We start from the raw sequence: 57,671 nt of genomic DNA, 5'->3' as shown, positions 1-57,671 counted from the left end.
CAGCAGAATTATTGACACTACTTTCTTTGATTTCTTTTTCATTTTCTTTCAGATTTTCATTACACATATCACACCTCAATAATCGTTTACTGCAGAATGCAGGATTCTTGTGGGTTCTTTAGATAGAAATAATCGTCAAGTGCCAAGGTCAAAAAAGCAACCGGCTGAATATTTCAGCCGGTCACCCCAAATCCTTATATTCATTATAGACCTTTTACTTTAAGCTGTTAAGAGGCTTAAATTCCAAAGCCGGTGCATCAGGATATTCCAAATTGGAAAAGCGATCATTATATTCCTCTTCGGAAAGCTCCTCCCATTTTCCATCGCTATAGGAAACTGCCCATTTATACTCAGCTTCGTCAGTTTCATCAAGTTTCAAAGAGTACTGTAAAAACAGTTCACTTGAATTAGGCTCAAGATTCCAGCTGGTTGCTACATTTACTCCCGCACTCTCAGAGACATACTCTGAAATAAAGGGACCGTTAACCTTATAGTAATCTCTGAAATGCCCTGAAACTACATGAACAGGCTTACCATTCTCAGAACCGAAAATGTCATATACCTGCTGGTTCTCAATATCACCTATGAACATCTCATCAACGCCATCACTGTTGCAGTCAGCATAAGCAACTCCGATTGCCTCCATGGGATCCTTTGCTTCATCTCCCTGTGAGATTGCGTAGTAAACGGGACTTAAATCAGCTGCCTCAAGCTCGTTTGCATCCTTGGCACTCTCAACAGTTGCGGCAATTTCCTTTGCAAGATCGCCATATAAATCCTCACCCTTAGTGCCACCACCGTCTACATAAGTTCCACCCTGTTCTGCCTCTAAAGTAGAAGCTATATCTCTGCAGCTGTCCTCAAGCTTTTTATATGCCTCCGGCACTTCTTCATACTTCGTATAATCCCACTGCACTTCTGAAGCAAAGCTAAGGAGCACATGATGAAGCTTTCCATCGGCATCTGTGAGCTCACCAATCTTGGTTCTCATTCCGCCGTATTCTCCATAGTTATCAGCTAAGCAAATACCGAAAACGAATCCGCCATATCCGTCATCATGGCCTTCCTTTTCATAAATATTTATTTCATTATCATTTGTATATGCCAGATAAGTTCCTTCAAGTTCCTTTGGCATTGTAATTGACATAAATTCGTTGGAAATCTTACCGTCTGCGTCAGGAGCAGTTTCCTTACCCATCCAGTCTTCATCAACATTTTCACTTTCCGCATCGGTGCCAGTTGTTTCTTCCTCAAGAGCATCCTCTGATGATTCGTCCTCTGATGCTGCATCCTCAGCACTTGCAGCCTCTTCAGTAGACTCTTCACCTTCTGATGAAGCAGTATCTGTAGTTGCGCTTGCATCCTCTGATATGTTTTCCACAGCACTTTCTGTCTGGGTAGCAGCGCTGCCACAACCTGACATTGCAAAAACACAACCAATAACCAATAATAAAATCTTATTCTTCATTTTTCCCTCCTTCAAAGTAAGAAACACTCTTAATCTACTATCAGTCTAGTATGCTGCGTCCAACAAATGTCCAACATATGGCAAATGACAGATATAATATGTATAATCTGCTTATGGAAAATCATTCTCTCTTCATTCCGTTAATGCTCATGTCCAGGCCTTCCTTTACGCTTCTGCCTGCAAACTCCATGCTCTTTAACACGCTGTTCTTGGTCTTCTCAGTGATTTCCCTGGCATTTTCCGAGAATTCCTTAACGCCATCAGGAAGCCTGTCCTTAAACTCCTCAAGATCCTCTTTAAAATCCACCTTGAAGTCCTCAAAGTTCTCCTTCATACCGCCGTATATATTTCTTGGTATGTCGAAAATATGCTCCGTTCCCTTTATTATCGTAGCTGCTGACTCAAGAACATAATCTGAGCTCTGCTTCTTCTTAACAGGAAGCTTTTTGTTTTTTACCATGTCACGTATTATCCCATATCGCTCATATGCAGCATGAACAGCATCGCTCCAGGAGATATAAATCTCATCCATGGCATGCTGTCCCACATCATGTACAGCATCAAGATTTCCTGCTGCCTTTTTCAAAAGTGCTGCCATTGATTCAGCATTCTCATCTATGAGATAACCGTTTCGTCCATCGGTGATACCCTCTGCGGCACAGGATTTTTTTATAAGAACACTTCCAAGTCCGCAGGCTGCTGCCTCTCTTACAACTATTCCATTAGTGTCATATACAGATGGGAATAAGAAAAGGTCAGCCCTTGTATTCCATGCCCTCAAAATGTCTCTGTCATAAACAGGTCCTGTAAAAATAACTTTTCCAGGAAGTGAGCTTTCAGATGCATCGCCCTTTTCATTTATACAGCATATTCCAAGGTCCTTTACCTTCTGCTGCATCTCCTCCATATCAGGACCACTTCCTATAAATACCATGCGATAATCAATACCGTCCTCTGAGAGCTTTTTAAGAGCATCGATTATGAGTGGAAGTCCCTTGTACTTAATAATTCTTCCCACGAATAAAAATACCGGAATACCTTCAGGAAGGTCATGACCTCCTGTGACTTCCTTCACTTTATCTGCATCTACCCTGCCCTTGGCAAAGTCAACTCCATTATTCATAACGTGCACATCGCCCTCATATCCAAGGGATTTAAGGTTATCTCCTGCTCCCTCCGATACTACCCATACTTCATCACAGGCCTCTATATTTTTAACCATAGCTTTTACGGTTTCTTTTTTTAAGAATCCATCGCCTACTGCTCTTGCAATATCCACATCGAATTTAGTGTGATAGGTAAATACTATTGGTGCACCGGTCTCGTTTTGAAGAATCCTCGCCATAAGCGTTGAAGCTGCAGGGCAATGTGTGTGAATGATATCCGGACCAAATTCTGCCATCTGCATTATTTCACGCATGGCAAGAGGATTCCCTGTCCTGTATCCTTTGACAAGCTCAGATGTATCAAAGCTGCTGTAGGGAATAACCTTGTATGGATATCCATCATATTTGGCATCCGGATAGCGCGGAGTACCAACGACAACTTCCGCTCCCAGTTCACTTGTCAAAATCCTTCCATAATTCATTACCACATTTGCCACACCATCGATGACCGGTGGAAATGAATCGTTCAATAAGCATATGTTCATTAAGTTCCCCTCCGAGTTGTAATATAGAAATTCAAATATTCATTCTAATGTCTGTTGTACTGTAGATTTCAAGGCAAAATAGCACCCGCAGAATTGCGGATTTATTTTTGTTACTCCCCATACTCATACTATTATAATCTTAAATATGGTATAATGTACTACATGATTTTTATCTTTTGTGGAGGAATGAAAAGTGAGTTTTACTGTATTTGCAGACGGCTGTGCCAATCTGCCCAAGCAGCTGCTTGATGGAATTGAGCTTTTGCCCTGTGACTATCTTGTAAATGACATACCTGTAACTTACACAGGTGATATTGAAGATTTTGATGGTCATGCATATTATAAAGGACTTAAAAATGGGGATAAGGTAAAAACGAGCCTTCTTAATACCGCATTGTTTCTGGAGCATTTCACACCTATCGCAAGTAAGGGTGGAGATATTATCTACATAGCGATGAGTTCCGGGATTAGCGGAACCTATAACGCTGCTGTTGCTGCTGCAACTGATCTTATGGAAGAATATCCTGACAGTTTTATACATATAGTTGATTCACATGGCTGTGGTTTTGGTAACGGTATCCTTGCATTAAAAGCTGCAAAGCTTAACAAGGAGGGCTGCGACACTAAAGAGGCTGCAAGAATACTGGATGAAGCAGTTCCGCACGCATGTCAGTACTTCACGGTGGATGACCTTAATTTTCTTAAAAACACAGGTCGCGTAAGTGGTGTTACTGCTCAGATAGGAACCATTCTTAATATCAAGCCCATATTATTCGGTGACAGCACCGGCCACATTATATCCTGTGACAAAGTCAGAGGAAGAAAAAATGCGATAAAGGCCATCGTTCAGAAATATGCCGAGAAGCGCATTGTTGATACCGATGACCAGATAGTATGCATCTCCCACGGAGACTGCATAGATGATGCCAATAAACTGGCTGCCATGGTAATGGAGATAAATCCCAAGGCACGCATAACCATATCACAGCATGAACCTTTCTCAGGTGCTCATGTTGGTCCCGGAATGCTTGGTCTGTTTTTCTGGGGAATCGAGAGATAAGAAAATATAAACCCTGCTCCGCAAATATTTCACACCAATTCTGAAGGTTATAACCTTCCGGTGTAAAATATGCGGAACAGGGTTTAATTTTTAATCAGAGCACTTTGCCGGTGCCTTCACTTATTATCTTCTTCTGCGCCTTCTTCTTGCCAGAATTTTTAATCCGATATTTCGCAGAATCAAAAATCCACTCACCACCATCGCAAAGGAAAAGCCTACAGCCCCCAGGACCGGAATCCCGAAAACCCTCGGCTCCATTGAGGTTGTACACATAACACTTGATGCAATTAGAAGTGCTGCAACTCCAAGTCCTATGACCATATTTCTAATTGATGAATAGATAAGCTCATCAAATTCCTTGGAAGGATTGATATTTATATTTACCTTGCTCTGACCAGCAAGATATTCTTTCATTACCTGGGATAGCAAAACCGGAATCTCTATACCTCTGTCAGCGGCGCGATAAATTGCCCTGCCATACTTTGACATCTCTTCTGTCAGATCCAGATTTTCCATAAAATCACTCATGATCTTGGTGGTGGCTATCTGCATCATATTGATATCAGGACTGATGGTTGCAAGAACTCCCTGCACATGTGCAAGTCCCCTGCATAACATCGTCATGCCGTGAGGAAGAGCTATTCCGTTTTCCTTCATTATGTCCATAAGGCTCTGAAGTGCTGCTGATATATCAAGACTTCCGAAAGCAACTGATCCGTACTGATCAAGGAATGTCTTTATTTCCCCATAGAGCTTATCCCTGTCCGGTTTACCGCTCACATCACCAAGATCAATTACGGCATTGACCGTAGCCTGAATATCGTGCATGGCAATACTTCTGACTCCGCGGACCATGAGCCTTCTGTCTCTGTCTGAGAGTCTGCCCATCATTCCCATGTCGAGCCATATGATCTTGCCATCCATTATCCTTACATTTCCGGGATGGGGATCCGCATGGAAAAATCCGTCGTCCATAACCTGCTTGATGAAGCTGTTTACAAACTTCTTACCGATCTCTTCAAGGTCATAACCGTTAGCGACCAGATATTCCACATCATCTATGGCACATCCGCCTATATACTCCATAACAAGAACCTTGTCCGTGGTATACTCCATATACAGATCAGGGCATCCCACGTAGCGTATATCCTTGTTGTTCTTTTTAAACTCAGCGATGTTGCAGGCTTCCTTGAAAAAGTCCATTTCTTCTCTGGCAACGGTCCACATCTCATCCAGAACCATATCCAGATCCACTATATTCTTAAGATCACCAACCGGAGGCATGAGCTTAACAAGCCTATGCAGAAGGCTGATGTCTCTGGACATGACTTCAAAGACTCCCCTTCGCTGAACCTTGATTATTACGTCCCTGCTTTTCCCCTCTCCTGCATCCTTCTTCAAAGTAGCCCTGTGAACCTGAGCAATAGAAGCAGCGCCCAGAGCATTCTCCTCTATATGTTCAAAAACATCCAGATAGGAACAGCCATAGGATTCCTCAATGATCTCTATAACCTCTGAAAAAGGCATAGGCGGAACATCAAAATTAAGCTTGGCCAACTCATCACAATAACGCTTCGGCAGAATGTCAGAATGCATTGACATAATCTGCCCAAGCTTTATGTAAGTAGGACCAAGCTCTTCTAATATAATTCTTAGTTTTTCAGGCGATATGCCTCTGGTGATCTTATTTCTTGCCAGTACTCCTCTGATCTCCCTGAATCTGGCATTGTCCTCAGCACTTCGATACTTTTTGTCCTGAGATATAAGATCGCCGTCAGCCGCCATAGCCTCCGCCCTGTCTGCCTGAGCATCAGCCATCTTTCTCATCTTACTAACAATATCCGATAAATCAGCCATTATTTATTCTCTGCTGCCGCAATGATTTCCTTAAGCTTTGAAAGCTCATCTGAAGAAAGTCCGTCCACAATCTTGTTAAGATCCTTTTCTTCGTTTTCTTTCTTGCCGGCATTCTCCTTAACAGTGCGCTTTAACTCCTGGTTAAGAGCTTTCCCCTGTTCAACAGTAATCTCGCCCTTCTCAACCATCTCTTCAAGAATTTCTCCTGCCTTCTCAGCAGTAAGTGCTACTGCTCCTACACCTGCAAGTAAGATTTTTTTAAGTCCATCTGTAAGATTATCCATTTTTTGTACCCTCCTCAAATTTGTTAAAAAAACAGTTCCCAGAGTTTTGGGAAAAAGATAACTCCACCTATGATCGCCGCATTTATGGCACTTACAAGAACAGCACCTGCAGCTGCATCCTTTGCTTTTTTGGCAAGCGGCTGCTTCTCCTTTGTTACAAGATCAACCACTGCCTCAATAGCGGTGTTTACAAGCTCAAGACTTATCACCAGTGCAAATAAAAGGACGCAAAATGCCCACTCCAAAAGGGAAATCTTAAGAATGATACCAAAAATGATCACAAGAACAGCGACCGTGCAGTGTATCTGCATATTGCGCTCATGGGTCATTGTGGTGATTATCCCCTCAAAAGCATATTCAAAGCTTTTATAAAGTTTGTTTTTCTTAGGTGTTTTATTATCCATATACTATTAGTATATAGCCTAATTAGCGATAATTCCAGTAAATAATGAGGTAAATACTATGCGCAGACCAGCCAGCTAAAAACCTCGCTAAGTGCACCGGGCAAACAAATATCACTAGGCTCGAAAATACCTCGCCAAGTGCTCCGCGCAAATAAAAAGCCCCGGTACTGCAGTTGAACATATCTGTTCATCATGCAGGCCGGGGCCAAATTCTTTATTACATCTGTTCGCTAAGGTATATTGATACTCTGCTCTGAATTATATCAGCTACTTCCTCAGCACTCTTTTGTCCTTCGTAAAAAGCTGCTGCCTCTTCATCTATTATATTGATGATATTTTCATCTCTGCCGTCACTGTTGGTCACAGATTCGATGAAATCAACCACTGTCTGGGTTTCTTCCTTGGAGAGAGCTTCGATATTTACATCGGTTCCTCCTATACTCCATACAGAAGTTGTCTCAACCTTCTTGCCATTGGAATCAATATAGTAAGGATTCTCCTGAGCTTTCTCGGCAAGTGCATCAATAGCCTTTTTCTCTACCGGGAAACTCCACTCAATGCTCTTCTGATAATCATCAGTCAGGAAGGATTTCATGAATTCCCACACAGCCTGCTTATTCTTGCAATCGCTGCTCATAGCAATCTGAAGCATGGGATTGATGTAGGACTTTCCATCCTTTGTTGAAGGAAATCCGTTAAATACTATATCCTTTCCAAAATATCCCTTTTTAAGAACCTGATAATCTTCAAAGGAACTGAGCCAGTAGCTCTTTAAGAGTGATTTGTTCTCTCTGTAGTAGGATTCGTATTTTTCATAATCAACGTTTTCATCACTCTCAGGAAGCTGCTTGATAAATTCCAGGAACTTTACAAAACTGTCTGTATCAAAGCTGCAGGTTCCATCTTCATAATTAACATAAGTACTGCCAATTGTCTGATAAAGCTGTCTTGCATCACTTCTTGTGAGCATACCCATACCAACCTCAGGGTCTATACCGCAGCTCTCACATATATCCTTGTAATTATCAAGGGTAACAACTTCATCCTTGATAATATCCTTTGCTGCAACACAGGTTGTCACATAAAAGCTCGGAATCACTGAATACATGTGGTTCTTGACCTTAGTTGCTTCTATTACATTTGACAGATAATCCGTTACTGTTATTTCATCGTCTGCCTCAAAATAAGGATCAAGTGGTTCGAGAGCTCCTTTTATGGCATAGCTCTCAAAAGGCATGCTATCATCAACCAGAATGATGTCAGGGGCTTTTCCCTGTGTGATATCAAGGCTGAGCTTATTGATTCCTGTCATGTATGTATCTGAATAATCGTCATCACCATCATTTTCTTCTTCTACAAGGTCTGCATAATCAATGATGCTTATTTTATATTTCTCACTGCTCTTATTGAACTTCACGACCTGCTTTCTGACCTGATCAGCCATGTACACAGTACCAAGCGTTATCATCTCTTTATCTTCAACAGTCGAAGGATCTACCTTTGTGAGATAACTTAAAACTCCACCATCAATTGAAGAATTCTCTATGAGAAGTCTCCCATCAGGAGTCTCACCAATAAAGTTGACCATCTCTACCAGAGCATTTGATGCAGTAAAATCACAGATCTTGGTACACTTTTTATCTCCTATGTTGAAAGCATAGATGCCATTACTATCATATTTATAAAAATCATAGCTGGTACCGGGATATAAACCATAACCGCCATAAACATCCTCCGGCATAGCTTCACCTGTGTCCGCAAAAGTCATTGACGAAGGATCAAGCTTACTTACGGTTGTTCCCTGTCCATCCTCATCTGCAATAAGATAAACATCGTCATTTCTGGTTCTGAAAAGATTTCCGTCAAAATATGTATTCTCTTTGGCTTCTCTCTTGTAGATATTTTTGCCTTCACCGGTATTCTCATCATAGAGACTTACTCCGGATTCTGAGCAGGTCAGCACACCTTTCCCCTTAGCGTATGCCATTGAGCTGACGTAAGATCCTGAATCTTCCTCTGTAAGAGGCTGTTCAAAAACAACCTTTCCATCGGAAGAAAACTTAACCAGCTTGTATTCCGTATCTGATGATCCGTAGTCCTCGTTCTCCTCACCATCTGCGGCTTCATCAGCAGTATCTTCATCATTAAAAATATATTCTACGGCATAAATGTTACCGTCATCATCGCAAACCATGTTGTCAAAAGATGTATTTTTCTTATCACCTAGTGCTACTTCTTCCATCTCGCCTGTCTCATAAGGAAATCTGTAGAACTTCATATCCCCTGCCTCAGCATCATAGTTATATATGCTAAGAAACAGACCATTCTTATTTGCACAGACCTTTGAAACATTGCTGTTTTTATCAGTTGGAATATCTATATCCTCAAAGGAATACACATGATCTTTGTCTAATTCCTTTGCAGGTCTGTCGCCGCCCTCCGTAATAACTCCTTCCTTTTTTCCGCAGGCACTTAAAAAAGCCATAGAACATACCATTCCTATGGCAGCTGCCTTAACTAATCTCCCTTTTCTCATACTCAAAGCCTCCTAGTTGTTAACCCCCTCAACATTTGGCTTTCTATAGTAATCATCAAAAGTATTTGCGTTTACTATACAATCCTTAGAACAAGTTCCACCTGGAGCTATACCAATTCTCCAGGTGGAATTCAGATAATTAATAATATCATATATTATATTAGAATCCTATAGATTATTGAATTTCCTCAGAAATTCAATAATCGTACTGGACCAGGCCCTCGCGAAGCGAGGGGCGTGTCCTGCGGAACGCAGGATTCTTGAACGCTTTTACCTTTTTGCGTTCAAGAAGTCATAAATTTCGTAACGAAATCTCGGACAAAAATGCCTGCCTTTTTTAGGTTGATTTGATCATACCATCTTCTGTCTGCATTCTTCCTTATTGTTTTTACAAGCCACTATACCAGGCTCCGTATGGTATCCAGCATTTTATTAACCTCAATAGGTTTTGCAATATGTCCGTTCATTCCGGCTTCCTCTGCAATCTTCACATCCTCCGCAAAGGCACTTGCTGACATGGCAACTATCGGAATACTGTTAAGCTCCGGATTATCCAGCTCTCTTATCTTCTTGGACGCAGTATATCCATCCATCACAGGCATCTGAATATCCATCAGGATAAGCTGGTAGGTTCCCGGAGCAGAGGATGCCACCTTATCCAATGCAATCTGACCGTTTTCAGCCGTGTCATAACGAAAACCAAATCTCTTCAAAAGCCTTGTAGCTATCTCCTTATTTATCACCTGATCCTCCACAAGAAGGATATTGTATTTACTGTAGTCTTCCTTATCCTCCTCCACCTGAACATGCTTCTTTGCATAATCCTCATCCCTGATAATCTCAAAATCGAGACTAATAATAAATTCGGTTCCTTTACCCTTTTCGGAATTAACGGTTATGCTGCCGTTCATGAGATCTATGATCGTTTTTGTAATAGCCATTCCCAGACCTGTTCCCTGAATCTTATTCGCAGAGTTTTCCCTTGAATAAGCCTCAAAGATATTTTCAACAAACTCAGGACTCATTCCCACACCGTTGTCCTTTACCCTGATCTCATACCGTCCCTTTTTCTCTTCCACACCCTTTTGCAGCAGTGTAACAGTGATATTTCCGCCCTGCGGAGTAAATTTAAAAGCATTGCTTATGAGATTAAGAAGTACTCTGTTCAGGCGGTTAGAATCACATTTGACATATTTATTTGTAATATTTTCAGTAATGACCTCGTAAGTAATTCCCTTTGTCTTCATTTGAGGCGTAAATATTACATCAACCTCCTGAATAGCTGCGGTTATATCCGTATCCTCTATTTCCAGTTCCATCTTTCCGCTCTCAATGCGGCCAAGATCAAGAATATCATTTATAAGTGAAAGAAGATGCTTTCCGGAATATTCAATCTTTTCCAGATTATCCATGGCTTCCGCCGGCATATTTTCGATGTCCTTTGAAAGCTCTGTGTAACCTATTATTGCATTCATTGGTGTCCGCAGATCATGACTCATATTGGAAAGGAAGTTACTTTTGGCTTTGCTGTTTTCCTCAGCAGTTATTTTCTGTCTCTCCAGTTCACGTTCTCTACGGTGCATGGTATTGTATACAGAAAACATTACAAAGAGGGCAGCCATAATAATAACCATCTGCACAACGCTGTTTATCAGGAGTTTGTTATTTACTTCCGTTACCTTCTTTTCTATGAATCCATCGATATCCATCTTCTCAATATCCCTGATGCCAATTCCCCTCGCAGCGATAATCTCATTATGATAATTGTTGAGATCATCAAGGGAATCCTGGGCAATATCCCTTGAAACCTCTCTAAACCAAAGCATGCTTATGAAAAATACAAGAAAGAGCAGCGCCAGCAGAGATATTGTCGAATGTCCGAATCTCTTTTGTGTATCTCTTTTCAGAATGAAATAAAAAGCACCGAAGCCTGCAATGCTCCAAAGAATAATTATGAGGTATGAGTGAGATGTAAGTGCTTCAACCGTCCAGAGATTGGGAATAAGGAAATATAAAGTGAATATCACTGAAATAATAAATCCCAGCATACCGGTAATCTGTACTTTTAAATCCTTGTCATCCTTTGCACTTTTATATGCAGCATAAGAAGTATAAGCATATGCCAGCGTCGCGCCTATAGTATTGACATCTACTATCCAGCTGATTGCTGTTCTTCCGCAAAAGGGAATAACCATCGATAACAGGGTAATGCACATAATAGCCCTGTAGGGCACATATTTCCCATTTAGCCCGGTAAGCCACTTCGGGAACAGATTATCTCTTGCCATGGAATAGATAAGCCTGCTGCCCGCTATAAGATTACCAATAAGCCCTGTTAGTATTCCTGCCGCAACAGCAAGTCCGAGAATGGTAAAGCCCCCATTTCCAAGGGCGGTCGTAGCCGCATAGAATGTTGGAAGGCCTTCAAGACCATTATATTTTCCAAGATTGCCTATATATTCAGTCCAGTCAGATACGCCTCCGGGGAGCACAGATACTGCTATGATTGCAAGGAAAGAATATGCTGCGGCTCCTGCCAGCAGTGCAAAGAAAAATATTGGCAGCGTCTTCTTTGTTGAAAAGCTGAACTCCTCAGTGGAGTGGGATATGGATTCAAAGCCCACATATGCCCAGGGTGCAAGTGCCATGATCTGGAACACCTGAAAATAAACCGGTTTACACTCTGCAAATTCCGGACGTAATGCGCTTATATCCAGCTGTCCTTTACCTGCTATCATAACTGTCGTCAGCACTATTCCGCCAATAAGCATAAATGCAAGAACAGTCTGTATAACGGAAGATACCCTCCCTCCGTACATGCAGATTCCACCTGCCAATGCAATTATCGCTGCAGAAACCACAGACTCGTAAACATATACATGGAAACCTGCTATCTCATAGCTTGGTCCGCTTTCAAGTATTCCCGGGAAAAGATTTCTGCAGATTATCGGAATAGCTGTGGCATTAGCCCATACGATAGCCATATATACAAGCAAAAGAAACCATGCACCAAGAAATCCCTGGTCATAGCCAAAGACATTTTTAGAAAACGCGTAGGTTCCGCCATCATCAGGGAACTTATTCATCATATAGTGAAAATTCACAGCAATAAGAAGCATGACAAGTCCGCCCAACAACATTCCAATAACTGTTCCTATCGGACCTGCCAGCGGTAAAAAAGTAGTCCCGGGCATAACAAACGAACCCCAACCCACACTACTTCCAAAGGCAAGTGCCCAGGCACCTGCAGGGGTAAGATATTTTTTCAGATTATTATTATTGCTTGAAGTATTCTCTTTAAACATAGATTCTCCCTGCAATTAGTATTAAAGCCAAAGGCAGGATTTCGGACTCTTTTCTCAATATTTTAAGAAGTCATGAACTCTTTATTCCAGCTGAATGTAAATCCTGCAGCTTCTGTATCCTGCTCCCACTTTTCCCTGATTCTGTCCACCGGCACCTGACAGTCAATATCGGTAGTCTTTAAGAATATTGCAAGTACGTTTGATACTCCGAATCTGGTGAGCGCATCGCTTCCGCGAAGACAGGATCCCGCAACCTCCATAAAGTGATCAGCAGCCCTCTTTATCTCCTCTTCAGCAGCACCTTCCTTTTCTATATTGAAAACTATTAAATGAACATCCCAGGCATAATTGTTCTGGAATCTCATCATATATCTGTAAATAAGCTTAAACTGCTCCAGCTCCAGCAAAAGAGCCCCCCGTTTCACATCCCTCTCCTTAAGAAGAAAGTGTATTTCATCCATTCCATCAACTTTTTTCTCATTTTGTTCAATATCTGATGCCAGTTTATAAAAAGCATAATCATGCTTCCCGCTCTGTTTTATTAAATAAAGCGCCTGGTCCGCTTTTTTAAAGAGTGTGCTGTATTCAGTTCCCTCATCCGGACAAATGGCAGCTCCAACGGATACCCCAAGAGGAATGTTCATATCTTCCCCCAGAAGCTCCTTTGCATAAGAAAGGATCTTTCTGTTCATAAACTTTGTTCTTTCGGCTACCATTTTTTCATCTCTGACATTCTGACAGAAGACCACAAATTCATCACCGCCAACTCTTCCCACAATATCTGATGATCTTGTAATATTCCTGAGAAGATCAGCAAACCATATGAGAAATCTGTCTCCTTTTTCATGACCATACAGATCATTGACAAGCTTAAAACTGTCAAGATCTAACATCATGAAAATGCCCCGGCCTCTTGAAGCCACTATGCCTATTTCCCTGGCGGTGGTTATCTTGTTTAACAGTCCCGTCATAGGCTCAATCTCTGCCTGCCTCTGAAGTCCTCTTATGCGGTCCAGATTCACCATGATATTGTTTATCCTGTGGAGCAGAACCTCAGCCTTAAAGGGTTTTCTGATATAGTCAACAGCCCCTACTTCTAGACCTTTCTTCTCCGCATCATCACTTGAATATGCCGTCATGAACATTACAGGGATCACAAAGTTGTGCATCTCCCTTAGCTTTTCCATCATCTCAAATCCGCTCATTCCGGGCATCATAAGATCAGACAGAATAAGATCAGGCCTCTCCTTTTCATAGAGATCTATAGCCTCCTGACCTGATGCGGCAGTTATAATATTATAATTTCCTTTAAGCATCCTGACCGTGATCATCCTGACAAGATCATCATCATCCACAACCAGAATCTTTTTATTGTTCATATTCTCATCCATCAGATTTTTTCTAATAACTCCCTTATATTGCGAAATTCTGTAAGAAGATCGTAGGTATTGTTTCTGATATAATCCAAATCTCCGCTCTTTCCTGCTTCTTCAAGACGTTTGGCGTGCTCGGATAAATCATTGGCTCCAATCAGTTTCGCTGAACTTTTCAGCGCGTGAACCTTGATCGTATAGTCCTCAATATTTTCTTTGTAGTATAAGCTCTCTATTTCATCAGCCTTCTCTTCAATCGTATCTCTGAAAAACCTGAGAGTATCAATATACATATCCTCTGTTCCTGCATAGTCGATTCCGGTTTCTATGTAAAAGATTCCCTTATCGCGGATAGATCCCAGTTTATCCTCAGGTGCATTCTCATTTCCTTCTGAATCACCAGGATTTTTGTTTGCTTCAGATGTTTCATCCTCGTCTCCTTCAATCTTCTCAAGCTTTTCTGCAGGAATGTACTGATGAAGTGTTTCCTCAAGCACCGTTCCGCTGACAGGCTTTTCCAGATAATCATTAAAGCCTGCATTTATATACATATCCCTTACTCCTTCAGTTACATTGGCAGTAAGTGCTATGCAAATGCAATCTTTATTTGGGTTATCTGCGTTATTCCTGATACGGTTCAAAAGTTCAATGCCATCCATTTCAGGCATTCTGTGATCGATAAGCATGACATCATACTTATTATTGGCAATAAGCTCCAGTGCCTCTTTTCCGCTAAGTGCTGTATCCACAACTATAGCCGTCTGCTCAAGCAGTCCCTTGACAACTCTTAAGTTTATTTCCATATCGTCTACTGCCAGTATTCTGGCTGTGGGTGCATACAGTCCCGGCTTATATACTTCAAGTTCTGCGGCTTTCTCTGAAGTATCCTCATAGTCCCCTATGGGTTCCCAATCTGCTACCTTCTGCCTGATGACAAATGAGAACACACTTCCTACACCATAGATACTGTTAATATGAATATTACTGCCCATGGCATCCAGTATCTGCTTAACAATACTCATTCCAAGACCGGTGCCTTCAACAGTACTGTTCTTCTTTTCATCAAATCTCTCAAACGCAAGGAATATCTTGTCCAAATCCTCTTGCTTAAGTCCTATTCCTGTATCCTTGACGCTTACGCTAAGATCTATTTCATTTTCATCAACTTTTATGAAATCAACACCCAGATTAACACCGCCGGTCTTGGTATACTTCACGGCATTTGTAAGCAGATTTATGATTACCTGTTTGATTCTGGTATTGTCACCCACAAGCTGATCAGGCATTTCTTTATTTACGGCGATGTTAAAGTAAAGTCCCTTCGAGTCAGCTCTGTCTTTGATCATCACAATGACATCCGTGAGCAGAGATGCAAAGTGATATGGCTCGTTACGAAGCTTTAGTTTCCCTGCCTCGAGTCTCGAAAAATCAAGAATATCACTGACCAGTGAGAGTAGGGAATTGGCAGAGCTCTTAATACTGTATGCGTACTGAATCAACTTTCTATCCCTGGTATTTCTCAGTATCATTTCATCCATACCAAGAATCGCATTAATGGGAGTCCTGATCTCATGAGACATATTTGCCAGGAAAAGACCCTTCGCCTTAGATGCTTTCTCAGCCACCTGCTTGGCATTTCTAAGCTCGTCACTCTCACGTACCTTAACAGAAGATATGATCAGGAAAATAGCCAGTATCATAGCAAGATACACGAACAAACCATATGCACTCATTATCGACCACACCAGTGTATCCATCTCTCCTGCAGCTGTTTCATAATCAATAGTACCTGCCAGCACAAATGGTGTGTCTTTTATTTCAGCAGTATAAAAGAGCAGTTCTCCTTTAACGGTTTCCACTTTTTCAACATTTACGGATTCACTTTTTTGTCCGACCCTAAGCTTCTTAAATACTTCTCTTACAGAATTGCTGTTATAAAACGCCTCGTCACCTTCCTCCTTATTGTTAAACGAAATTACCACATCATTATCTTTAGTAATAAGAGATACATTTCCAATATTATTGAAGGTTCCAAGATTATGATATTTCCTGATATATGAAGCAGAGCACATCGCGTAAACTGCATAGTGAACATTATCCTCATTCAATACCGGATAAGAAAACAGAATTGCTCCGGTCATTAAGTAGCTTACATTTGCTATTCCGCACAAAGTATAAAGAATGCCCTGATATTCTGAAATAGATAAGTCTTCTCCAATAATAGCTTTGCCGTCTGCATCTATAACCCCAACCAAAACACTGGGTTCTTTGTCAAAAACATCGTTTATCAGAGTTTTTGTACGTTCAATATTTGAAGTCTGGTTGTCAGGATTTTTATCATCCAGAATAATTGAAATGTGCTCTAAGGTTCTCATTTCTGTCATAAGCTCTTTCTGATAGTAATTCGCTGCAGCCTTAGCCGAATCTGCCAGGAGCTTTTTTGTGATTTCATCCACATGACTGGTTATACTCATATAGAGAAAAGCACCAAGCATTGCCAAAACCAGCAGAGAGATTGCCAGCACAGCCATGATCTGATTATTTAAATAACGGAGTTTCTTAATCATATATTTCCACTCCTTCCAAAAACCAGTTCATTCTATGAAGGAGAGCATCGTCAGTTATCCTTTCTCCCTGTCTGCACATTACTTTTCCTTTGTTGCTGATAAGATCTCCTCTAAACACATCGTCAGCCTGATTCAGCTGTTTTCTTCGCTCTCTTACAAGTTCTTTCATCTCTTCCGTGACCGCATCGGATGGCTCAGAAAGTCCCACTGCATCATACACTATTCCTCTCCAGTAATACTTGTCGTCAGAAATATTTCCTTTTGTAAAATCACTTAATATCTCACCATATAAAACATCCCAATTGCATAGAATTGATGCCAGATAATTATCTGAATAGCTTGTATTATGATTGTTATAGCCGATTGAATACACTCCCAGCTCTTCCGCAGCATCCACAGCAGTGTGGATGCTTGCATGATATGTTATTACATCGGCACCATCCTCCAATATGAGTCTTCTGGCCGCCTTTTCTTCGGCCTCTGCATCAGTCCAGGTCCCAAGAAATCTGACTTTAACAACAACATCAGGATTCACGCTTCTGGCCCCGAGCAAAAATGCATTTATTCCCCTGTTAGCCTGCGGCGTATTTGAAGCAGCAACAAATCCAAGTACATTACTCTTCGTTTTCATTCCTGCAAGTATTCCGGAAAGATAGCGCATCTGATAAATTCTAAGGAAATACGAGATTGCATTAGACGGTTCTGAATCTGCAGCTATAGTATAAAACTGCACATCCTCATACTTTTCAAATACCGGATATACTTCCTTACCAAAACCGCCACTTGTAAGAAAAATGACATTACAACCATTTTCTACCAACTGATCAACAGCTTTTTCTGTATCAGCGAGAGTTTCCTTTACATTTGTAACAATATGCAATTTGTAATTGTATTCCTCACAGGACGCAAGAATAGCGTTGTAATGCCCCTCATTCCATCCGTCGTCATCAATGTCATCAATAAATACCGCCCCAACCATAATCTGTTTTTTTTTGGCGGGTTTATACATGGAAATAAGGCCTGCCAGGAGGCCTAATAGAACTACCAACATAATTATGAAAATTATAATTCCGATGTAGTCTCTAATTTTTCTCATGTTTCATTTTCTCATCCATTGGCAATAAGATACTTTAATACTGCAGAATCTCCTATTACATAATCTGCGTTTCCATTATTAAGTTCTATAAGACAGTCCCTCAAAGTGGGACATCTTAGTATTTTGCACTTAACGCCTTCAAAGGTCCCTTCCTTACCATTAAGATAATCTTCGCCTGTCGTTTCTGTCTCTACAGCAATAACCACATTCTCATCAAATTCCAACAGCTTTTTCTCTATATCCTCCAAAGTCTTGGCATAATCCAGTTCTGTATTATCCTTTCTGGTGGCAAGACATTGCCCTGCATGGAAGTAGGGAATAGAAAAGTCCACATATTCCTTGCGCTCATCGTTTATCGTTATGCCTGCTATGCAGACATCACATTTTCCCTGATTTACAGTGGCAAATAAAATTTCAAAATTTATATACTCAAGCACAAGCTCTTTTCCCAGACTTTCAGCTATAGCATTTATAAGTTCCTTGTCTATGCCATAGTGTTTATCCCCATCATCGTAATCAAATGGCTCAAAATCTCCTGTTGTTGCAACGATAAGCTGATCCTTTGATTTATCTTTATCAGCTGAATATATCGGAACAGGCTCCCCTTCACCACCAAAATAATGGCCGGTTATTTCTTCATACTTGCCATTGGTTAATCCTTCTTCTATAAAACTATTAATAGCCTCCAATAATTCAGGCTTATTCTTATCAACTCCGATCCCATACTCTTCCTCTGTCAAAAGAATATCTATAACTTTGATATTACTGTTTCCCGCCTTAGCATCAGAGCCCACAAGTGAATCCTTCTTATTTGAGCAGGCTACCAGCATAAGTGTTGAAAGAGCTACAATAAGTAATGTAGAGAGCACTCTTTTTCTCATAAATCGATCCTCTTAAAAATGGACATGCTTGTGACATGTTAATAATCATCATAAATTTATTATCTCCCATTCCTATAAAATTGTGATAAACAAGACATTAAGTTACGATAAAAAAACCATCGTACATGCCTGCCTTTGCAGCCTCATGTATGATGGTTTTCATGTGTCGATTACCCTTACCGGTATATTAAATTTTATTGCCTGCGATTTCCGCTTTTGCCCGCAAGAAGTCATTACTTCTTGAACGCACTATGGAATAATCGCCCAATATTCTAAGAAGCCTTATTTAGAAGTTTATTTTCTGCTTTCTTTTTTCCGGTGCCCAGTATAACCTGATGAAGCTTCTTTAAAAGAATAGCTGAAGGTAAACCCAGTGCAAACACGGCAATTACATACAAGAATACATTTCTGATCGGGAATGGAGAGGGTACTCCTCCGTCAAAGGTATGATCAAAAAGTTCTACAAACAGTCCGTGTATCAGATAGAACTCAAGGGTTAATGTTCCCATAAATCTTAAGAACCTGTTTCCTATCTTCACCTTCATGCCAAGAAGAAGTGCTGCAAAAACAAAATCAGTAGTTACAAACACCTGGCTAAGGAGTGTCAGTCTTCTTCTCATTACCTTGTCAGGCGCAAAGAAGTTCTCACCATAATATGAGAATGCATCCTGTGCGTATACTGAATACAGATATAAAGGATAAACCGCCAAAACAGCTACAATGGCATATACCCAGTAGTATTTCTTAAGGTGAGGAATGATCTTATCCTCATACTTAGCAAATATGATTCCGATCGGGAACATGTGAACACAGTTCCACCACCATTCACCTCTGATAAGGTAATCGTTGTGATCTATGCTTGTTCCAACCAGAATGTAAAGAAGCACAAATGCTGTAGTAGCAGCTACTGCAACCCCATCCTTCTTAATAAATCTGAATGAAAAATAAAAAGCCAGGTAGAAGAACGGAAGTACAATTACGTACCATGTGTTAGGATTGCAGAGCTTAATGCTTGACAGATACAAAAGCGCTCCGGGCAGATCCATCTTTTCACCAACTAAGAGTCTTGCAATAAAGAAAATCACAGTTGTGGAGTAAAGTGAAAGGACTACCGGCAACACTCTCTTTTTCACAAAACCATTAAGATAATTCTTCTTTGTGTGATAACTCTTGTATGCCCCGTATCCGTTGAAGAACAGGAAAAATGAAACAAGAATGTATCCTATCGGAACAAAGAACTCCAGTCCCGGTATTATTCTGCTTTTAGGAAAAAGCCATGAAGCACAGGTCTTTTGTCCTATGTGATGAAGCATGATGCAAATTGTCAAAAATCCCTGGAATACCTTTGTCTGATCAAGCGCAAAGCTGTCATTCCACTCGCCCCGTTTTGCAGGTTTTGCCCCCCAAAGCAAAATGATCGGCAGTATAAAATACACCGAATAAATTAATTGTTTCCCCATTGTTTAAAAAACCTCCCCTTTTTTAATAGATTCTATAATTACCTGAAAGTGCAAGAAGCGCAAACATATAAAGGCAATTGTCATAGTATCTGCGCTGGCCCTTTCTAAGTGGCTGATTCCAAAACCACTCTACCCATTTTTTAGCGGTTTCAAAATCCTCATCTGCTGCCGCAAGAGCCCCCTGTGCCATGGTTGCCAAAAGTCCAAGCGGATGAAGCACCGGTCTTTCAAGCGGTGTACCGTCAATCTTGTATGCACATCTTACAGCCTCCAGATCAGTTCCAAAGAAATTCATCATTTTAAGAGGTACACTAAGCTGTCCCTCATCCTCGCCAAACCAGACTGCATCAAGCCCTATATTTGCTGCAGTTCTGTAGGCATCACTAAAGAAATCGCAAAAACTTCCCCAGGGAAGTTCCTTGTCCATAGGTGTTCCGTCAAAGTTTGCATATTCTGGATTTAAACCTGTTTTACCGTGGCATGCCTTCACAAGATACTCTCTGCTGACCTTTGCAGCTCTTTTGAAGAATTCCCTGTCCTCTTCATTAGCCCACAATGCAAACAGTTCATAGAAATGCGGAAGATGATATGAAGGATCTGTCCACGGACTTCCCGGAACAAACAGTATCTGTCCGTTATCCCTGTTCCACATAGGTGCTCCCTGTCTGCCGTTTTCACCCTTGTGCAGACATGCGCTCAGGATATCTCTTGCCTGCTTGCTGTACTCGAATATTCCTTCACCGTCGCCCCATCTGTGGGATGCAAAAAACAATGCCATGGCATAGAACTCTTCTCCATCAGGAGCGGGACCATAGGCATTCTTTGTTCCGTCAGTCTGGCAGGACCAGGCAAAATAGCCCTCGTTTTCGCCCTCATCCATGAACATATAAGTCTTTGACCATTTCCAGATGCGATCGAATTCCTTCTTCATATCAAACTGAACGCACATCATCATGCCGTAGGACATACCCTCTGTCCTGGCATCGTTATTGCCGGTGTCAGTGAGGTATCCCATATCCTCTCCGGCATCATGGTATATACGCTCATTCTCGTCATAGAAAAAGGTCTGTACGGCTTCTTCGATCCGGGCCTTTATTTCGGCATCGCTTTTACCGATTTCTTTAAGTAAATTTCTGTAATTACCTGTTTTATAAGCTCCCATTTTCCATCCTTTCCCATATTGTTTTACTTATGATTAATAATCCCATTATTAGAGTCTGTTGTCTGTCATAATGTTGCTTATTTCCTTGTTGTTTCTTGCTATTTAACATTTTTAGGGTATAATCAAAAAAAATCAACTCGCAAGGAGGAACCATCATGACGAAGTCATGATTCGGAATGGTTCCGACCGATAGGGCAGGATTACGAAGTAATCGTGCCAATACACAAAGAAGAGGATACGTTCATGAAAAGAATTCTTATTACTAATGATGATGGAATAGATGCCGGCGGAATTCGCCGCCTTGCAGCGGCTGCCAGGGATTTTGGCGAAGTATGGGTTGTGGCCCCGGCTCATCAGAGAAGTGCCGCATCACACAGCATAACACTAAGGGAGCCCATAGATGTTTTCCCACATGATTTTCCGGTCGAAGGCGTTCATGCATATTCCTGCAGCGGAACACCGGGAGATTGTGTCAGGGTTGGAAGCCTTAACGTAATGCCTAAAAAGCCGCATTACGTATTATCCGGAATAAACTATGGCTACAACGCCGCAACCGACATTCAGTATTCAGCCACAGCAGGCGCCGCATTTGAAGCCGCCTTTCAGGGGCTTCATGCTGTTGCATTGTCTGAAAATATCGATGATGTCCACGAAGTAACCAATGCCTATCTTAAGGATATGATAAAGGAAGCCCTTGAGGTAAAGCTTGATTACGGCCAGATTGTAAATATTAATTTCCCCGGATGTCCCTTGTCGGAATTCAAAGGCGTAAGAAAAAATGTCGCCGTTTCAAGAAGTGCTTTTTACAAAGACAGATACAAGGTAGTAGAACACTTTGAGGGCGGAGGAGTTCGCCTCATGGTAGATGGGATTTATAACGAGAAATGTGAAGAAGGCACTGACTTCAGAGCCCTGATTGAAAACTATATTTCATTTGGAATAGTAAATAATATCGGTTAAAATAAGAATTTCTATGAAATTAAAAACAGATGGGGCCATATATCAGGTCTCATCTGTTTTTCCATATTTTCTTATAAACTCATCCATCGGAACAGGGTATGAGAACAACATGCCCTGCAGATAATCACAGCCAATTTCTGTCATCTTTACTGCCATTTCCTCAGTCTCTATTCCCTCGGCTGTTATACTGAAATTCATTTTTTTGAAAGCTTCTACCATCATAGGAATTACGTGATCCTGAGTAGCACAATAATCCCATACTACTTCCATATCAAGCTTAACGTTTATGAACGGTCCTTTCTTTAGCCTGTTCAGGTTGGAATACCCTTTTCCATAATCATCCAGAACAAATTTAAAACCTTCCTTCTGCATGATCTGAATCTGCTTATCCATAAGCTGATCGTCTATTATTGCTTCCTCTGTTATCTCTAAATGTATTTTATCCGGGGAAATACCGTACTTGTGTGTATCTGTAAGGAATCTTCTTCCAAGGTCAGATCTCATGAACTGAATAGGCGAAAGATTTACATTGATAAATTTCATACCCATTCTGTCCATTTCATTATCTGCTATAAACTCACAGACCTTTTCAAAAACCTGCTCTCCAAGCTGATTTATTCTTCCATTCTGCTCCGCTATGGGAATAAATGCTCCGGGAGGAACTATATTACCTTCACTGTCTCTTATTCTTGCAAGTGCCTCAGCACCTACAAGAGTTCTCTTTTTTGCGTCAATGATTGGCTGAAGAAATACTTCCACCGCTTTCTGATCGATGGCATTTTCCATGGTACGCTTTAAGTACAATCTCTCCTCGTACTCTCCCAAGGGATCATCGTCGGTAAGGATGTTATAATCATCTCCGAGCTTATTAGCCTTTTCCAACATGATGGTTATTGTATTTAAGACAACATCAGCTGATGTATAGCCCTCCTCAAAATCCATATACGCAAAACCGGCTTCCAGATACAGTTCGGAATTACCTGATTTCCACGGAAGCATAAATCTGTGTCTCAGTTCCTCATGGATATCCTCCCAGTCCATATCCTTATCACCAAGCAAAACAAACCGTCCATTCTGATAATAGAACTCTAAAAAATCCGGGTAATTTTTCTTAAGATAGGCTGAAATCAGTGCTATTCCCTGATTCATCTGCACTGTTCCATAGATTTCCCGCAAATCATGATAATCACGTAGAACAAAAGACAGGATTTTATACTGACCCCGACCCTCATTTTCTTCAATGTAGGTCCTTAGTGCCTTGTTATTAAAAGTCATATTCCTTCTTTCCAGATAAAACTCCGGATTTCCGTATGACAGGTAAATAACAAGTATGGCCATAAGACAGAATGTATCATACAGCAGCAGCTGCGGCAGTAATATTCTGGCAAATGAACCAATAAGAAGAATAACACTAATACTTATTATGCTCACTCGCTCCTGCCTGCGCCTGATTCTGTCCCAATTTTTTAAAATATAAAGGAATGATGCTCCCAAGTAAAAATAGAGACATACATAAACAATGTAATGAAGAGGACCTCGATGATATCCCGTACCATCAATATAAAAAACGTATCCTGTATAAACACCTATAATGGTTATAAGTTCAGTGAGAATAAACGGAATTTTCATAAGCAAGACGCTTAGTTTACTCCTCAGATTAAATGCTCTGAGAAGTACAAGTGTGATTTCAAAAAACAGATAGGTTCGAACATGAAAAGTGATAAAAAACATGGTGTTTAGAGCGACTAAAAGCCAGGCAGGTAATAATTTATACTCATTATCCGCCCAGCTGGAAATCATGTCGGTTATTATCACTAAGCCTTCAGCTATCATTATTGTAAGAAATACTTTATTCAGCCTTATCGGTAATCTGGGCAATGAATAATAATATCCCATCACTATGATCAGTACCAGAAAGCTAGGAATTACATAGCTAAACTCCCAATTCACAATAATGCCTCCTGCACAACTTTTCTACAATCGTATTGTATCAAAGAAGCTGCAAAGGAGGCATAAACATTTGATGATTCCTATATTAAATAACTATTAAATCTTAGTTGTTTAATCGCTGTGGTGCTCACAGCATAGGGATTTGCCACGGGATTTCCAATAAGCTCTCTTTGATCCACATTATAATGAGCAAAAATAGCAATATATGCACATTAACGAAAAAGACGCCAAATGTTTCGTAAAACTATATAAACCGCATAAATACTGCATTTATCAAGTATTTCATAGTGACATCAGAATTTTGAAGTGATAGAATTAAAGCAAAAATTGAGGAGTCTTGTTAATGGACAATAAAAATGTTCTTGTTGCACAATCAGGAGGACCTACTTCTGCTATCAATGCCAGTCTTGCAGGAGTGGTTAGCGCTACCATCGAATCTAAAAACTATGACCGATGTTATGGAGCCATAAATGGAATCCTGGGCGTATTATCTGAGAATTATCTGGATCTTACCGCAAAAGCTCAAAGCGATTCTGATTTTATAACCCTTTTAACTCACACACCTGCCATGTATTTAGGAAGCTGCAGATATAAGCTCCCGGAATACAGGGATGATGATTCTTCATATTCTTTTATCTTTTCACAATTTAGAAAACATAATATTGGAGCCTTTTTCTATATAGGTGGTAACGACAGCATGGATACTGTCTTAAAGCTTTCAAATTATGCCAGGGAAATAGGTTCAGACATAAAGATAATCGGTGTTCCCAAGACTATCGATAATGATCTGTGCTCTACAGATCACACCCCGGGCTTTGGCTCTGCTGCCAAGTATATAGCAAGCTCTGTCTTAGAGATTGCTCATGATACCTTCATTTATGCAGTCAAGTCAGTTACCATCGTGGAAATCATGGGACGTGACGCAGGATGGCTTACCGCAGCATCAGCTCTTGCGAGAAACGGTTATTCATCTGCGCCTCACCTTATTTACCTTCCGGAGGTTCCTTTTGATAAGGAGCAGTTCCTTATAGATGTCCGCAGCGAGCTTTCCAAGCGCAATAATGTAATAGTTGCAGTATCTGAGGGTATAAGAGATAAGGAAGGCAACTATATCACATCCAGCAAGGCAATGGCTGATACCTTTGGACATCAGCAGCTCTCCGGCGCAGGTAAAGCTCTTGAGTTCCTTATAAAAGAGAACATCGATGTAAAGGTACGCTCAGTGGAGATCAATGTACTTCAGAGATGCGCAGCACACATGGCAAGTAAAACCGATCTTGATGAATCTTTTGCACAGGGTAAAAAAGCTGTAGCTTTGTCTGAAGAAGGACAGACAGGATGTATGGTTGTCCTGAACAGAATAAGCAATGATCCCTACAAAGTGGATTATAGCTATGCCCAGATTAAAAATATAGCCAACGAAGCAAAATCAGTTCCGACAGATTGGATAACAAAAGAAGGCAATGATATAACTTCTGAATTTGTAGATTACCTTAAGCCTCTCATTGCAGGTGAGGTTCAGCAGGTTTACGAAAACGGGCTTCCGAAATATCTGGATATATCACATCTGAATTCAATTTTGGGATAGTACAGCATCTTACAATCACTTGGACTATTTCTACCAATTCTAAGATGTGCTGTATTGTCTTCAGGCGCCGCAGCTAGTGCTACTGTCATCAAATAAATCGACTTTATTACTTGTCTAAATTGTCTTCTGCTGCGTTGTCGTCAATCGTCGTACCTAGTCAAAAAATCGCCAGCCATCAGGAAATATTGATTTCCAAATGGTTGGCGATTTTACTAATTGTTTTATTCATTTCATTTATCAGGCTGCCTTTTTGACTTCTACCATGCTATTCTTAGAAAACTTTTTTACAAAGAATCCAAAAATTCCACGTACAACAGGTCCTGCGAAGAATATCTGCCAGCAAAGTGCCATGGGGAAATTCTTTACTGTTGTCTCAATCCATACAGCAATTAACTCAAAGCCTGCATCCTTGAAAAGGAATGTAGCCACAAGGCTCATGCAGGGACACATAAGAACAACACTCATTGCGGAAATACCAAGAATCGTCATGATCATTGGGTCTTTTCCCGGAGTGACAAATCTAAATGCCAGCTTCTGCGCAAGCTTTCCAACAAATATAAGCTCTATAGCTACTGCAACAGGCAACATGATTATCATTTCCTTAAAGGCTGCAAGAAATACAAAATTCTGCATTCCGCCTACATTTAGCGAAATGTTGTAGCAAATCATTGCATAGACCATAACGGCGGCCATTAATATTGTGAAAATAACATCCTGAAACTTATTCTGTGGTAACATACCCGGGGTTCTCCTTTCTCTTTACCAGGGGAAGACCTAAGGCGTGTTGTTCGTTATCACCCGTAAGGTGTTTCGTTTCCAATGATACCAGCTTTACATCTTCGATATTTATTATTACTGATATCGATTCTCTTTGCAGAGCCGATACGGATGCCATTATAACAGATATTAATTTTTCATGTAATACCTTTTTTATTTCAAGTCATTGCCTTCCTATATGAATAATATTCACTGTAAAAACAACGTAATGAATTCCTTTCGTCCGGGAACCCACGCCTTTTCGTATATATGAGTAAAATGATTTTTTACTGTCTGTTCAGAAATACCAAGCATATATGCAATTCTTCTATTTGAAAAGCCATGTACCTTTAAGTATCCAAGCTCCAGCTCTCTCTTGGTAAGTCCAAAACCGCCGGCCACCTGAAGATACTTCGCTTTTGTTATACCCGGATCTTTCATTTTCATAACCACACTATATATCATTATGGCACCACACATATCTATTATGAACGATGCCGGTTAAAGTTCTATCACTCACCAAGATCCATTTCTTCATTCATTTTCCGCTCAGCATTAAGCTTTAATGGAAGAAGAAAGAACTCAATGATAACCGCATATAATCCTGACAGGAAGCATACAGCCAGATTAGGTCCAATCAGCGACAGATCATCAATGTGTCCAAGAATCAGCACACCTGAAATAATAATAGCAAAAAGAGCCGCAAATACAGTCAGTTTCTGGGCTGCATCCACAGCTCCTATTATGTTCTTAAGTTCCAGAAGGCGATACTCCTTAATCCCCACAGAAAAGGATTTAAGAAAATCCTTCCACTCTCCCATGATCATAAGTCCCGGGATAAAAACCAACAGGATAATCAGAAGTGACGGAAAATCGAGAAACCACCATACAGCTGACATCCCATAACTTCCTCCTACCATAAGAACAGTAAACAGAATTATGAAAAGCAGTAGTTCTCCAAGCAAAATCATGCGTATATTCTTTTTCATAGATAAGCTCCTTTGTAAAAATCGCTGCACCTGCAAATACCCGCAAACGATATATCGAGTGCAATAAACGTGTTCCTACTATGAAACTAACATACGCATGATTAAAAATATATAGTACCTTTTTCAGGTTTTTTTATGCTTCATCAGTTTTTCCGGCTCCCACAAGGTGTCCTGTGATTATCTGTGTGGACATAGCTGCTGCATTTGAAAAGATCATTGCAAAAGATATAAGCGTATTGCATTACCTTCTTTACATTATCAATCCTCAAAAATCCTCTCCGGCATGGATTTGGATCTGTACTGCATTTCGCTTACCTTATATACAGTAACAAAAGCCTGTGGATCCACCTTATCAATAAATGCCATCAATTTCTGGAATTCACTCTTATCCACGATGGTTATGATCTCGTTGTGCTCCTGCATTCGATATGCACCGATAGCCTTGTATATACTTGCTCCACTGTGAAGCTCATTCAATATAAAGTTTCTTATTTCCTTTTCAAAAGGAGAAACAATGCATACCCTCCTCTTGAGCTTCTGATCAAAAATGAAGTGGTCCAGAATGACACCGTTAAAATATGTACCCAGAATGCTGAGTATCAGGGTCTTGGCATCATAGACAAGTATTGACGAAGCAGCTACGCACAGTCCGGCTGCTGACATTGCTTTACCAAGATCCACTCTTAGATACTTGTTAATGATTTTTGCCACAATATCAAGACCGCCTGAGGACGCATTTCTGTTAAAAAGAATCGCAATTCCTATACTTACAAAGAATATATAGCACACAACATCAAGAGTTGCATCCCCTGTAAATGAGGTAAAATCGGGAAAAGTTTTCTCAAATACTCCAATCACCACAGGCAATAAAATAGACGTATATACTGTCTTATATCCAAACTCAGTACCGCAGGTGATAAAACCGATGATCAGCAAAAATACGTTGAGTATCATTGTTATGGCTGAAACCGACAGCGGTATAAAATTTGTCAGTACAATTGATAATCCCGATATGCTGCTGACAGATGCATGACTCGGCATAAGGAAAAAGAAAACCGCTGCTCCGATTATTATAGTAGCCAGTGTTAAAATCAATATTTCTTTTATAAGTGCAACTTTTTTCATTAACTTTTACCTCTTCAATAGCCAGTTTATCAAGATTTTGCGCTATAATTATACAGCTAAAATAATACATTACAAATATAAAAGCTGTAATTCCAAACTTTATCTTTTAGTTACTGTTCACACCTTACGGTGCTCACAGCAACTGGATTTGCCCATTCCAGTTGCCTTCGGCAAAGGGGCAAATCCTATATTCAAGACGTAGAACATTCTCACGCTCAGCGCAGCAAGTGCGCAGAGCTGTCTGAACAGTAACGTCTTTTACTCTGGTCCTCATAGGAAAATCTCTTTTGATGAAAGTTTTTCTCTGAACCTTACATCATGCTCCACAAGAAGCATAGTGGGTGCATATTTCTCAATAAGCCTTTCTATCTGCATTCTTGAAAACACATCGATATAATTTAGCGGTTCGTCCCAGATGTAAAGGTGAGCAGGTGTAAGAAGGCTTGATGCTATGAGCACCTTTTTCTTTTGTCCCTCTGAAAAGTCCTCAATATTCTTGGCAAACTGTTCCCTGTTCATATCAAGCTGCCGTAAAATAGCAAGAAGAAGGCTGTAATCCAATCCATTTTTTTGTGCATGCTCCATTAAGCTCCCCTTCAAATGAGAAGTGTCCTGGTTTATGTAGGATATCTTAAGTCCGGAGGCAACTTTAAGTTCACCGGAAAGTGACAGTTTTCCCATACTCTGTGAGTCTGTAGCATGGCTGCCGTTTTTTCCCGTAGCTTCTCTCCTGATGACATCCGCATCGGCATCATATCCTCCCATGAAGTCATTAACACCATTTCCACCCGCAAAATTAGCATTTTGAAATAATATCGCCTTTATCAAACTGGATTTTCCACTGCCGTTCGCACCGCTGAGAAAAACCCGTTCACCCTGAAGCACTTCAAATGTCAGATTCTCTATCACATTTTCATTCCCATCAATGTACTTAAGTGACAAATCTCTGCATTCAATGAGCCTCTCCTTGTGGTGCTTAAGTGGCATGATCTTTAAATCTATAGTTTCCTCGATATCCTGAAGGAGACCTTCTTTTTCTTCGATTTCCCTGTTCATTCTATCCTCAAAGGACTTTACTCTCGACTGCATTTTCTTGGTCTTTGCACCAATGAAAGACCTTGTTGATATTGATCTGTCATTTTCTTTTACAGGATCAAATCCTATTTTGCTATTCTCACTTTTGTCAGCCCACCTTGCTGTTCTGTCAGCTGCTGCCTTTAACTTGCCTATTTCCTTCAGATGTTTTTCATTTTCTGATCTGGCGAAGGAATCCGCCTTTTCCTTATTATCCCACCAGGTTGAGAAATTCCCATTCTGCACTTCTATGGTAGCCCGGTTCAACACAAGAACATGATCTATGCAGGCATCCAAAAGATCTCGGTCATGGGAAACCAGTATGAATCCCTTTTTCTCCGCAAGATAAGCTTTGACGATGTCCCTCGCCTCCATATCAAGATGGTTTGTGGGCTCGTCTATAAGCAGAAAATCATTATCTCCGGAAAACAGAACAGCAAGCATAATCTTGGTTCTTTCACCAAAACTTAAGGTTTTAAAAGGTCTGTACAAGAGCTCAGTTTCTACCGATAGCTTTGGCAGTTCACACATTACTCGCCAGCTCTCAACCCCCGGCTTCCATTTCTCCATCAGTTCATCAGGAGTTTTTTCAAGGTCATTTTCCGAAACCACATAGGGAAAATAGTCGAAGTATGAATTTGAAGTTATACTTCCCTGATACTCATATTTTCCCATTAAAAGATTCAGGAATGTTGTTTTCCCTTTCCCGTTTCTCCCTATAAATCCAAGTTTCCAATTGGTGTCCACCATAAAAGAAACATTTTCAAAAACATTATCAAAGCTGCCTTCATATCCAAAAGTAAGGCCGGTTACATTTATCTGTGCCATATATCTCTCCTTCCTTGCAGAAGCAGGATTAGGAAATCCAACGGATTTTCCTATATGATTAAAAAGTCTGTTTCTGCATACAATGTGTACGCAAAAACAGACTCGCTAAAACAAACCTATATATAAGCCATTCGGCAAATATGTAAGAATGAGGAATTTATAGCGATAACAAAATCCACCGGACTAATAAAGCATCACGGTCGGACTTGCAGAGCTCACATCAAACGAAAAATACTTCGTCAGATGATCTGCTCTAATCATTTCAAGCGTACACAAACAAACCTGTTCCCAGGTCATAAATCGTGTTAACTTAAAAATGATTATCAATTCCGCATTTCTTCACCTTTGCACATGAGTGCTCTTTCTGAAAATTTTTATAATGATATGATAACATTTAATGATGCATTGTCAATTAACTTTATCCACTCATCACAGTTCTGATAAAAAGCGTCTCATAGAAATTGCCATAGAAAAATATGGACTGGATAAGAGTGAATGCGTGATGATAGGTGACACCGCCTATGATATTAAAGGAGCTGTTGGTGCGGGTGTAGACAGCATCGCTGTGACTTATGGATACGGCAACCCTATAGAAATGATGCGTTCAGGTGCAGATTTCATGGTTGATTTGGCAAAGGAAATCGGGTATATTCTGAAGATTTGAACGCCCTAAGTTATTTTCTGCATCATATAATTCCGTACACTCTTTGCAGCCTTTTTTACATCACCTGTAAAATCCGCCTCAAAATCGCTCAATATTTTTTCAAGTGCTTTCATAGCGCAGGGCCCCGTTTCTTCAAAGGCAACCGGTGCATCTTCCGTGACTTTACTAAGCCACAGACTGGCACCTGTGGAAATATCATAGACAGGAGCTTCATCAAATTTTCTTGCGATCTCAACTGCCTTTTCCCACTGCTACTATTCCAGTATCCTCACATAGAAGCAGTATACATCCCACATCTTCCCCTACCACCATTTCCATTTCCACCAATAGTAGCAGAATAAATCCCCCACATAGTAGCAGAAAAGATAACACCCCACTTACTACCCATTTACTCATTTACCCGCAGTTCCCCAACACTCCGCAATGACAGAAAACATGTAAATATCAGAATGCAATCAGCAAGTGCCCAGGCGCAGATTTCCCCGAAATAGATGCCATAGTATCCGATGAAGCGGGTTAAAATAAGTGCGCAGCTCACCCTCATTATCAGCTGTGCGAAGCTTGAAAGCATAGGAATTATGCTGTTTCCCATACCCTGCAATGTCGACCTTACAATATATAAAATATAGAGCAGCGGGAAAAATGCAGCCAGAACCTGCAGATACTTATAGCCATAAGAAAAAACTGCCTCGTTCGCAGTCTCAGCATCCATGAACAGTTTCATCAAAGGCTGCCCGAAAATGATCATTACAGCTGAACACAAAAGAGCCGTGATGATGCCAAGCAGCACGCTTACTCTTACTCCGCTGCGAATACGCTCATAATTTCTTGCACCCATATTCTGAGAAACATAAGCAACTACAGCAAGTCCATACGAAGAGGCTGCAATCTCAAGAAGCACATATATTTTTCCCGCTATGGTATATCCGGTGAGAAATGAGAGCTCATACTGATTGATTCTATTTATAACAATAAGACCACCTATTGCCGTGATCACACTCTGAAGTGCCATGGGAAGGCCGATTGTCATCAGCTCTTTTACCACGGTAAATCCGTCTTTAGAGCCGGCACCTTTTCCAGGGGTAACATTAGAAATATTCTGCCTGTTTTTATAAACGTTATAACCACAGATAATCATAACAAGGCATTCTGAAAGGATTGTTCCAAGAGCAGCCCCGCCTGTGCCCATATTCAAAACGCTTACAAACAGTAGGTCCAAAACAATGTTGCACAGTGAAGAAACTGTCATTGCCATCAGATGAATTTTGCTGTTTCCTCTGCTCCTTAAAACTGCTGCGAAAAACTGATAAAATATCAGAAAAGGGAGCCCCAAAAATATGACATCAACATAGATCTTGGCAAAAGAAAACACTTCCTCTTTTGTATCAAGCGCCCTTAGTACAAATCCGGAAGTGCTTAAAAGAATCGCCACTAAAGATATAGCCAGAACAAAACAGATTGCCTTAGCTTTTTTATAGTACTGAGAAAAAGCGGTTTCATCCTTTTCCCCGTACTTATTCCCCAGTAAAACTGAAAATCCCTGGATCAAGCCTATGACAAATCCATTTACCAAAAAAATAAACCATTCAGTTCCGCCTATGGCAGATAGCCCTTCGGCGCCTACTTTCCGGCCTATAATGATGTTGTCTACAATAATGTAGAGCTGCTGAAAAATATTCCCAACTATCAATGACAAGGCGAAGCTCAAAATCAGTGATAATGGTTTCCCCTTAGTCAGATCGCGTTCCTCATTCATACCTGTTCCCTCAATACATCTCCGTGGCAATGATGGCTCTAATCATTATTCACGGTAATTTTCCCCAAAGCTATTTTATCCAGAATCCTGTCATTTGTCACAACATTTTGCCCCGGCAAAATCTCTTCCAGATAGTATTCCCCATCCCAGTTTACCAGTTTTTCCGGCATCATGGAATATCCTGAAAAATCCCCATTTTCCACGATATACTGAGCAAACTTTGAAGCCAGAGCGTGCTTTTGCTTTATTTTGATTATTAGAGACAAATTCAGTCCCGTAGCTTCGAGCTGATCGGGACTCATACTATCAAGCATTTCTTCTGCTTCGTCACGAATTTCGTTTTCTTCTAAACTGCTTAATGTGATTTCCTTGCTAATTGCACCCTCATAATAGATTTCATCCATTATGCACGTATTTATGACAACTTTTTTAGCATAATCACAAACAAATTGTGAATCAAGCCCCGCTGAAAAGTGAGTATTCCACCAATGCTTGGGATTTTCAGGATCATATAAAAGCGCCTGCTTCTGAACAAATGCTTCCACCTCATAGATGTAATATCCAAATTCTCTAAGTGTTATTCCCTTATCATTAACAGTGATTACAATGTCATCAAAATGATCCTTGTAATCAAATCTGCTGAGTATTTTTCCACATACTGCCACTGCAACTAATATGCAGTTTACCAAAAGAATTGCTATGATGGTTTTTCTGGTAGATTTCTTCATCCCGTTCACCTTTGTGATCGTTCATTTCATCAGTGTTTATATGAAACTATCACATTTATCAGGTGGCGGATATAGTACCTTTTAAATAAAATAACTTCTTGTGGGCAATTTCCTCTTTGCCATTCTTTGCCCGAATGCCCTTGCTTCCTCAATCTTTTCATCTATCTTGAGCATATGAGCAAAGAAATATTCCTCACACACAGAAATCCCCTTGCTTTTCAGAGTTTTCTTAAGGGCAAGTACCGTTCTTCTTGACCAGTTTGAAGTTGTAAAAAGAACCACCTTTGATACCATAGAAGGATCAATGTTATTAGCATACTCCCTAAGTTCAGGAGCCATGATATTTGCATATGGCGCTCCACCAAGGAAAAAAATGTCTGCTTTTTCATTAAGCTTTGGCTCGTCAGCAATGCTCACTGCCTGCACACCTACACCTTCCGCAATAGCCTCTGCTATCCTTCTTGTATTACCAAATGGTGTCTTTGAACAATATCTTACTACAATATTCATGATATAAACCTCTTAAATTCAGCCATATTTTACGCAATGCAATTGTATCATATTTGTATCCGGATTCAAGAGTCTAATGAATGCAAGCTTTTGGGCTATTTTAAAAATGCGGTAGACCGATTCCTGCTATTCTCTCTAACGCTTTTTGGCTTTATGCAAAAAGCAGCAGAATGATTTTTTCTAATCTCTCTGCTGCTTTTTGCATATCTACGAAATACGTTAGAACAACTTCTGCTATTCTCTTCACTGCTTTTCGGCTATCCATAAAGTGCGGCAGAAATCATCTTTTGTTATCTTTATGAATATCCTCAAATTGTTCTTCTACATCATCTGAATATGGAAGATTGCCAATCTTAGCCTCTGTATCCTCAGTGTACAACAGATTCCTAGCATCTTCACCATCAACAGGATAATCATTCTTCGGATTATTTAAACTGTATAGTCTTTCGCCATAATTATCCTGTGGCATTTTCATCTGTGGAACATATATTCCATCCTCTCCCCACGGCTTTATCATGAGTATGTCCATATATTTGTTTTCTTTTAAAAATCTGATTGAAACTACTGTGCCTTCACTATTATCTTCGCCTCTTACTATTTCTACCTTGCTCTCATCATCAGATAGATTAAGAAGGAAACGAGCTGATGACACCGGATCAAAGTATCTGCTGTAAATTCCATTAGAATCTGACTTTGCATGATCGTTCAGATATTCACCAAGTCCGTTTTTGCAGTAATTAATTGCATCATTATCACTACCATTATTAAAATATGCGCTTTCCAAATCCTTAAAAGAATCAATATTGTCGTACATATCAAGATGCTCACCCACTACTTTGTAGGTTCCATCTTCCGCTTCACCCATCTTGATTTTCTCTATCCACACATATAGATGCGGCTCGGAATCAGTGGCATAGTAGTGAATTTCACCCTCTGTCTTTTCCTCGTTCGTGCAATATGACATAGAACCAGCCTGTCCTTTTACTTCATAGGCGAATGGCCATGGACTTGACCAGCCAAAGGTCTCCCCGTCCTCATCTTTAAACAACACACCTTCATTAACAAGTTTTGTCTGAACATCCTTGGTAGAATCGCTTAATATTCCCTGAACATCCCTGTTACTAAAGCTCTGATCCCATCTCCATAAAAGCTGCTCCTGAGGTGTAGTTACGTATTTAGCGTATTCTGAACTGTCTTCAATAACTTCTCTGCCTTCAGTAGATGCCAGTTTTTCTCCTTTGTTTTCAGTTGTCAAAAGTTCTTCCTTACTATTATCTTTTCCATCTACAATTATGCTCTCTTTAGCTTCATCAACGCCTGATATTACTGGAGAATTCCCTTCTCCACCAACTACACTTTCAGACGCGTTCGTCATAAAACAGACTGATAACACTGTGCTGATTACAACCAGCATCATGATTAGCCAGAATGAGGGCTTTTTATAATTGAAAATCTGCTTAACTCTCGTCTTTACTCCAACCTCACCAAATGCGAGGGGATAAGCCAAAATTAGCTTCTGATGAGTACTGCAAAGAAGAAGAGATGTTGCATAGGACTTCTTCTCATCAAGTGACATGCGGCTAATAACCATCTCGTCACAGGATAGCTCTATATCCTTACAAAAAAGAATATAGGAAATCCACACAAGAGGATTGAACCAGTGGATTGCAAGAAGAATGAAACCAAACTGCTTGCGGAGATGATCCTTTCTTCTGATGTGTGCCTTTTCATGAGCAAGCACATTTTTCAAGGTCTCATCATCAAGTCCTGAAGGCAGATAAACCACAGGTCTGAAAATGCCAAGTATAAAAGGTGTATCAATTTCATCTGAAATAAAAGCGCTTACACTTCCGTTGCTATTTTTCATAGAACCACAAATTCCATCCCTATCCGTTCCACCTGCAAGCATTATAGATGCTCTGGTCTTTTTCCAAATAGAAACGAAACTCAAAACCGCATAACAAATGACTGCAAACACTCCAAGAAGCCAGATTATACACAGAGTTTTCAACATACCATTTCTACGTATCAAAGTGCCCAATTTACTTTCATTAGTGTAGGTTGTTGTTATTTCTTCAGCAGGAAGATAATCCTTCTCTTCAGATAAGGCTTTATCTATGCCACCTCTGCCGTTTACTTCTGTACCATATCCTGCATCAGAATATTGCACAAAGGTATGGCGAGTCTCTACAGCCGCACTTCCCGTTCCTTCTGCATTGAAAAACCTCTCGACTACTCCGTTAAAATCAGGCATTAAGCCTATCTTAGTCTCAATCTGAAATGGAATCGCAAGTCGAAGAGCCACTATAGCCCACAAGACACCCATAAACCACTTCGGTCCCCTCTTAAGTGGAAATCTTATCAGAATAACTGCCAACATAAGAAACACAGCAGATATGCTCATTTCTATGATCTTTATAAAAATTGTCCCCATACGTTTCCTCCATCCTACTATCAAGCCTTACCCTATTAGCCACACATAAAAACTATTATCAAGCAGTGTACTCTTAGCCTGTATGCCCATAAAAACTTTTCAAACAGTGTCTTCTTACTGGATAAGAGTTTTATGTTTTTTGTTTCTCTTTGGAAAAACAAAAGCATATCCTCAGCCAATATCTACATTCTAATCCTTTGCCCTGTCGATAATCTTCTTTATCTCATCAATCTCTTTTTTTGAAAGCTTCTGCTTTGATGTGAATGCCGCCAGAAATGCCGGAAGTGATCCCCCAAAGGTCTCCTCAACAAACTGCTCACTCTTTTTTCTATAAAAATCATCTTTGGAAATAATGGATGTGACTACGCCATCCACATTTTGAAACAGTCCTTTCTCGCAGAGCTTTTTTAAGACAGTGTAGGTGGTTGATTTTTTCCACCCGAATTCATCAGAGCACAGTTTAACCAGTTCTCCTGATCCTACCGGTTCCCTTTCCCATATGAGCTCTGCAAACTGCATCTGAACTTCGCCTAATTCAATCGCCATATTGCCCTCCACTACTTGATTCAAATCATTTTGGCTTGTTTATATGGAACTTTATCAAGTTTCAACACAAAATTAGTTCTTATTTCCAAACCAAAAAGATTTTGGTCTATCATGAATCGACTTTATATTTAAAGTTTATTCACGATAGACCAATTTGTCAACAATTATTTTGTTTTGATTACAGCGCCAGTTTTTGCTTCATTTCATTATATTTTTCAGAAGTCATAAGCGCAGTTTCATTGGTGTCTTTAAGCTTAACCGTGTATGTCCATCTGCCGTATGTTTCAAGCTTTTTAACTGCCTGAGTTCTGACTATATAGGACTTATGGCATCTCATGAATATTTCCGGATCCAGTTTTTCCTGGATTGAAGAAAGCGAAGCTGTTGTAAGAAAAATCTCATCCTTAGTCACTATCCTGCACATGCCATCGGTACGCTCTACCATAATGATATCTCTGGTGTCGACTAGATTTATCTCTTCCTTTCCACGAATAATCAGCTTCTCATATGCTGCGTCATTCCTGGCTGATTCATTCTTCGTTCCTTGGGGCACAGAGCTTTGCTCTTCCATCATGCTCTTTATTCTGCCAAGTGTCTTACCGATTCGCTCAAGGTCAAAGGGTTTTACAAGATAATCAAAAGCGTATATTTCAAAAGCATTAGCCATATACTCGCTGTGGGCTGTGGCGAAAACAATCTTTACCTTTGGATCCACTTCAGTAATGGCCTTTGCACATTCAAGCCCGCTCTCCCCCGAGAGGTCTATATCCATAAAAACAACATTGGGGCGAAGCCATAAAAAGTCGCTGATAGCCGTAGCAAAATTGCCGCATGAGGATACCACTTCGCAATCGGATGTTTTCTCAATCATTTTCTTTAGAATAATCCTTATCTGTTCCTCATCCTCAACTATCATGACTCTTATCATAGCTTCTCCCCATTTATTGGCCTTTGACCGTGCAGTCGTTGTTATATTTATCAGCTTTATTGCTTTATTATTGTTTGCAACCTGCAAGCTTATTTCTTATCCTTCTTCGTCTCAACATATTCAGCAATGCTGTTCCCAATATCGTTTTTCATTTTAGTATCAGCCTGAACATTCTTAAGATTATAGTAGTCAAGCACACCGATATTGCCGCTTCTTAAAGCTTCCGCCATTGCTCTTGGAATATCAGCCTCTGCCTTGACAACCTCTGCCTTCATCTCCTGCTCCAGTGCTACCGCCATTGCTCTTCTCTCCTCTGCCTTGGCCTGCGCAATCTTGGTGTTGGCTTCTGCCTGAAGACTCTGAAGATTTGCTCCGATATTTCTGCCAATGTCGATATCGGCTATATCAATGGACATGATTTCATAAGCAGTACCGGAATCAAGACCTTTTTCGAGAACAACTTTTGAAATATCATCCGGATTCTCAAGGACACTGCTATGTGTCGTAGCTGAGCCCACAGTTGTTACAATTCCTTCTCCTACTCTTGCAAGGACAGTTGCTTCACCGGCACCGCCAATAAGCTGATCGATATTTGTACGTACCGTCACACGAGCCTTAACAAGAAGCTCTATACCATCTTTTGCCACTGCTGAAATCTGAGGTGTCTCAATTACCTTGGGCGTAACGCTCATGGTTACAGCTTCAAAGACATCGCGTCCTGCAAGGTCAATCGCTGATGCCTGCTCAAAAGAAAGGTTCATACTGGCTCTCTCTGCGGCTATAAGCGCATTTACTACGCTATCCACATTTCCGCCTGCAAGATAATGAGCTTCAAGCTGATTTGTTGTAACATTTATCCCTGCCTTTGTGGCCTTTATCAGGGGACTCACAATCTTGACCGGTTTAACTCGGCGAAGCTTCATTCCTACCAGTGAAAATATACTTATCTTAACTCCACTTGCTACCGCTGAAATCCACATACCAACCGGGATTACAGCAAAGAACATAACTACCAGTATTATTACTATCGCTGCTATTATTATAGTTGCCATCATTTTACTTCTCCTCCTCGACGATTATTCTGTTATTTTTCACTTCTGTTATTACAAGGGCAGAATCTTTTTTTACATAATAATTTGCAGATAGAATGTCCAGCTTAACGCCATCAAACTCGCCCTTTCCGGCAGGCTTTAAATCTGTTATTGCAATTCCTTTTTTCCCAATGAGGAATTCCATATCTTTTTCTTCTATGAAAAGATTTTTTCCCTGTAGATCCTCATCAAGCTTAATCGGTGATTTTATTTTCTTTGAGCTGAATATCACTATGCTCACCACTAGCATTACAGCGATTATTACGATAGTGATTACACCCACCATCACTCTTTCCTGAAAATTCCTTCCGGTTAAAAAAACACCGGCAGCGGTGAAGATGATACCTGCTATCCCGGGAAATCCAAAACCGGGCATGTAGAACTCGACACCTATCAGAAGTATTCCTATTATCAGGACTATCACTCCCAATATCTGAACTGATCCCATAATTATTCTCTCCTACAAATACAAGTTGAAATACGATTAAAACCGATCGGATTCGGATACCGTAAGCACCCATGTGCCGTGCACTAGAGGCAACCAGTTCCTCTATGAACGATATGTTCGTCCTCTTTTCCAAAACTTATGGTAAAGGCTGTCTCCTCATCATCCGACAAAAGCTCGATATCTCCATCGTTTTTACTTAAAATGTTGGATACGATTGCAAGTCCCATTCCGTGGCCGTCCTCCTTCCTTGTTGAAAAGCCTTTCTTAAAAATACTCTCTCTGATGCTTTCCGGGATTTTAGGCCCATTATCCTCAACGCTGAAAATATATCTCTCAGGCGTTTCATTGATCTGTACTCTGATTTTCTTTTCCTCTCCATCAAAATCTTCAAGCGCTTTCATCGCATTGTCGATTAGATTGGAAAGAATCTTGCACAGCTCCCAGTCCTCAATTTCGAGCTTTTTAAGATCGGATTTTACATCAATCAAAAACTCGATTCCCTTAGCTTCAGCTTCTGCCATCTTGGCTGCCAGGAGTGCGTTTATAGCAGGCTTTGACGTCTTTACAGCTTTCCCTGTTTTAAGCAACTCCTTGTAAACTTTTCTGAGGTATGAATTCATTTCATCATATTCCTCAAGTTCCATCAGCCCATAGATAATTTGCAGATGGTTCAGGTAATCGTGCCTGTCCATTCTGAGTTTGTCATTTAATTCGCCCAGATTTTTGATACTTTCGCGAAGAGCATCATTCCCGGCGATCAGCTTCATGTAATTCTTTATCAGAACAGCAATGCACACAATAAGTATTACAACCAGTACGACAATAAGATATAAATATTTATCTCCCACAACCGCCTCCGTTTTCTATATTCTCATAATAGCACTGCTGCCGTTTTCAACAATTCATTCTCTCTCAATTATACAAAACTGAGCCTGAAATGACATAAAGTCAGGACAATACTTCTTAAGAAGCTATGAAATAAAAAATGCCCCGCAGTTATCACACCACGAGGCATCACAAATCTTCATTATAAATAATTGTTAATCATTACATCAGTTGCATTGATTACTTGATTTTCATTTTGCAGGTAAACTTTTTACCTTTTGAGGCATAAAAAGCATTTACTATCTGAATATATATAACCTGATCTTTCTCTAAATTCATTGTTACAGTTCGCTTGGCAACGTTATTTTTGCCTGGTACTCTGTACGCAAAAGGAAACTGATTAGTACCTGAATACCCCTTTGAATATCCAGGAACATTAGTTATTTGATTCTCAATCCCGGTAGGTCTGGTAAACTGCACGTATGGGAGGCATGGTGATTTACCTTTAGCTCTCGGCTCACTGAAAGTAAATGTATATTTTTTTGTTTTTGGAACAACAAACTTTATAAAACCAGCAAAATAGTCGGAAGTCTTCTTCTCTTGAATTTTATATGTTCCTGTTTTATTAATAGTCACAGCGACTGATTCGATATAAGACTCTTCGGGGATCCCAAAGTCACCAAAGGGAAGTTTTAGCGTTTTTGTCTTAGCCTCAGCCACAACCGGATTCGCCAGTACAATCGTCAAAGCAAATACTAACGCGACCGACAATAATCTACGCACAACCTGCCATGTTTTTTTCCTCATATTTTTACCCTCCAAGAAAACAGTGAGAACTACCTGTTTACACACCTGCAATTCTCACATACCGAAATACCATTGCAATTATTATTCTAATTACTTTTTCAAATCAGTACAACTACAAGATATAGGTAGTAACTCGCTCCAATGCTACTGTTTCTCTCATAATTATCCCAAATATAACTACCATATATTAGCCATAACGAGGCGTATCTCTTATCATTGGTTTCAACAGGAGTCAAAAGAAGCATCTGCAGCCTGATATATTTTGAAAGAATTTTGTATTTCACCTAACGAAAAGTGCAACTTACCGCAGTTGCACTTTTTTTGTGCGCAAAATCAGGTAATATCAACTCAGAACCAAGAAACAAGTAGTTAAAGAAAAGAGGCACAGGATGAAAAAGGCAATCGAAGTAACCAATCTGCAAAAGAGATATGGCGACCACACAGCAGTGAATAATATTTCCTTCTCCGTAAACAGGGGCGAGCTCTTCGCATTCCTTGGCGAGAACGGAGCAGGCAAGTCCACAACCATAAACATGCTGAGTACAATCCTTCCCAAGACTTCGGGAAATGCTTACGTGATGGGACATGAGCTTGGCAGGGATGATGACAATATAAGAAAAGAGATTGGAATTGTTTTCCAGAACTCGGTGCTGGACGGTAAGCTCACAGTCAAACAGAACCTTATGACCAGAGGCGCCTACTACGGATATAGCACAAAAGAGATAATGGCAAGGCTTGAAGGTTTCTGGGATGATTTCAATCTTGGAGAGATCTGGAATAAAAAATACGAGAAGTTATCCGGAGGCCAGAGAAGACGTATCGATATAGCGAGAGCTCTTTTGCATAAGCCCGGGATACTGTTCCTGGATGAGCCCACTACAGGACTGGATCCAATGTCCAGAAAGATAGTATGGGACTACATCAACTACCTTAGAAAACACGATAACCTGACGATCTTCCTCACCACCCATTACATGGAGGAAACGGCGGAGGCAGACAACGTGGTGATCATGGATAAGGGAAACATCATCGCTGAGGGAACGCCGGCAGAGCTTAAGAACAGATACACAAGCAAGAAACTCATTTGGTACACCGAGGAGAGCGAGGAAAGCACAAGGCTGATCAGCGGCGCCGGGAAAACCAAGTTCAAATATGAAGTTGATCACTACAGCATCGCAATGAACGAGGGAATCACGGAATTTATCTGGAACAACAAGGGACTTATCAAAGATTTTGAAATCATAAAAGGAACTATGGACGATGTGTTCTTAACACTTACCGGAAAGGAAATGGTGAATGTAAATGGCTAAATTAAGAAGCTTTTGGGGACTTACAAAGAGAAATATGCTGGTGTTCTTTACAAATAAAGGGTCGATTTTCTTTTCAATGCTTACCCCGATGATCATCCTCCTTTTGTATATTCTTTTCCTGAAGAATACGCTGCTGTCATCACTTAATGATGCGGCTAAAGGTCTTGAAAACATAATTGCAGCCAAGGATATGGAACAGTTTGTGAACGGACTCCTCCTTACAGGTATCATCAGCTCTGCGCTGATAACCATTCCCTACAACGCCCTTGAGATCATAGTAAGTGACAGGGAGGACAAGGTGGATTATGACATGAGAGTCACACCGGTCAAGAGATTCGAGATCATTCTTGCCTATTTCTGCGCATCAGTTATTTCAGCATTTCTCCAGACCATGATCGTACTTGGACTTGGAATCGGAGTACTCAGTGCTTTAGGCGAAATGTACCTGACAGCAGGCGACGTGGTAAGACTTGTGGGCGCAGTTTTACTTGGAACAGTTTCATCAACCGCAGCATTCATGGTAGTCATGATGTTCTTTAAAAACATGGGTACCTGCAGTGCCTTCATGGGAATCCTGTCGGCAATCTCAGGCTTTGTGATCGGAGCATACATGCCTCTTTCGCAGTTTAACAGAGGAATCCAGAACGTCTGCAACCTTGTTCCCGCAACAGGAGTTACAGTGCTTATAAGAAATTACCTTACGGGCGGAATCTTAAGACATATGGATGAGTGCATCAGTGGCCTTGACGGCGGCGCATTCAAGGAAGCCATGCTTGATGTTTTTTCATATCGCACAATCATAGGTGGAGATATTTGGACATTGAATCTGACCTGGACATATATAATAATTATTACAGTTATCTTTTTAGTAATCATGAGAGTGGTATATCCTGCTGTTTATGGCAAGAGATAAAGGGGAAAATTGTGAGGGTTACATTCAATCAGATCAAACAGGGAGAAAACGAGAGCGCGGTGATAAATGCCTACGAACGCACGCCTTCCATCGAAACTGCAATAGGGCTTCTGGAAAATGGGGAACAGATCATCGTCGGCTACAAGGACGGCGAGAAAATGCCCTGCAGACTATCCCAGATTTACTATTTTGAAACCGTTGATGACAAGAGCTTTGCCTACACCAAGGACACCTGCCTTGAGGTAAGGAGCAGACTCTACGAGATCGAGCAGAGTCTGGACTTCAGGTTCTTCAGGTGCTCGAAATCCATGATCTGCAACCTTCGCAAGATCAAAAGCGTCAAGGCTGAGAGCAACGCCAGAATGCGGGCTGTCCTCCTAAACGGCGAAGTCATCATCATCACAAGGAGCTACGTAAAAGAACTTAAAAAGAAACTGGGGTTATTAGTATGAATAAAATAAAACTGATTATTGAACAGACAATGATGATAAGCTTTATGGTCCTGTGCTACATAAGCGTCTATGGGCTCGTTATCCTGCGAAAGGATGATTTTGGATTTGACTGGTACATACCCGGATCCGTTGTGCTGGCCAGCTTTTTCTGCAGCCTGATTACGGTGCTCCTTTTATATAACTCCACCGAGTCCAAGGATGAATCCCCGGTGAAGTATTACATCAGCGTTGTGCTACATTTCATTTTGCTGTACGGCGTGATCATGGGATTTGGATACTTTTTCTACTGGTACCGCTCTACCTTTGGCTTTATCTTAACTTCTGTGATGTACGTGCTGATCTACGCAGGTGGCTGGGTAGGAACACTGCTTCTGTTCCGTCACGATGAGAAACTCATCAGTGACGCCTTGGATAAAATCCGCGATGAGGAATAATGAAAATGGTCCATAGTGCTACTGTCATCAAATAAGTCGACTTTATTACTTGTCTAAATTGCCTTCTGCTGCGTTGGCGTCAATCGCCGTACCGCCCGTGGCTACGGCGATTGAAGATGACGAAGCGTATTGAGAATTAGACAAGTAATTTATCAAATTGTCATTCAGACAAGACACTAGTTGGTCGCTTACAAATGAAGTACAAAAAGAAAAGACTCAAGCTGCGTATAAACTTGAGTCTTTTCTTTTTATTCCTCGCCCGTATATGTTCTAGTATAGTGTACCATGCTTACTTTCTTGGCAATCCCCAGTATAAACAATGCTGCCATAATAGCAATTGCTGCTTCAAAACTGAAAAAGCTTACTACTATTGCAAATAATAATAGGAAAATAGCTGCAAACTTTACTGTAAACTTCCCAGATAGTGATTCGATATGACACATACGCTCATCATGCATTTCGTTATAGATTTGTGTAAGTTTCTTATCATCCTTAAGAGCATTTGAATACTTTACAAGATGATAAATACTTATGATGTCCAATACGATTACCATTCCTATTACAAATCCCTGCATGAAATCAGCATAATTAGATGTTGCATACCTTGCAGTTATAGTTGGTCTCTGTGACACAAAATACAATGCTGCACTAAGTAGTATAATTCCAACATATGCAAAATTCTGTTTTTTAATTGATTCTCTCATCTGATTCATTTTTTTGTTATTCATTAGTCTTCTTCCTCCAAGCTCTCAAAATCAAATACTTCCTCAATATTCATATTGAAGTGATGTGCAATCTTATACGCTAATATCAGAGACGCTGTATATTTTCCTACCTCTATAGAGGTAATTGTCTGACGCGTAGTTCCAACAATATCAGCAAGTTCAGATTGCGAAAGTTTATTCACTTTCCTTAACTCCTTTATTTTGTTTTTCATGACAGCCTCCATACTCTTGCTAAGTTTGCTTTGCAGATATAGTATAGTTTGCTTTGCATATTATGTCAAGTTAACTTTGCATTATTTTTTATCTTTTTTCAAAAATCATCCGTAAGCATTAAATAGGAAGCCCACACAGAATACCATTTTGAAAAATTCAGAAAGTTTAAGACTTTTCCTACTTTCTAAACTTTTAGTCAACAAAGTTCATGCAGATTTAATCTGCAGGTTTTCTTATGCAATAGCCGTGGGGCCATTTTAAGAAGAATCCCCCATTGATACAGCCCTAAATATTCATATTACGGGCAGCCATTCAAAAACTCTTTCACATCTTTTGCAAATTCCTCCGGATCTGCACAATGTGCATCGTGTCCGAATCCTTCCAGTTTATACATTTTCTTCATGGGAGCGCTGATAGCCTTAAGGTACTGCTCTGCTTTTTGTACAGGGCACACCCAGTCCTCTGAGCCTGATATCAGGCAGACCGGCATAGAAAAATCCATAGATTCCTTGCATGCATCAAAGGAGAGCACAAAGTCAAAGAGTTGCTTGTTCTTGTCTACATATTTATCAATATCTCCCATTTGAAATAAAAACCACCGCAAGTCATCTATACCTGCGAAGGGAGAAAATAGTGCCAATCCAAACTGATCTGCATGTTTTTCCACAGGATGATAGATTGAAGTTTGATTTCGAAGTGAGAGCAAATTGGGAATCCCAGGATTCTGGCAATATTCTTCATAGGCTTTTTCCATAGTGGAAGTATCATCTCCGGCAGCCTTCGCTTTTTCCATGGCATCATCGTAACTGTACATATCAGCATCTGCCAGGGATACCAGCTGTCCAATTCCTATATATGCCTGTACCTTGTCTGCATGTGCCTTTGCATAGACACTTCCCAAAACTGTCCCATAAGAATGTCCCATAAGAATGACCTTGTCCTGCTCGAATCTGTCACAGGCATAGGAAACAAGCACATCCAAATCCTCCAAAGCCTGTTCAAAGGTAGCTGTCTGATTATCAGGATCAGTCTTTTCATTTTTAAAATAAGTTCTTCCGCATCCTCTCTGATCCCAGGCAATAACTGTATATTCATCAGTAAGATAATCCGAAAAACAATAGCTTATAAATGTATCCGGAGAAGAAGGTCCTCCATGAAGATAGATAATCACCGGATTCGATGTGTTCTCTCCCATCATCGATACATATTGCTGCTGCCCATTAATATCCAAGTATGTAGTTTCATTTACACCTCCTTTGTACATCATCTTATGGTGCATATAATTGGCAGTTCTAAAAAAAAGTATAATCAGAATGCCTGCTAATATAAGAATCATTAAAGCAATAAGTATAAATTTAGTGATTTTTCTTAAGTTGTTACTATTTGCTGTTTTCATTTTCCTGTAGTAGCCCTCTACTCTTATCATATTATCTTCCGATCTCTCCATTTTCCACTTCTGAAGCGCCATATATCAAGTGCAGCCTTTATGCACCAATCAAGTACCATAGCAAGAGCTATTCCAATGACACCCATTCCCATCCACAAAGCAAGGATAAATGACAGAGCCGTCCTGCATACAACTGTGGCAAAGATAGATGCCCACATCGTAAATTTCACGTCCCCTGCTGCTCGAAGCCCGGATGAAAGAGGTCCGGAAAAAGGTTGGACCAGCGCAGAAAACAGGTTATGTATCGCAACTATTATCAGTATCAGACGCTTAGTCTCATCGGAGAGATTATATAAAGTAAGCAAAATCGGAGTCAGCGCCATTACTATAACATTCCAGATGAGCGCAAGTAAGAGCGACAGCCTCGTGAGCTTTTTTATATTCCATTTTGCAGCTTCATAGTCACCTGCTCCTACGCACTGTCCGACTACTGTGATGAACACCGTTCCCATGGACATGCCCATGCATGCAGCCAAAGACCAGAATGTCTGCCCTGTGGTGTTTGCTGCTATCTGCGAGGTTCCAAAGGTTGCTGTAAGCATACCAAGAACAACCTTGGCAGCCTGAAAAAGGGTGTTTTCTATTGAGTTCGGAATAGCCACACCTAATATGCGACCTGCCATGGGAGCATCAAGGCGAAGTGAATCCCGAATCTTTATACTGATTCTGGGATTACTTAATGCTTTAATTTTTCCAAGAAGTTCATCAGAAGCTCTTGTCTCAATACACAGCGCTGTCATAATAGCTGCTGCCACATACCATGAAATCGTAGTCGGCCATGCAACTCCGGCGGCACCGGCCTTGAGAACGAATATCCCTATCGCATTTCCCACAACATTAACAAGGTTTGCTACAAACGAAACCCACATGGTTACTCTGGTCTGTCCCATTGCACGAAAAACTGCAGCCCCGGCATTATAAACAGCATTCGCCGGGAAAGACCATGCCACTATCCACATGTATATCTTGCAGGCTGCCAGTGTATCTGCCTCTGCCTTAGGATACATTGTCTGAAGAAGAGATGATCCGAAAAAAAGCATCATCACCATACATAGCAAAGAAAGTGCCCCACCTATAAAAAATATCTGAGAAGCGGATAAATCCGCATTATCCTTTTCCTTACTTCCTATGTATTGAGATATAACTACTGATCCTCCTGCGGAGATAGCTGTAAACAGATATATGAAAATGGTGTATACCATGGTATCAAGCCCTACACCGGCAACCACGGCTTCGCCTGCATAACTGACCATCATGGTATCTGCAAGTCCTACCACCATCTGCAGAAGCTGCTCTATAAGGAGCGGTATGATCATCGCCTTTAAAGCAGCATTATTAAACCGTTTACGCTCATCCGGTAAATATTCTCCTGGTTCTATTATCCTCTCAAGCATAGTAATGTTTTCATATGAACTACATATGAAAAACCTCCATTTCTTTTGTTTTCTATACCATAAATATGATATCATTTTTTCGAAAACAAAACCTGATAGTTATTGGTTTTGCTACCGATTCATTTGTTAATATTTGGAGGCACGCATGAACAACAAAAAGCTTGCAGTCATTTTCCCGGGCATGGGCTATCACAGCGATAAGCCGCTTCTTTATTTTTCAAAAAGAATCGCCCGTGAAAATAGTTATGAAATAATCGAGGTTAATTACAAATTTCCTCATAAAGCACGTGAGATTATGAACGACAAGATCAGGATGCAGGAGGCTTTTGAAACAGCCGCCGATCAGATAAAAGAAGTCCTTGGTAATATTTCTTTTGAAGATTACAGTGATGTTATTTTTATTGGAAAAAGTATTGGCACAGCTTTGGCTGCGCATTTTGACAATGAACTGCAGGTTGGGGCAAGGCACCTTATATTTACCCCTGTTCCGCAGACTTTTGACATAATAAGAAAAAATGCAGGCATAGTCTTCCATGGTCTTGATGACCCCTGGTGTCCCAATGACGTCGCCGAAGCAAAATGCAACGAGCTTGAACTTAAGCTTTACACAGTGGATAAAGCCAACCATTCCCTTGAAACCACGCATACTGCAGAAGATATTCGTAATCTGAAAGACATAATGCTGAAAGCTGAGCAGTTTATATTACAAGGTTAATCATTTTTCAGGTAAAGCTCCAAATATTTCTGCACACTTTTTGCAGCCTTTTTTGCTATCGCCCGTAAATTCATCGCAAAACTCGCTCACAATACCTTCAACTGCATTCATGGCAGAAGGCCCCTGATCGTCAAATGCAACCGGTGCATCTTCTGTGGTTTTACTAAGCCAAAAAGTGGCACCGGTGACAATTGTATATGCGGGAGCTTCATCAAATATTCGTGCGTTTTCGACCGCCTTCTCCACACATTCTCTCATTTCTGTGTGTTTTGATTGCGCCTCAAATATAACCGCCTTTATTATTTCAAGATTTGCGAGCATTTTTGTTCCAAAGCTGGCTTTTGATTCTTTGTAGATTGTTTTTAAGATCATCTCCAAATAACCAATCATACTAAGCGCGGTGTCATATTTTCCCTCATGCAAAAGAGGATCAATCCACCGGCCGGTAACATTGATCACATTCATGCTGCTTAGATAGAGGCCTTCTGAAAAGAACTCATAGGCCTTTTCTATATCCTTATCATCCCGGTATACTTCGCCAATCTCCGCATCATACATACCATTAATATTTATCTCTTTTAATAACTCGATCCTTTTCTTTGAGTTTTTCTCAAGTAGTGCCAGATTGTGAAGTATAGTAAACTCGTTGCGGGTTTAGCCCGAATATAAGTGCTGACCAGGTTGCACTTCCTGTAATCTGATACACAAGCCAGGTAAATGCAATGGCATCCACCGAGTCTCCAAATCTGTTAATAAGATTCGATGTTATAAGCTTTCTGCAATTAGGTATCTTCAATATGTCTTTGTAAGTAATCTTTTTTTCTTCCATTTTAAAGCCCCTTCCAAACTCATTTTCTTGTAATGATTGTATTGGAAGAGGCTGATTATATTAATACACAATTTTTCTAGTTTATAAAGATATTTTTTTCGTGTTTGGAAAATTCGACTTACACTGCATCTTCCTTAAGGGCTTCTATGATGTTGTCGTCCTTTATCTTGTTGATACTTAGTCCCATGCTGATACCCAGTATTCCAAATACAGCCAGTACAACTACGCCATAAAACAGTAAGTTCGGATTAAAGGTATACAGCGCCGAATCAAAGGACTTATACATCATAAAGCTAAGCAAAAGCGATATCGGAATCCCCCACAGAAGTGCCTTGAATCCATAGAGAAATACTTCAAGCCATATCATCTTTTTAAAGCCTAAATTATCAAGCCCCACAGACTTATACATTGCAAACTCTTTTCTTCTTAAAAGGACTCCTGTAGAAATGGTGTTCACAATATTTGCAACAGCTATAAGCGTAAGTAATGTGGAAAAGCCGTACATAGCTGTGTTTAGCATAAGTGTAATTGTGTCCATGATTTTCAGGGAATCAGTCAGGTCTGTACAATAGTAGTTGTGATAACCCTCCTCCTGCATAAGCTGATAGATTTTGGAATAAACAGCCTTATTATCTGTAGTCTCAACTGCAAGGTCCAGTGTCAGCTTATCTTCAGGAAGTACCTCTTTTGCCTTCTCATAGTAAACCGACCTTGGCACAAAGACGGTCATTGTACCTCTTGGTACATACTCAAGAACTTTATTGTCAGCTGTATAGGGAACCCGTGCCGCCACTTCAATTGCTGGTGGAAAGCCCATAGTCTCATCATAATGAAGGCTCTGACCTATGATGCCGTCATTAAATACAGGTGCATCATTAACCTCGTGGAAGTAGCTGTTTAGGAGGACTCCTCTAAGTTGCCCCGAATAATAATCCTCTCTTGAAAGCCCGTTTTCATCAAGTATTTTATTAAAATCCTCATCATCAACTATTGCTACAGACATACTATACAGATCAAAAGCATCCGGCTTATCCCTAAAGCTCTCCGTCAAAAATGCTCTATCAGCAATATCTGTGTTGGCCAGGGTGGTATATTTATCATCCGGCTTTTTCTTAAAAGCAAACTGGATCATTCCGGCACTGTAAACATCCTTAACCCCGTCCATGTCACGAATTTCACTCCGCAGTCTGTCACTTTCATCAAGTGTGCATGAAGCGATGATCTGATAAGGGATATCAACATTGTAGTTATTAGCCCTTGCTATTGAACTGCAAAAGAAATTGATAGTCAGGAAAAGTATTATTGAAACCGCAATGGAAATTGTAATCACTTTTCCCTTGCCCCCATTTCTCTTGATATTCTTGTAGGCAAGCTCGCCTTCGTAGCCAAATATCTTACGAATAAGCGGATTTACACGCAGGTTCCTCGCTCTGACCTTAATGGTTGTACTCTGTCTAAGAGCATCGATAGGCATTATTCTGGCTGCTTTAATGCCCGGAACCAGCACAGAGAGCATAATTGTAAGAGCGGAAAAGAAAATAATTGCGATAATTACAGATGGCTGGCATACGATTGGGATTGTTCCTCGCATTCCCTCTGCCCCTGCCAGAATATCTGCTTCAAGGATCCTTCTTCCAAGTATAGCCAGCGTAATCCTTGTTCCGATATATCCCAAAAGAAGTCCTAACGGAATACCGATAATACCAAGAACAACGCCTTCGTAATAGATTGAAAATCTCTTTTGACGCGCCGTGGCGCCGACACTTGCCAGCATTCCCAGATATCTCATTCTCTCAGTAAGAGACATTCCTATAGAGTTAAAGATAAGAATAACTGAAGTGGCAATTACAATTATCAGAGCAATTCCCATAAGTACGAAAAAGCTTTTGTAGGAACCGGCACTGCCTTCAAATGCAAATCTACTTAGCATATATTCAGTGTTTATAGTATATTTCTGTATTCCATACTTTTTTACTATATCCTTGATCTGCTTAATTGCTGAACTGTTACACTTTTTTAGCATTATGGAAACCTGTGCCGCATCCTGCTTCGGAAAATACCCATCATCCATGCCGCGCAATATATCCCAGTCCTTCGTGGCGCGGTTTCCATGCAGAATCGCTGTGATCGTGCAGGTCTCTGCGGAATTTGCTTTAAAAAGTTCGTCTGATCTGTAAGTTCCTCCAAGATATGAAAAGCCCTCAAGCTCATCATCTATATATCTGTAACCCTCTTCAAACGTGAGCTCATCACCCACCTTAAGATCCAGCCCGTTATCTTTGAGAAACTTCTCCTCAACAGCGATTTCCGATGAGTTTACAGGCAAATTGCCTTCATAGTCTGAAACAACTCTCATAGAATAATCCTTCATAGTAGCATGATCGATGTTTCCTACTCTGAATCTTTCATCTGTATCTGTTAACAGCCTTACTCCGCTCTTTTTCCCATCGAGCTCCCTAAGCCCCACAGTTTCAAGTGTCTTATCATTTAGAAGCTCCTTATACTGCTCTTTAGATACCTTCTCAAAGACAGTATGTGCAGCTCCTGAGGTCTGAACCGAAATATAGCCAAAGAAGCTAAAGAAAGAAAATACGCCAAGAAGAATAGCACTGATAAGCGCTGTTGAAGTAGCTATACCAAGAATTGTTACTATTGATCTTTTCTTGTTTTCCAGAAGATGCCTTAGTGTTAACTTCGATATGATATTCATGACGCCATCACCCCGGCTTTCCCCGAATCCCTGGTAATCTGACCATCTTCAATTGTAATTACTCTGTCAGCAGAAAGAGCAATCCTTTCATCGTGAGTAATGATGATAACTGTCTGGTTGTTTTCCTTGTTGAACTTACGAAGGAGTGAAATTATCTCCTTGCTGTTCTCAGAATCAAGGTTACCTGTGGGCTCATCCGCAAGAAGGAGTGCCGGATGATTCATGAGTGCACGTCCTATGGATACCCTCTGCTGCTGCCCGCCTGAGAGCTGATTAGGAAGATGAGACAGCCTATTCTTTAATCCAAGCTTATCTACAAGATCATTAAGCAGAGCCTTATCAGGCTTTTTACCATCAAGAAGAATCGGAAGTGTAAGATTCTCTTCCACATTCAGAATTGGAATAAGATTGTAAAACTGATAGATAAGCCCTATGTTTCTCCTTCTGAAAATCGCAAGCTTTGTTTCGTTTAGTTTGCCGATGTCGGTTCCTGCTATATTGCAGGTTCCTGATGTTGGTACGTCTACTCCGCCAAGTATATGAAGGAGTGTCGATTTCCCGGAACCGGAAGGCCCGACGATTGCCACGAATTCTCCCTGTTCTACGTCAAAAGAGACATCCTTAAGAGCATCAACTCTTGTCTCCCCCTGACCATATACTTTGCATAAATTTCTGATCTCTAATATTTTCATTTTCATGCCCCTTTCTCGTAGCAGGTGGTGCCATATCTTCAAGTGATAATGTGTTCTTGGATCATTTAAGTAATAAATTCATACCAATGCTGGTTTTTAGAAAATCACTCGAAAGAATGCATTTGTCATCACTTCCATCTGCTTTGAGAATAGATTATCGTCTTACCCTTACTATCAAATGACTTTTTGATTACAATTTAGTCACATATTCTTATATCTCCGTTTTTATGATTAACATCGGTCAAATCCGTTATTCCCTAAAAGTGCTCTGCATATAAGCACACGGATTTTACCTTATTCTTTCATAAAATTGTCTTGTAAAACCTTACCCTGAACCTTGTTCCTTCCCCTTCGTTGCTTTCCACAAGGATATCTCCATGCTGGCTTGTGATTATCGACTTTGATAGAGCAAGTCCTATTCCCACGCTGTCTTTTGATGCATTTCTTCCCTTGTAGAACCTTTCAAAAATATGACTTATTTCATCCTTAGGTATTCCGCAGCCATTATCTTCTATAACTATTTCCGTGAAAATGTTGGTTTCATGCGCAGTTATTTCTAGTTTTCCACCTTCGTCTATATGTTCAATACAGTTTTTCACAATATTCTGAAGAGCTTCTATAGTCCAGTTTTTATCGCATTTTACCTGCATGTTTCTGTTTTCATGATGATATGTGATATTTTTAAGCTCCATCTGAATTTCAAAGGGATTTATCAATTCGCTTATCAGATCATCTGCATTTATTATTTCAGACTTCATGGCAATCGTGCCTGCATCGATCTTGGATAATTTAAGAAGTGTCTGTATCAGCCAGTTCATCCTGTCAAGCTGATTGGACTGTGTTTTTAGGAATTCCTCTCGCTTTTGTTTATCCTCTTCTGTCATGAGAAGGTCATTCATCACTATCATAGATGTAAGCGGAGTTTTAAGCTGATGGCTGATATCTGCGATAGCATTTGCCATTGCTACCTTATCTTTCGATAGAAGGTCTTTTTGATGGCACAGAGTTGATGTGGCTTTGTAAATATTCGTTTTTAATATAGACAGCTCTCCCTCCTCCTGGTCCAGGATATTTGGAGGTTCCCCGCCTGAAAGTACCTTTTCAAGATAAAGATTAAGAACGCTTATGTCCTCATATCTTCTCTTTGTTATGAATACAAATCCGCATGTTATGGTCACTCCAACCACCAGTAATAGAAAAAATGCGGATATGCCACATAGTGCATATCCGCATATTGAAGCTACTGCGGTAAGTGCAGCTGCTAATAGTATCATTATTCTTAAGTCTTTGTTTTTAAGCATAGCTATGTTCCCCAATTTATTCCAAAATAACATTATTAAATGCGCAGCCTTCAAAACCGGATTCTTATCATTTATCCACAATATATCCAAGCCCTCGTACAGTCCTTATAATCCTAGGATTCGCAGGATCTTTTTCTATCTTATCTCTTAATCTCTTGATGTAAACCGTCAATGTATTATCATTTACAAAATCCCCGTTAACATCCCACATATCTTCAAGCAGCTGGTTTCTGGACATAACGTTTCCTCTGTTATTACAAAAAGCAAGAAGCAGCCTGTATTCCAGTGCCGTTAGGTCAATCATATCCTCTTTTCCAGATGATTCATCTACTATTCCGACCTTGGCTTCGCTTACATGTATGCGCACATTTTGAATTTCAAGAATGCCCTCTGTCTCAGAAGTGCTGTTATCTCTGCCACGTCCGCTTCTTCTAAGTACAGTCTTTATCCTGGCCATAAGCTCATTTATCCTGAAGGGCTTACACACATAGTCATCTGCTCCCATCTCGAGCCCCATGACTACATTGACTTCCGCGTCACTGGCAGTTAGGAAAATTACAGGCACATCCTCTTTTTCCTTAATGTATCTGCACACATCATAACCATTTCCATCAGGGAGATTTATATCCAATATACATAGATCAAAGCTCTTTTCACAAAAAACTTCCAGCGCCTCGTTCTTCGTCCTTACATGAACCACCTCATAATTCTCTTTTTCCAATGAATATTTAAGCCCCATGCCAATGGCATCATCATCTTCCAGCAAAAACAGCTTCATAATGTAGCTCCTCATATTTGTTTGTGTCATATAGTATTTTTACTTTAGACACCAATATCATCATATTACAAATATCAGGCTTTTACATTACAGTTTTGTCACATTTCAAAACACTGCTAGTCTTTTTTCTTTTGGAACATAGTATGGGCTGTTTTCATCTATATCATACACTTCATAAAATTTATCAAACTGTCCCAGTATGAAATTCACTCTTGCCTTGCCAATAAGATGAGTATCTTCCATAGCGCGGTCAATGTCCTGTTCAGTAATATAGCAGGCATTTTTCCCGGCATAGGTTCTAAAGAATAAATCATAATCAGGATTTTCTTTTTGTTCCAAAATTTTAAGGCAGCACCTCATAGCCATAAGATCAGCAAAGGTCTCATTTTTAATAAGTTCACCATCTATCTTGCGACCGTATTCAACTTCAAGGCCATCGAAAAAGTCAGTAATTTTCTGCTGATTCCCGGTATATGCTGATTCCTCATCCTCCGTCATCCATGGTTCCCACCATCCACGCCAGTCATAGTTAATTCCTGTAGGATCATAGGAATGAGCATATTCATGAGCTATTAACATTCCATAGTAACCAAGCATTTCTTCGAATGATGCTGTTTTGGAGCAATAAGGATTAACGAGTACTCCACTACTTACGTAAAGTGCATTATAAGCAGGTATAAAATAGGCATTTACCTCAAACAAATTTGCATTAAAAATCTGTCTGTTCTCATCTTCTTTCTTAATCTGTCCTCTTGCAAAACGTTCCTTACTGACAAGAAGTGATATATAATCGTCTACCAGATTTCCGGATAGATTTATATCAGAAAGGTCATTTTCTATTTCATTTTTCCCAAGACTTACTCTCATAGTAAGAATCTTATGCTTAGCCAGCTCTTTTCCATGGGTACCAAGCCACTCTGTATTATCTATAATATCTCTATAGCTATTCTTGATGTCCTCAACCATATCAAGTGATCGCTGTTCATCGAAGTCCCCAAGATATTGCTTGCTGTAAGCTTTATTTATAGCATCAGGAGCATATGTTTTTATAGCCTTGCATGCCTGATCACTATACTCTATTCCATATGAAACTTTTAGCACATCTTCGCCATAGAGTGTAAATAATCTTGTAATCGTCCCTAAAAGCATGTGATCCCTTATGGCTTCCACATTTTCTTCCTGATAAAGTGTATTAAGAAGGTCTGAAAAGTTATCTTTTGCAATAAAATCCTTATTTTTTCCAAGTGCTTCCAGGCTTCCAAGAATGTCTATCACTGGTACAGAAACATTTTCTTTTTCAAGTGTCGCAGAGTCAAAATAGACGATGTCGTTTGTGACAGGAGCTTTCCAATAATCATCTATCATCTCCCCTACAACAGAGGCATTATCAAATATTTCTATTGTTCTTTCCTCTGAATATCCAAGCTTTTCCATCAAAGAAAGAAACTCTTTTTTGGCAGAATCATTTGGATTATCCTCAGAAAAAAGACTCTTGAAATTATCCATATCGCCCATCATACTATTTGGCTCGAACCATACCGCATGATAGCCATTATAATCAGCTGAAACAGTAAATTTAAAAGCCTGGCTGAACATCATATACTCTTCTGTTTGATAGAGTTTGTAAATATCTTCGAGGCTTTTTATGTTTTCGATTGGCTGCAAGTGCTCTTTTGCTGAATCAATTCTCTGATCATAGTCCCCCGTATCTAAGATGTGACGATAAATAGATACTGCTTTGTAAAGATCACTATCCTCACTAATTTCATTTAAATCAGTATTATCAAGGATGTCCCTTATTGCCTTATCGAATTCCTCCTGTTCATCCCACCAGTATGCATCACCACTATCGCTATTTTGTTTTTTCTGCTCTTTCCACTGTTCATTTACAAATTCGTCAAAGTCTGCAATAGGTTTACTATTATCGTCTATTTTTGTAGCAACAAACGATGATGCAGCATCATCGCTTATTTGATCACCTGCATTTGTGCTTGTTTCCTCATCCGATCCTGTACTCGCTTCAGGATTTATTTCCTCACCCGATTCTGTACTAACATCAGGTGAGTCAGTTTTTCCACATCCTGTAGAGAGAGCAAATACTGATGCCCCCAGTATTATTATCATTTTTCCGGTAAAAAACTTCCGGGCAACTTTTCTGTATTTCATAGACAGTCCCCACTTATTTTGTATTTTTGCATTGCTCCCTGCAATGACTTTTATGACCTGAAGTCATCAACCTCGAGAGAAGCTTTTTTATAATCGCCAAATCTCTGCAAGAAATTTAATAGCGCAGAGGAAAAGGCCATTGCCAGCGATAAGAACATAGTGAAATCAGAAATTGAGAGGTTCTTTTTAAACACAGCCACAAAAAGAGTTGCATAAATAAGCCCCTTTATAATGACATAAGCTATCTGAACAACAAAGGCATGCTTATACCACAGATCGCGGTGAATATCCATTTTTTCAATTGTTTCTTTATTTACTTCTTCCTGTTTACCGGACAAAAAATCGCTCAGTCCAAAGAGTCTTATATCCTTGGCAAAGTCAAAATCCTGAGTAATCCTGGTCATATATTCTAATTTGCGGGATGTGGGAGACATTTTATCCCACACCTCTTCTTTATCGACCCTGACTATTTTTCTGTAAT

The 57,671-nt window shown here is 40.3% G+C and carries 53 protein-coding genes (1 of these 53 running past the window's edge); 9 read left to right on the top strand and 44 right to left on the bottom strand.

The features are described from left to right. From G622_RS22670 to G622_RS22660, 3 genes are all read right to left on the bottom strand, one after another. A protein-coding gene (locus G622_RS22670) for an alpha-glucosidase (protein WP_049945817.1) crosses the window boundary here: on the bottom strand, positions 1 to 67 show its 5' end (the start). It extends 1,736 nt beyond the left edge of the window; only the first 67 of its 1,803 coding nucleotides appear in the window; its start codon is at positions 65 to 67; the stop codon falls past the left edge of the window. Positions 68 to 214: 147 nt separating this feature from the next. After that, positions 215 to 1,468: a hypothetical protein gene (locus tag G622_RS22665; protein WP_044957546.1), complete on the bottom strand. Its 1,254-nt coding sequence runs from the start codon at positions 1,466 to 1,468 to the stop codon at positions 215 to 217. A 121-nt stretch (positions 1,469 to 1,589) separates the two neighbouring features. Beyond that, positions 1,590 to 3,119: a glycosyltransferase gene (locus tag G622_RS22660; protein WP_049945816.1), complete on the bottom strand. Its 1,530-nt coding sequence runs from the start codon at positions 3,117 to 3,119 to the stop codon at positions 1,590 to 1,592. A 193-nt stretch (positions 3,120 to 3,312) separates the two neighbouring features. Here G622_RS22660 and G622_RS0111590 point away from each other — a divergent pair, with 193 nt between their 5' ends. Continuing rightward, a complete protein-coding gene (locus G622_RS0111590) occupies positions 3,313 to 4,179 on the top strand; it encodes a DegV family protein (RefSeq protein WP_026510864.1) in 867 nt (288 codons plus the stop codon). A gap of 123 nt (positions 4,180 to 4,302) precedes the next feature. Here the strand turns inward: G622_RS0111590 and G622_RS0111585 are convergent, their stop codons facing one another. The 11 genes from G622_RS0111585 to G622_RS0111535 all read right to left on the bottom strand — a co-directional run bounded on the left by G622_RS0111585 (position 4,303) and on the right by G622_RS0111535 (position 21,104). Continuing rightward, positions 4,303 to 6,036 carry an ABC1 kinase family protein gene (locus tag G622_RS0111585; protein ID WP_242832993.1) on the bottom strand — a complete coding sequence of 578 codons (1,734 nt, stop codon included), beginning with the start codon at positions 6,034 to 6,036 and terminating at the stop codon, positions 4,303 to 4,305. Continuing rightward, on the bottom strand, positions 6,036 to 6,320 hold the full coding sequence (locus tag G622_RS0111580) for a phasin family protein (protein WP_026510862.1): 285 nt from the start codon (positions 6,318 to 6,320) through the stop codon (positions 6,036 to 6,038). Before G622_RS0111580 ends, G622_RS0111585 begins: the two co-directional genes overlap by 1 nt. A 23-nt stretch (positions 6,321 to 6,343) precedes the next feature. Beyond that, the gene (locus G622_RS0111575; protein WP_026510861.1) at positions 6,344 to 6,724 is read right to left on the bottom strand and encodes a diacylglycerol kinase family protein; all 381 of its coding nucleotides are present in this window, start codon (positions 6,722 to 6,724) and stop codon (positions 6,344 to 6,346) included. A 217-nt stretch (positions 6,725 to 6,941) separates the two neighbouring features. Next, positions 6,942 to 9,260, bottom strand: coding sequence for an ABC transporter substrate-binding protein (locus tag G622_RS0111570; RefSeq protein ID WP_026510860.1), 2,319 nt, complete (start codon positions 9,258 to 9,260; stop codon positions 6,942 to 6,944). 398 nt (positions 9,261 to 9,658) lie between these two features. Further along, a complete protein-coding gene (locus tag G622_RS24645) occupies positions 9,659 to 12,565 on the bottom strand; it encodes an ATP-binding response regulator (protein WP_049945815.1) in 2,907 nt (968 codons plus the stop codon). A 62-nt stretch (positions 12,566 to 12,627) separates the two neighbouring features. Further along, positions 12,628 to 13,944 (bottom strand): GGDEF domain-containing response regulator, encoded by a 1,317-nt coding sequence (locus G622_RS24640; protein WP_196814210.1) that lies wholly within the window; start codon positions 13,942 to 13,944, stop codon positions 12,628 to 12,630. 11 nt (positions 13,945 to 13,955) lie between these two features. Then, positions 13,956 to 16,505, bottom strand: coding sequence for a response regulator (locus G622_RS24635; RefSeq protein ID WP_026510859.1), 2,550 nt, complete (start codon positions 16,503 to 16,505; stop codon positions 13,956 to 13,958). Continuing rightward, positions 16,498 to 17,601, bottom strand: a complete 1,104-nt coding sequence (locus G622_RS22640) for a BMP family ABC transporter substrate-binding protein (RefSeq protein WP_049945813.1) — start codon at positions 17,599 to 17,601, stop codon at positions 16,498 to 16,500. The genes G622_RS24635 and G622_RS22640 overlap by 8 nt, the downstream gene beginning before the upstream one ends. Before the next feature lie 11 nt (positions 17,602 to 17,612). Next, a complete protein-coding gene (locus G622_RS0111545; RefSeq protein WP_026510858.1) occupies positions 17,613 to 18,482 on the bottom strand; it encodes a transporter substrate-binding domain-containing protein in 870 nt (289 codons plus the stop codon). 272 nt (positions 18,483 to 18,754) lie between these two features. After that, on the bottom strand, positions 18,755 to 19,942 hold the full coding sequence (locus tag G622_RS0111540) for an acyltransferase family protein (RefSeq protein WP_026510857.1): 1,188 nt from the start codon (positions 19,940 to 19,942) through the stop codon (positions 18,755 to 18,757). A gap of 22 nt (positions 19,943 to 19,964) precedes the next feature. After that, positions 19,965 to 21,104 carry a glycosyl hydrolase family 8 gene (locus G622_RS0111535; protein WP_026510856.1) on the bottom strand — a complete coding sequence of 380 codons (1,140 nt, stop codon included), beginning with the start codon at positions 21,102 to 21,104 and terminating at the stop codon, positions 19,965 to 19,967. A 243-nt stretch (positions 21,105 to 21,347) separates the two neighbouring features. On the opposite strand from G622_RS0111535, the gene surE reads away from it, so the two are divergent. After that, the gene (surE, locus tag G622_RS0111530; protein WP_026510855.1) at positions 21,348 to 22,064 is read left to right on the top strand and encodes a 5'/3'-nucleotidase SurE; all 717 of its coding nucleotides are present in this window, start codon (positions 21,348 to 21,350) and stop codon (positions 22,062 to 22,064) included. A 42-nt stretch (positions 22,065 to 22,106) separates the two neighbouring features. On the opposite strand, the gene G622_RS0111525 is transcribed toward surE, so the two are convergent. Continuing rightward, positions 22,107 to 24,014, bottom strand: a complete 1,908-nt coding sequence (locus G622_RS0111525) for an EAL domain-containing protein (RefSeq protein WP_026510854.1) — start codon at positions 24,012 to 24,014, stop codon at positions 22,107 to 22,109. Positions 24,015 to 24,357: 343 nt separating this feature from the next. On the opposite strand from G622_RS0111525, the gene G622_RS0111520 reads away from it, so the two are divergent. Then, on the top strand, positions 24,358 to 25,602 hold the full coding sequence (locus G622_RS0111520; protein WP_026510853.1) for a 6-phosphofructokinase: 1,245 nt from the start codon (positions 24,358 to 24,360) through the stop codon (positions 25,600 to 25,602). 237 nt (positions 25,603 to 25,839) lie between these two features. Here G622_RS0111520 and G622_RS0111515 read toward each other — a convergent pair whose 3' ends face one another. From G622_RS0111515 to G622_RS0111485, 6 genes are all read right to left on the bottom strand, one after another. Beyond that, positions 25,840 to 26,340 (bottom strand): DUF2798 domain-containing protein, encoded by a 501-nt coding sequence (locus G622_RS0111515; RefSeq protein WP_026510852.1) that lies wholly within the window; start codon positions 26,338 to 26,340, stop codon positions 25,840 to 25,842. Between the two features lie 228 nt (positions 26,341 to 26,568). Continuing rightward, on the bottom strand, positions 26,569 to 26,799 hold the full coding sequence (locus tag G622_RS0111510) for a helix-turn-helix transcriptional regulator (protein WP_196814209.1): 231 nt from the start codon (positions 26,797 to 26,799) through the stop codon (positions 26,569 to 26,571). 71 nt (positions 26,800 to 26,870) lie between these two features. Continuing rightward, positions 26,871 to 27,347 carry a hypothetical protein gene (locus G622_RS0111505; RefSeq protein WP_026510850.1) on the bottom strand — a complete coding sequence of 159 codons (477 nt, stop codon included), beginning with the start codon at positions 27,345 to 27,347 and terminating at the stop codon, positions 26,871 to 26,873. 258 nt (positions 27,348 to 27,605) lie between these two features. After that, positions 27,606 to 28,472 carry a YitT family protein gene (locus G622_RS0111495; RefSeq protein WP_026510849.1) on the bottom strand — a complete coding sequence of 289 codons (867 nt, stop codon included), beginning with the start codon at positions 28,470 to 28,472 and terminating at the stop codon, positions 27,606 to 27,608. A gap of 133 nt (positions 28,473 to 28,605) precedes the next feature. Beyond that, positions 28,606 to 28,746, bottom strand: coding sequence for a hypothetical protein (locus G622_RS25750; protein WP_155831469.1), 141 nt, complete (start codon positions 28,744 to 28,746; stop codon positions 28,606 to 28,608). Then, positions 28,743 to 30,374: an ATP-binding cassette domain-containing protein gene (locus tag G622_RS0111485; protein WP_026510848.1), complete on the bottom strand. Its 1,632-nt coding sequence runs from the start codon at positions 30,372 to 30,374 to the stop codon at positions 28,743 to 28,745. The genes G622_RS25750 and G622_RS0111485 overlap by 4 nt, the downstream gene beginning before the upstream one ends. 397 nt (positions 30,375 to 30,771) lie before the next feature. On the opposite strand from G622_RS0111485, the gene G622_RS25265 reads away from it, so the two are divergent. Further along, positions 30,772 to 31,038: an HAD family hydrolase gene (locus G622_RS25265; protein WP_081675284.1), complete on the top strand. Its 267-nt coding sequence runs from the start codon at positions 30,772 to 30,774 to the stop codon at positions 31,036 to 31,038. Positions 31,039 to 31,269: 231 nt separating this feature from the next. Here the strand turns inward: G622_RS25265 and G622_RS25745 are convergent, their stop codons facing one another. The 11 genes from G622_RS25745 to G622_RS0111420 all read right to left on the bottom strand — a co-directional run bounded on the left by G622_RS25745 (position 31,270) and on the right by G622_RS0111420 (position 41,111). After that, the gene (locus G622_RS25745; RefSeq protein ID WP_155831468.1) at positions 31,270 to 31,434 is read right to left on the bottom strand and encodes a hypothetical protein; all 165 of its coding nucleotides are present in this window, start codon (positions 31,432 to 31,434) and stop codon (positions 31,270 to 31,272) included. After that, entirely contained in the window at positions 31,427 to 32,794 is a 1,368-nt protein-coding gene (locus G622_RS0111465) for an MATE family efflux transporter (protein ID WP_044914916.1), read from the bottom strand. Before G622_RS0111465 ends, G622_RS25745 begins: the two co-directional genes overlap by 8 nt. A 38-nt stretch (positions 32,795 to 32,832) precedes the next feature. Next, positions 32,833 to 33,522, bottom strand: a complete 690-nt coding sequence (locus tag G622_RS0111460; RefSeq protein ID WP_026510846.1) for a hypothetical protein — start codon at positions 33,520 to 33,522, stop codon at positions 32,833 to 32,835. A gap of 81 nt (positions 33,523 to 33,603) precedes the next feature. Continuing rightward, entirely contained in the window at positions 33,604 to 34,032 is a 429-nt protein-coding gene (locus G622_RS22630) for a flavodoxin family protein (RefSeq protein WP_044957544.1), read from the bottom strand. 280 nt (positions 34,033 to 34,312) lie between these two features. Then, positions 34,313 to 36,466 carry a M56 family metallopeptidase gene (locus G622_RS24630; RefSeq protein ID WP_049945812.1) on the bottom strand — a complete coding sequence of 718 codons (2,154 nt, stop codon included), beginning with the start codon at positions 36,464 to 36,466 and terminating at the stop codon, positions 34,313 to 34,315. A 189-nt stretch (positions 36,467 to 36,655) separates the two neighbouring features. Then, positions 36,656 to 37,012, bottom strand: coding sequence for a BlaI/MecI/CopY family transcriptional regulator (locus G622_RS0111445; protein WP_026510845.1), 357 nt, complete (start codon positions 37,010 to 37,012; stop codon positions 36,656 to 36,658). Positions 37,013 to 37,190: 178 nt separating this feature from the next. Next, complete coding sequence (locus tag G622_RS0111440; RefSeq protein ID WP_026510844.1) at positions 37,191 to 37,940, bottom strand: LytR/AlgR family response regulator transcription factor; 750 nt, start codon at positions 37,938 to 37,940, stop codon at positions 37,191 to 37,193. Positions 37,941 to 38,029: 89 nt separating this feature from the next. Next, positions 38,030 to 38,995 carry a flotillin-like protein FloA gene (gene floA / locus G622_RS0111435; protein ID WP_026510843.1) on the bottom strand — a complete coding sequence of 322 codons (966 nt, stop codon included), beginning with the start codon at positions 38,993 to 38,995 and terminating at the stop codon, positions 38,030 to 38,032. A 1-nt stretch (position 38,996) separates the two neighbouring features. Beyond that, complete coding sequence (locus G622_RS0111430; RefSeq protein WP_026510842.1) at positions 38,997 to 39,479, bottom strand: NfeD family protein; 483 nt, start codon at positions 39,477 to 39,479, stop codon at positions 38,997 to 38,999. 83 nt (positions 39,480 to 39,562) lie between these two features. Further along, a complete protein-coding gene (locus G622_RS22620) occupies positions 39,563 to 40,327 on the bottom strand; it encodes a sensor histidine kinase (protein WP_049945810.1) in 765 nt (254 codons plus the stop codon). Positions 40,328 to 40,544: 217 nt separating this feature from the next. Beyond that, positions 40,545 to 41,111, bottom strand: coding sequence for a hypothetical protein (locus G622_RS0111420; RefSeq protein ID WP_026510841.1), 567 nt, complete (start codon positions 41,109 to 41,111; stop codon positions 40,545 to 40,547). A 389-nt stretch (positions 41,112 to 41,500) separates the two neighbouring features. On the opposite strand from G622_RS0111420, the gene G622_RS0111415 reads away from it, so the two are divergent. Genes G622_RS0111415 through G622_RS0111400 form a run of 4 tightly spaced genes read left to right on the top strand, consistent with a single transcriptional unit; the run spans position 41,501 to position 44,220 of the window. Continuing rightward, positions 41,501 to 42,421 (top strand): ABC transporter ATP-binding protein, encoded by a 921-nt coding sequence (locus G622_RS0111415; protein ID WP_026510840.1) that lies wholly within the window; start codon positions 41,501 to 41,503, stop codon positions 42,419 to 42,421. Then, positions 42,414 to 43,334 carry an ABC transporter permease gene (locus G622_RS0111410; protein ID WP_026510839.1) on the top strand — a complete coding sequence of 307 codons (921 nt, stop codon included), beginning with the start codon at positions 42,414 to 42,416 and terminating at the stop codon, positions 43,332 to 43,334. Before G622_RS0111415 ends, G622_RS0111410 begins: the two co-directional genes overlap by 8 nt. 11 nt (positions 43,335 to 43,345) lie before the next feature. Next, a complete protein-coding gene (locus tag G622_RS0111405; protein WP_026510838.1) occupies positions 43,346 to 43,786 on the top strand; it encodes a LytTR family DNA-binding domain-containing protein in 441 nt (146 codons plus the stop codon). After that, a complete protein-coding gene (locus tag G622_RS0111400) occupies positions 43,783 to 44,220 on the top strand; it encodes a hypothetical protein (RefSeq protein ID WP_026510837.1) in 438 nt (145 codons plus the stop codon). The genes G622_RS0111405 and G622_RS0111400 overlap by 4 nt, the downstream gene beginning before the upstream one ends. A gap of 248 nt (positions 44,221 to 44,468) precedes the next feature. Here G622_RS0111400 and G622_RS0111395 read toward each other — a convergent pair whose 3' ends face one another. The 4 genes from G622_RS0111395 to G622_RS0111380 form a co-directional block, all read right to left on the bottom strand. Further along, the gene (locus G622_RS0111395) at positions 44,469 to 44,948 is read right to left on the bottom strand and encodes a hypothetical protein (RefSeq protein WP_026491883.1); all 480 of its coding nucleotides are present in this window, start codon (positions 44,946 to 44,948) and stop codon (positions 44,469 to 44,471) included. Next, positions 44,948 to 45,157 (bottom strand): helix-turn-helix transcriptional regulator, encoded by a 210-nt coding sequence (locus G622_RS0111390; RefSeq protein ID WP_026490098.1) that lies wholly within the window; start codon positions 45,155 to 45,157, stop codon positions 44,948 to 44,950. The genes G622_RS0111395 and G622_RS0111390 overlap by 1 nt, the downstream gene beginning before the upstream one ends. Before the next feature lie 299 nt (positions 45,158 to 45,456). Next, positions 45,457 to 46,584 carry an alpha/beta fold hydrolase gene (locus G622_RS0111385; RefSeq protein WP_196814208.1) on the bottom strand — a complete coding sequence of 376 codons (1,128 nt, stop codon included), beginning with the start codon at positions 46,582 to 46,584 and terminating at the stop codon, positions 45,457 to 45,459. Next, on the bottom strand, positions 46,581 to 47,999 hold the full coding sequence (locus G622_RS0111380; protein WP_044957543.1) for an MATE family efflux transporter: 1,419 nt from the start codon (positions 47,997 to 47,999) through the stop codon (positions 46,581 to 46,583). The genes G622_RS0111385 and G622_RS0111380 overlap by 4 nt, the downstream gene beginning before the upstream one ends. Positions 48,000 to 48,144: 145 nt before the next feature. Between G622_RS0111380 and G622_RS0111375 the strand changes: the two genes are divergently transcribed. Next, positions 48,145 to 48,714, top strand: coding sequence for an alpha/beta hydrolase (locus G622_RS0111375; RefSeq protein WP_026510834.1), 570 nt, complete (start codon positions 48,145 to 48,147; stop codon positions 48,712 to 48,714). Here the strand turns inward: G622_RS0111375 and G622_RS0111370 are convergent, their stop codons facing one another. The 8 genes from G622_RS0111370 to G622_RS26170 all read right to left on the bottom strand — a co-directional run. After that, positions 48,715 to 49,272: a hypothetical protein gene (locus G622_RS0111370; protein WP_026510833.1), complete on the bottom strand. Its 558-nt coding sequence runs from the start codon at positions 49,270 to 49,272 to the stop codon at positions 48,715 to 48,717. It lies immediately after the preceding gene. Between the two features lie 52 nt (positions 49,273 to 49,324). Continuing rightward, positions 49,325 to 49,543, bottom strand: coding sequence for a hypothetical protein (locus G622_RS0111365; protein ID WP_026510832.1), 219 nt, complete (start codon positions 49,541 to 49,543; stop codon positions 49,325 to 49,327). 118 nt (positions 49,544 to 49,661) lie between these two features. Next, the gene (locus G622_RS0111360) at positions 49,662 to 52,253 is read right to left on the bottom strand and encodes an ABC transporter permease (protein WP_026510831.1); all 2,592 of its coding nucleotides are present in this window, start codon (positions 52,251 to 52,253) and stop codon (positions 49,662 to 49,664) included. Further along, positions 52,250 to 52,945: an ABC transporter ATP-binding protein gene (locus G622_RS0111355; RefSeq protein WP_026510830.1), complete on the bottom strand. Its 696-nt coding sequence runs from the start codon at positions 52,943 to 52,945 to the stop codon at positions 52,250 to 52,252. Before G622_RS0111355 ends, G622_RS0111360 begins: the two co-directional genes overlap by 4 nt. Positions 52,946 to 53,247: 302 nt before the next feature. Next, positions 53,248 to 54,246 carry a sensor histidine kinase gene (locus G622_RS0111350; RefSeq protein ID WP_026510829.1) on the bottom strand — a complete coding sequence of 333 codons (999 nt, stop codon included), beginning with the start codon at positions 54,244 to 54,246 and terminating at the stop codon, positions 53,248 to 53,250. 67 nt (positions 54,247 to 54,313) lie between these two features. Continuing rightward, positions 54,314 to 55,024: a response regulator transcription factor gene (locus tag G622_RS0111345; protein WP_026510828.1), complete on the bottom strand. Its 711-nt coding sequence runs from the start codon at positions 55,022 to 55,024 to the stop codon at positions 54,314 to 54,316. Between the two features lie 105 nt (positions 55,025 to 55,129). Beyond that, positions 55,130 to 57,190 carry a M13-type metalloendopeptidase gene (locus tag G622_RS0111340; RefSeq protein ID WP_026510827.1) on the bottom strand — a complete coding sequence of 687 codons (2,061 nt, stop codon included), beginning with the start codon at positions 57,188 to 57,190 and terminating at the stop codon, positions 55,130 to 55,132. Positions 57,191 to 57,240: 50 nt separating this feature from the next. Beyond that, positions 57,241 to 57,671: hypothetical protein (locus tag G622_RS26170; protein ID WP_044957541.1), on the bottom strand; the 431-nt coding region annotated here is incomplete at its 5' end.

The sequence above is a fragment of the Butyrivibrio sp. LC3010 genome (genome assembly GCF_000424385.1).
Taxonomy (GTDB): domain Bacteria; phylum Bacillota; class Clostridia; order Lachnospirales; family Lachnospiraceae; genus Butyrivibrio.
This window is presented reverse-complemented; position numbering and strand designations above follow the sequence as displayed.

Coding starts and splice junctions, on each gene's coding strand:
- G622_RS24640 (WP_196814210.1), bottom strand. CDS start 13,944: ATGAACAATAAAAAGATTCTGGTTGTGGATGATGATGATCTTGTCAGG.
- G622_RS0111410 (WP_026510839.1), top strand. CDS start 42,414: ATGGCTAAATTAAGAAGCTTTTGGGGACTTACAAAGAGAAATATGCTG.
- surE (WP_026510855.1), top strand. CDS start 21,348: ATGAAAAGAATTCTTATTACTAATGATGATGGAATAGATGCCGGCGGA.
- G622_RS0111520 (WP_026510853.1), top strand. CDS start 24,358: ATGGACAATAAAAATGTTCTTGTTGCACAATCAGGAGGACCTACTTCT.
- G622_RS22640 (WP_049945813.1), bottom strand. CDS start 17,601: ATGAGAAAAATTAGAGACTACATCGGAATTATAATTTTCATAATTATG.
- G622_RS0111465 (WP_044914916.1), bottom strand. CDS start 32,794: ATGAATGAGGAACGCGATCTGACTAAGGGGAAACCATTATCACTGATT.
- G622_RS0111485 (WP_026510848.1), bottom strand. CDS start 30,374: ATGGCACAGATAAATGTAACCGGCCTTACTTTTGGATATGAAGGCAGC.
- G622_RS0111375 (WP_026510834.1), top strand. CDS start 48,145: ATGAACAACAAAAAGCTTGCAGTCATTTTCCCGGGCATGGGCTATCAC.
- G622_RS0111345 (WP_026510828.1), bottom strand. CDS start 55,024: ATGAAGCTGTTTTTGCTGGAAGATGATGATGCCATTGGCATGGGGCTT.
- G622_RS0111545 (WP_026510858.1), bottom strand. CDS start 18,482: ATGAGAAAAAGAGTGCTCTCTACATTACTTATTGTAGCTCTTTCAACA.
- G622_RS0111415 (WP_026510840.1), top strand. CDS start 41,501: ATGAAAAAGGCAATCGAAGTAACCAATCTGCAAAAGAGATATGGCGAC.
- G622_RS0111495 (WP_026510849.1), bottom strand. CDS start 28,472: ATGAAAAAAGTTGCACTTATAAAAGAAATATTGATTTTAACACTGGCT.
- G622_RS0111460 (WP_026510846.1), bottom strand. CDS start 33,522: ATGAAGAAATCTACCAGAAAAACCATCATAGCAATTCTTTTGGTAAAC.
- G622_RS22665 (WP_044957546.1), bottom strand. CDS start 1,468: ATGAAGAATAAGATTTTATTATTGGTTATTGGTTGTGTTTTTGCAATG.
- G622_RS25265 (WP_081675284.1), top strand. CDS start 30,772: ATGATGCATTGTCAATTAACTTTATCCACTCATCACAGTTCTGATAAA.
- G622_RS0111355 (WP_026510830.1), bottom strand. CDS start 52,945: ATGAAAATATTAGAGATCAGAAATTTATGCAAAGTATATGGTCAGGGG.
- G622_RS0111510 (WP_196814209.1), bottom strand. CDS start 26,799: ATGAAAGATCCGGGTATAACAAAAGCGAAGTATCTTCAGGTGGCCGGC.
- G622_RS0111585 (WP_242832993.1), bottom strand. CDS start 6,036: ATGGCTGATTTATCGGATATTGTTAGTAAGATGAGAAAGATGGCTGAT.
- G622_RS25745 (WP_155831468.1), bottom strand. CDS start 31,434: ATGAGTAAATGGGTAGTAAGTGGGGTGTTATCTTTTCTGCTACTATGT.
- G622_RS0111360 (WP_026510831.1), bottom strand. CDS start 52,253: ATGAATATCATATCGAAGTTAACACTAAGGCATCTTCTGGAAAACAAG.
- G622_RS24635 (WP_026510859.1), bottom strand. CDS start 16,505: ATGATTAAGAAACTCCGTTATTTAAATAATCAGATCATGGCTGTGCTG.
- G622_RS0111540 (WP_026510857.1), bottom strand. CDS start 19,942: ATGGGGAAACAATTAATTTATTCGGTGTATTTTATACTGCCGATCATT.
- floA (WP_026510843.1), bottom strand. CDS start 38,995: ATGATGGCAACTATAATAATAGCAGCGATAGTAATAATACTGGTAGTT.
- G622_RS0111440 (WP_026510844.1), bottom strand. CDS start 37,940: ATGATAAGAGTCATGATAGTTGAGGATGAGGAACAGATAAGGATTATT.
- G622_RS0111570 (WP_026510860.1), bottom strand. CDS start 9,260: ATGAGAAAAGGGAGATTAGTTAAGGCAGCTGCCATAGGAATGGTATGT.
- G622_RS0111420 (WP_026510841.1), bottom strand. CDS start 41,111: ATGAGGAAAAAAACATGGCAGGTTGTGCGTAGATTATTGTCGGTCGCG.
- G622_RS25750 (WP_155831469.1), bottom strand. CDS start 28,746: ATGAGGACCAGAGTAAAAGACGTTACTGTTCAGACAGCTCTGCGCACT.
- G622_RS0111395 (WP_026491883.1), bottom strand. CDS start 44,948: ATGAATAACAAAAAAATGAATCAGATGAGAGAATCAATTAAAAAACAG.
- G622_RS0111370 (WP_026510833.1), bottom strand. CDS start 49,272: ATGTATGATGCGGAGATTGGCGAAGTATACCGGGATGATAAGGATATA.
- G622_RS0111380 (WP_044957543.1), bottom strand. CDS start 47,999: ATGCTTGAGAGGATAATAGAACCAGGAGAATATTTACCGGATGAGCGT.
- G622_RS22630 (WP_044957544.1), bottom strand. CDS start 34,032: ATGAATATTGTAGTAAGATATTGTTCAAAGACACCATTTGGTAATACA.
- G622_RS0111580 (WP_026510862.1), bottom strand. CDS start 6,320: ATGGATAATCTTACAGATGGACTTAAAAAAATCTTACTTGCAGGTGTA.
- G622_RS0111340 (WP_026510827.1), bottom strand. CDS start 57,190: ATGAAATACAGAAAAGTTGCCCGGAAGTTTTTTACCGGAAAAATGATA.
- G622_RS0111400 (WP_026510837.1), top strand. CDS start 43,783: ATGAATAAAATAAAACTGATTATTGAACAGACAATGATGATAAGCTTT.
- G622_RS0111430 (WP_026510842.1), bottom strand. CDS start 39,479: ATGGGATCAGTTCAGATATTGGGAGTGATAGTCCTGATAATAGGAATA.
- G622_RS0111505 (WP_026510850.1), bottom strand. CDS start 27,347: ATGAAAAAGAATATACGCATGATTTTGCTTGGAGAACTACTGCTTTTC.
- G622_RS24645 (WP_049945815.1), bottom strand. CDS start 12,565: ATGTTTAAAGAGAATACTTCAAGCAATAATAATAATCTGAAAAAATAT.
- G622_RS0111385 (WP_196814208.1), bottom strand. CDS start 46,584: ATGATAAGAGTAGAGGGCTACTACAGGAAAATGAAAACAGCAAATAGT.
- G622_RS0111365 (WP_026510832.1), bottom strand. CDS start 49,543: ATGGAAGAAAAAAAGATTACTTACAAAGACATATTGAAGATACCTAAT.
- G622_RS0111515 (WP_026510852.1), bottom strand. CDS start 26,340: ATGTTACCACAGAATAAGTTTCAGGATGTTATTTTCACAATATTAATG.
- G622_RS0111350 (WP_026510829.1), bottom strand. CDS start 54,246: ATGCTTAAAAACAAAGACTTAAGAATAATGATACTATTAGCAGCTGCA.
- G622_RS24630 (WP_049945812.1), bottom strand. CDS start 36,466: ATGGGGACAATTTTTATAAAGATCATAGAAATGAGCATATCTGCTGTG.
- G622_RS0111390 (WP_026490098.1), bottom strand. CDS start 45,157: ATGAAAAACAAAATAAAGGAGTTAAGGAAAGTGAATAAACTTTCGCAA.
- G622_RS0111535 (WP_026510856.1), bottom strand. CDS start 21,104: ATGGGAGCTTATAAAACAGGTAATTACAGAAATTTACTTAAAGAAATC.
- G622_RS0111445 (WP_026510845.1), bottom strand. CDS start 37,012: ATGGCGATTGAATTAGGCGAAGTTCAGATGCAGTTTGCAGAGCTCATA.
- G622_RS22660 (WP_049945816.1), bottom strand. CDS start 3,119: ATGAACATATGCTTATTGAACGATTCATTTCCACCGGTCATCGATGGT.
- G622_RS0111575 (WP_026510861.1), bottom strand. CDS start 6,724: ATGGATAATAAAACACCTAAGAAAAACAAACTTTATAAAAGCTTTGAA.